Source organism: Neobacillus fumarioli NBRC 102428 (assembly GCF_001591485.1).
In the GTDB taxonomy this organism is placed as follows: domain Bacteria; phylum Bacillota; class Bacilli; order Bacillales; family Cytobacillaceae; genus Neobacillus; species Neobacillus fumarioli.
In genome coordinates, this window is sequence record NZ_BCUZ01000004.1 from 1 (window position 1) to 57,671 (window position 57,671).

The following is a 57,671-nucleotide window of genomic DNA, read 5'->3' on the forward strand; positions in this document are numbered from 1 at the left end:
ATCTTTAAATTTCTTCGCAATATTTATCAAATTCCTCCTGTAGTTTGGCTACAACCTCAGCAGGAGTGTGGCCTTCAATTTGATGTCTTTCGATCATCGTGCAAATTTTGCCACCTTTTAATAAAGCAAAGGATGGCGAGGACGGCGGATAATTCGTAAAATAGCTTCTGGCTTTTTCAGTCGCTTCCTTATCCTGCCCGGCGAAAACGGTCACTAAATGGTCCGGGCGTTTATCATAATGAATGGCATAAGCTGCAGCAGGACGGGCAACCCCGCCGGCACAGCCGCAAACCGAATTCACCATAACCAAGGTCGTTCCTTTTCTTCCTAATGCCTCTTCCACTTCTTCAGCTGTTTTCAGCTCTTGATACCCGGCCTGGGTGATTTCTTCCCGCGCCTGGCGGACGATATCATTCATAAATATATTAAAATCCATACTCATTTAACATCACTCCTTTCTTATATCATAACAGTTAAAATGTGATTATTTCAAATGGATTGAGTCAGATAAAAATGCCGCAAACAAAGACTCGACAGCTTTTGCGACCGTCATTTCCCCTGCTATCACGCCATTTTCAATCTTCGGTAGCAAGTTTCTGACTTCGGGATGGTGATAGAAATAATGATGGAGCTGATCAGTAATCATCGAATTCAGCCATTCTCTGGCCTGAAATTTCCGTCTTTCCTCCAATACTCCGGAATCTTTCCCGGTTTGTTTAAACGATTGGATCAAGCTCCAAATCTCACTGATTCCTTCTTTTGTGACAGACGAACACGTATAGGCTTTTGTGGTCCACCCTTTTGTGGCAGGCTGCAAGAAATGAAGAATCCTGTTAAACTCTCTTTTTGTCTGTTCTGCCGTTTGTTTATTAGGTCCATCCGCTTTGTGAACGATGATGGCATCTGCCAGTTCCATGATTCCTTTTTTCATTCCCTGCAGCTCATCACCTGCCCCTGTCAAAACTAGCAACATGAAAAAGTCTACCATATCCCTGATAATAACTTCGCTTTGGCCGACGCCGACGGTTTCGATTAAAATCACGTCAAAACCGGCTGCTTCACATAGGAGCATGGCTTCCCTAGTTTTTCGATGAACTCCACCAAGCTTTCCTGCTGTAGGTGATGGCCGGATGAATGCTCCAGGGTTTCTCGCTAACTGCTCCATCCTCGTTTTGTCACCAAGAATACTCCCTCCACTAAGCTTGGAGCTTGGATCAATGGCAAGAACGGCGACCCGATGTCCCAGGCTGCATAAATACGTACCAAATGCTTCAATAAATGTGCTTTTTCCTGCACCGGGCACCCCAGTGATACCGATACGGATCGATTTTCCGGAATGCGGAAGGAGTTTTTGCAGGAGAATTTGTGCTTTTTGAAAATGCTGTTCAGCGTTGCTTTCGACCAAAGTAATAGCTCTTGCCAGCAGGCTTCTATTGCCCTTTAACACGCCTTCATATAATTCCTCGACTGTCAGCTCCACGTTCTTGCGTTTTTGAAAGCGAATATTTCTTTGAATGGAAACCGGTTGACCTACCTGTTCTGCTCCTTTTCTGACACTGCTTGAGAAGAGTTCCAGCTGATTCGAAACGCTCCATTCCGGCCGTTGGTCCTCCGTCATGCATCTGCCACTTCCTCGTAGCCCAATTGTTTATAAATTTCCATGATCACTTTTTGTGCCGCAACAGGAATCACTGTGCCCGGACCGAAAATGGCGCAAGCACCATGATTATATAGAAATTGATAATCCTGGGCCGGAATCACACCGCCAACTACTACTAAAATATCTTCACGGCCTAATTTTTTTAATTCTGCAACAAGCTGTGGCAGCAGGGTTTTATGACCGGCAGCAAGCGAACTCATGCCAATTACATGGACATCGTTTTCAACGGCCTGCAGTGCTGTTTCTTCTGGTGTTTGGAACAGCGGGCCGATATCGACATCAAAGCCAAGGTCGGCAAATGCCGTTGCAATGACCTTTGCGCCGCGGTCATGGCCGTCCTGTCCCATTTTGGCAATTAAAATTCTTGGCCGTCTGCCTTCATTTTCAAGGAATTCATCGGTCATCCTTTGCACTTCGGCAATTTCTTCTTCGTTATTAAAAGCCGTACTGTAAACACCACTGATTGAGCGGATAACCGCCTTATGCCTACCTGCCGCCTTTTCAATCGCGGCAGAAATTTCTCCTAATGTTGCTCGTACACGGGCTGCCTTAACCGCAAGCTCTAATAAATTCTGTTCTCCCGTTATCGCGGCTTGTGTTAAAGCTGTTAATGTTTCTCGAACCTTTTGCTCATCACGGTTTGCCTTTAATGTTGTTAATTTTTCGATTTGCTTTAAACGAACTGCCGAGTTATCAATATCCAAAATATCGATCGGTTCTTCTTGTTCAAGACGGAAGCGATTAACGCCTATGATTGTTTCCTTTCCGGAATCAATCTGCGCCTGTCTCTTGGCAGCCGCCTCTTCAATTTTCATTTTCGGCAGACCGGTTTCGATGGCTTTTGCCATTCCGCCAAGGCTTTCAATCTCTTCAATATGCTTCCAAGCGCGGTTGATTAATTCATCGGTCAGTTTTTCTACATAATAAGAGCCTGCCCATGGATCAATGACTTTCGTGATCCCCGTTTCTTCTTGCAGGTACAGCTGGGTGTTCCGGGCAATCCTTGCCGAGAAGTCGGTAGGAAGAGCAATCGCCTCATCCAGGGCATTCGTATGCAAGGACTGGGTATGACCCATTGCGGCCGCATGAGCTTCTATCAATGTTCTGGTCACATTATTAAAAGGATCCTGTTCTGTCAGGCTCCAGCCCGAAGTTTGGCAGTGTGTCCGGAGCGCCATTGATTTTTCATTTTTCGGCTGGAAGGATTTCATCATTTTCGCCCAAATGAATCGTGCTGCCCGCATTTTTGCTACTTCCATGAAATAATTCATACCGATTGCCCAGAAAAACGACAATCTTGGGGCAAAGGAATCGATATCAATCCCGGCTTTTAGACCCGTTCTTACATATTCCAGGCCATCTGCCAGCGTGTAAGCCAATTCCAAATCTGCTGGTGCTCCGGCCTCCTGCATGTGATAACCGGAAATGCTGATACTGTTAAACTTCGGCATGTATTTAGAGGTATATTCAAAGATATCCGCAATGATTTTCATTGACATTTCCGGTGGATAAATATACGTATTACGGACCATGTATTCTTTTAAAATATCATTTTGAATCGTCCCCGATAGTTTTTCCTGGCTTACCCCTTGTTCTTCAGCAGTTACGATAAAGAAGGCCATAATCGGAAGCACGGCCCCGTTCATCGTCATGGATACGGACATTTGATCCAGCGGAATTCCGTCAAACAGCGTTTTCATATCCAAAATCGAATCAATCGCAACCCCGGCTTTTCCGACATCTCCGACTACTCTTGGGTGGTCGGAATCATAGCCCCTGTGTGTAGCCAAATCAAAGGCAACGGATAATCCTTTTTGACCCATTGCCAAGTTTCGGCGGTAAAACGCATTGCTTTCCTCCGCCGTTGAAAACCCAGCATATTGTCTAACCGTCCATGGGCGATTGACATACATAGTCGGATATGGCCCTCTTGTAAATGGCGGCAGTCCCGGGAAAGACTTAAGATGTTCTAAACCTTCGCGGTCTGCTTTCGTATAAAGCGGCTTTAGCATGATCTGTTCATTCGTTTCAAATAATAAATCATCAATTGATACCTTCAGTTCTTGAGCGCACTTTTTCTGCCATTCTTCCTTTGTGTTGAAAGGTTTTTGCTGGTCAAATAATGGGATGTTCTGAAAATCAGGCTTTTGGACTGGCACTTAACGTCCCCTCCATTTCTGTCAGGATGAAAGAAAGAGTTTTATAGCAATTACTTTTCATATGAATAAATTCTTTTATTCCTTCCGCCAGCCACTGGCTTTGTTTTTCTTTTTCAGGAAGTCCTGCCAAGAAAAAATGACGGTCGGGGAATTCTTGTTTTAACCTCTTTATTAAGGCATGCCCCCATTCTTCATATTGTTCATTTGTACCGCAAATGCTTATAAATGGGGTTTTTAATCCGGAAATAAACTCCACTGCATCCTCCACAGAGAAAATAGGGGGACTTTCTATGGCTTCTGCTCCGCCGGCGGCAACGAATCCCTTCATAAAATCGAGCCGAGCTTTATACTGTTTAAATTCTCCAAGACAAATCATCCCGACTGACGGGCCTGCCCCCGTTTTCTGTTTTATTTGCTCGGCCCGGAAACGCATCTCTTCAAATGGCTCTGCCAGGCGGTGCTGGACAATAGCGGTTATGTTGATGATAGAATCCCTTTTGCTAAAACCAAACTGTTTGCTTTTCTGCTTTATGGTCGGAACCGGTTCATCCAGTTTCGCATAAACATTTGTTCCAATTATACTTTGTTTTCTTGTTTGGACATCATGGATCCGCTGATCATATACAGCAGCGATTTCCTGCTGCAGCCAATTCGATTTTAATACTTCCAGTATTCCGCCATTAGCTTCAATCCGTTGAAAGAACGCCCAGGCTTTTTCGGCTAATTGATTGGTCAAATATTCGATATACCAAGAACCCCCTGCTGGATCAATCACCTTTTGTAAATGAGCTTCTTCTTTTAAAATCAACTGAATATTGCGGGCAATTCTTTCCGAAAAGACGTTTGAGCCGGTCAATTCATTAAAAGGTTCTACATGTAAATATTGAATTCCCCCTAAACACGCGGCAAATGCTTCACTTCCTGCCCGTAAAAGATTTACATGCGGATCAAAAACGGTTTTGGTAAAAGATGAAGTCACAGCAGAAATATGCATTCCTCTTGCGTGCTCTTTGGCACCATAAAGGCTTGTGATTCGGTCCCAAATGATGCGGGCAGCACGCAGCTTGGCCAGCTCCATAAAAAAATTACTGCCAATTGAAAATTTGAAGATCATCTTGGCTAAAATTGTAGGAAGCTCCATTCCATTTTCTAGCAGTCTTTCAAGGTAACCCACCCCTGTTGCCGCTGCAATTCCCAACTCTTGAACCGCATTTCCTCCACCGTTATGGTAAGTGGTTGTGTCGATGAGAATGGTTCTTAGGTTTGGAAATTGGTTTACAGAGAATGTTATTCCCTCCAGCCAATCTTGAAGGAACTGCTCCGAAATAAAACCACCCTCAGCGAACAAAGCAATTGGATCATTGGCAATATATCCTGTTAATGTTTTTCCTTCATAAAGATTTGCTAAATTTTCTAATAATTTTACTTGTAGCCATTCCGTATTAAGGGCAAAGGGGTAATGACTTGGCAAAGTTCCAGCTACTTCCGAAATGAGTTCGACAATTTCTTCCGTTATTTCAAAAGAAATGGCTGTCTGCCCTTTTCCAACAGCTTCGTGAAGTTTATTCTTCAGTTCTTTAGGCGAATGATAAAGAACTTTTTGGGCGACCCACCATTCATTTGTGATATAACCAAGTGGATCCTTGCCCCTTCTAAAATCCGAGCCTCCTGGATATTCCGAGACAGGATGCTCATCCCCTTCAAAATAAAGCGGTTTCAAAACAATGTTTTCATATGTAGAACTGTTTAACGATTCAACTTTTTTTCCCTTTAACGACTGCTCTGCTTTTTCCTTCCAATCATTAATTGATTGATTAGGAAAAACCTGACTACGTATATTCTCCAACCTCTTCGACTCCCTTCCCCGTAAAACAATTGAAATAATATTCAATTAATTCTATTTTAGAATAGATATATATTGGAAGCAATAGAAAACCGCTGCCATGTTAGACAGCGGTTTTCTATTAATAAATAGATGTATTCGATTTCGAGATATTTTCAATGATTTCTTTCACCCGAGCGAGGAAGCGGCCGCAGACTAGTCCGTCAAGAATGCGATGGTCAAGTGACATGCATAGATTAACCATATCACGGACCGCAATCATTCCGTTACTCATAACAACAGGGCGTTTCACGATGGACTCTACCTGCAGGATGGCTGCTTGCGGGTAATTGATAATTCCCATTGACTGAACAGAACCAAATGAACCGGTATTGTTTACTGTAAAGGTGCCGCCCTGCATATCTTCCGGACGCAATTTTCCAGCTCTTACCTTAACAGCCAGTTCAGAGATTTCACGGGCAATTCCTTTGATTGTTTTTTCGTCAGCATTCTTGATAACAGGGACAAACAAGGCGTCCTCTGTAGCTACGGCGATGGAAATATTGATTTCTTTCTTTTGGATAATCTTATCTCCAGCCCACATGGAATTAATTTGCGGGAATTCTTTCAAGGCCTGTGCTGCCGCTTTGACAAAGAAGGCAAAGAAGGTTAAATTAAAGCCTTCTTTTTTCTTGAACTCATCTTTAATGGAATTACGGTATTCCACAACATTTGTTGCATCCACTTCCACCATTGTCCAAGCGTGCGGTGCCTCATGCTTACTGCGCAACATATTGGCCGCAATCGCCTTACGGACGCCAGTAACCGGAATTTCAATATCACCAGGAACAACGGGAATATTGGCTGAAGGCTGCCCTTGTGCTGGTGCTGGTTCTGGACGAGCAGTAGATGCCGGCATTTCATCAGCCTTAGGAGCTGCTGAAGGTGCTGGTTCAACCTTTTGCCCCGCCTTTGGTATATTGCCGGACTCAATTAACTTTAACAAATCCTTCCTCGTAATCCGCCCCGCTGCACCGGTGCCTGACACCTGGGACAAATCAATCCCGTGCTCTTGCGAGAGCTTCAGCACAGCCGGAGAATAGCGGGCTTTTTGGCCCTGCTCTTTTTCGGAAACTGCCTTGCTTTGATCTTCGGTTGCTGGTGCAGCAGGCTTTTCCGTATTAGCTGGTGTTTCATCAGCAGTGCTGCCTTCTGTTTCGATTGTACAAATAAGTTCCCCGACTGCTAATGTATCTCCTTCTTGGGCGATCAGCTCTTTAATAATCCCTGTAAAAGAGGATGGAATTTCCGCATTCACTTTATCAGTCATAACCTCAGCAAGCGGATCGTATTTATTTACTTTATCTCCTGCTTTAACTAACCATTTACTAATTGTACCTTCTGTTACGCTTTCGCCCAGCTGCGGCATTTTAATTTGTTCTATTGCCAATGGTCCTACCTCCTAGACATTCACTCATTCGAACGATTAGAATTCAGCTAATTCCCTTATTGCTTTCTCCACTTTATCCGGATTGATCATAAAGAATTTTTCCATTGTCGGCGAGTATGGCATTGCCGGCACATCCGGACCAGCCAGACGTTTGATCGGGGCGTCCAGTTCAAATAAACAATGTTCTGCTATAATTGCAGAAACCTCGCTCATAATGCTGCCTTCCTTTGTATCTTCGGTGACAAGCAGCACTTTGCCGGTCTTGGATGCAGCTTCGATAATGGCTTCCTGATCAAGCGGGTAGACCGTCCGTAAATCGAGTATATGCACTGAAATTCCATCACCGGCTAATTTTTCTGCCGCCTGGAGCGCAAAATGGACACAAAGACCGTACGTAATGACCGTAACATCTTCTCCTTCACGCTTTACATCAGCTTTGCCGATTGGCAAGGTATAATCTTCTGTTGGAACTTCTCCTTTAATCAACCGGTAAGCCCGCTTATGTTCAAAGAAAAGGACTGGGTCAGGATCGCGGATCGCTGCTTTTAACAGCCCCTTAACGTCATATGGAGTCGACGGTATAACAATTTTCAGCCCCGGCTGGTTGGCAAAGACTGCTTCGACTGATTGCGAATGGTATAGTGCTCCGTGTACTCCGCCGCCATATGGTGCCCGGATCACAATTGGACAACTCCAGTCATTGTTGGAACGATAACGAATTTTAGCAGCTTCTGAAATAATTTGGTTCACAGCTGGCATGATAAAATCAGCAAATTGCATTTCAGCAATCGGCCGCATACCGTACATTGCTGCCCCAATACCGACTCCGGCAATGGCTGATTCGGCAAGCGGCGTATCAATGACCCGCTCTTCGCCAAATTGTTCATATAAACCTTGTGTTGCCTTAAACACTCCGCCTTTTTTACCGACATCTTCGCCTAAGACAAACACCTTCGGATCCCGTTCCATTTCCTCTCGAATGGCCATTGTGACCGCATCAATATAAGAAATTACCGCCATGTCTGTTCCCCCTTACCTTTGTGCGTAGACATATTTAAGCGCATCCTCCGGCGCTGAATATGGAGCGTTTTCTGCATAATCTGTCGCTTCATTCACTAATTTCATCACGCGGTCATTAATTTCTTTTTCCAATGCATCGTTCATTACACCGTTTTCTTTCAAATAAGCACCAAAAGTGATAATCGGATCTTGAGTTTTCGCTTCAGCCACTTCATCTGGCGCACGGTAGGACCGGTCATCGTCATCAGATGAGTGCGGAGTTAAACGGTAAGACACCGTTTCAATCAATGTCGGACCTTCACCGCGTCTTGCCCGGTCAGCCGCTTCTTTCACCACTTTGTAAACTTCTAATGGATCATTTCCATTTACAGTAAAACCAGGCATTCCGTAGCCAATTGCCCGGTCTGATACTTTTTCACAAGCTAACTGCTTTTCAACCGGTACCGAAATGGCATATTTATTATTTTCACACATAAAAATGACCGGAAGCTTGTGAACGCCGGCAAAATTAGCTCCTTCATGAAAATCTCCCTGATTGGAAGAACCTTCGCCAAACGATACATACGTAATAAAATCTTTCTTTTCCATTTTTCCTGCAAGGGCGATCCCTACCGCATGCGGAACTTGTGTTGTAACCGGTGATGACCCGGTGACGATTCGATTTTTCTTCTGGCCGAAGTGTCCGGGCATTTGCCGTCCGCCTGAGTTCGGATCTTCTGCCTTGGCAAATCCGGAAAGCATCAGTTCTTTAGGCGTCATTCCAAAAGCGAGCACCACGCCCATATCACGGTAATAAGGGCAGACATAGTCTTTTTCTCTGTCTAAGGCAAACGCAGCACCGACTTGAGCAGCTTCTTGCCCTTGACATGAAATAACAAATGGTATTTTGCCTGCACGGTTCAACAGCCACATCCGCTCATCAATGCGGCGGGCCAAAAGCATCGTTTCATACATTTCCAGAACTTTTTCATCACTTAAACCTAAAGCTTCATGACGCTTTTCTGTCATTCACTAAACCTCCCGATTGTTCGTAAAGTTATTCTCCTATTTTAAGCATGGATCGCTTTTCCGTCTACTGCCAGCGCTGCTTCGCCGATCGCTTCCGACAATGTTGGATGCGGATGAATCGTATGGCCGATTTCCCATGGTACAGCATCAAGAACCATTGCAAGTCCTGCTTCGGAAATCATATCCGTCACATGCGGACCGATCATATGTACCCCAAGAAGATCATCAGTTTCTGAATCGGCAATAATTTTTACAAAGCCGTCTGATTCACCAAACACAAGTGCTTTACCAATTGCCCGGAAGGAAAACTTCCCAACTTTCACTTTATGTCCTTTTTCTTTTGCCTGCTCCTCAGTGATACCGACACTCGCCGCTTCCGGGCTGCTGTAAATACATCTGGAAACAAGATGGTAATCAAGTGGCGCAGGATTTTTGCCGGCAATATGTTCGACGGCAATGATTCCTTCATGGGATGCAACATGTGCCAGCTGTAGGCCTCCGATACAATCCCCTATCGCATAAATATGAGATTCTTTTGTTTGGAAAAATTCATTTGTGACAATAACCCCATTTTCCACTTGAATCTCTGTATTTTCAAGTCCAATCCCCTCAACATTTGCCTGCCGCCCAACAGAAACGAGTATTTTCTCCGCCTTAAACTCTTGTACCGTTCCTTTGACTTCGGCAGAAATGGTGACACCATTATCTTTGACGATCGTGTCTGGCATAACCTTGGCGCTGGTGACAATAGTAATCCCTTTTTTCTTCATTAATCGCTGCATTTCTTTTGATATTTCTTGATCCTCTGTTGGTATAATACGGTCGGCGTATTCAATAACGGTCACGTCAACACCAAAATCAGACAGCATCGAAGCCCATTCAATTCCGATAACGCCGCCTCCAACAATAATAATCGATTTGGGAAGATTCTGTAACTGTAATGCCTCATCAGAGGTCATGACATATTCTCCGTCAATTTCAAGACCTGGGAGCGTTCTTGGTCTTGAGCCGGTTGCAATAACCACATTTTTCGGAATTAGCATTTCATTTTCTGTACCATCAGTCATTTCAACAGAAATCGTACCAGGCATCGGGGAAAAAATCGATGGGCCCAAGATGCGGCCAAAACCATGATAGACATCAATTTTCCCTTGCTTCATTAAATGTTGTACACCTTTATGAAGCGTTTCAATAATTTTGTTTTTTCGCTCCTGAACCTTTGCAAAATTAACAGCTACATCACCTGTAATGACACCGAACTCTTCGCTGCGCTTCGCATCCCTAAATACTTCGGCACTTCTTAAGAGTGCCTTGCTCGGGATACAGCCTTGGTGAAGACAGGTACCGCCGAGTTTTCCTTTTTCTACTATCGCCGTTTTTAGTCCGAGCTGTGAGGCGCGGATGGCTGCAACATAACCTCCTGTGCCGCCGCCAAGAATGACCAAATCATATTCATGTGCCACAAGTTGTTCCTCCTTCAACTAAATCGCTTTATCGTTTCAAAACTGCCTGGATATTCTTTCACCTGTTCTTCGCCCCGCAAGACACGAAGCGCCCCTTCGTTCAAGGCTTGCAGTTCATTTTCACCCGGATGAACGATCACATCGGCAATCCAATTAATCCGATCGGTGATAGATTGTACAAATTCTTTCCCGTACGCAAGACCGCCTGTCAAGATAATGGCATCCACTTTACCGGAAAGCACGGCACTTGCCGCACCAATTTCTTTTGCAATCTGATAGGCCATCGCTTCATAGATAAGCGTTGCATCACGATCGCCAGCAGCAATCATTTTTTCTACTTCAACTGCATTATTAGTGCCAAGATAACCGACAAGTCCCCCTTGTCCAACAAGCATTTTCATTATTTCTTCACGAAAATATTCGCCGGAAAAACAAAGAGCAACTAAATCTCCTGCCGGAACAGTACCGGCTCGCTCGGGACTAAACGGCCCTTCACCGTTAAGTCCGTTATTTACATCGATGACTTTGCCTTGCTTATGGACTCCGACGGTAATGCCTCCCCCCATATGGGTGACAATTAAATTTAATTCGTCATATCGTTTTCCCATTTCTTTAGCGATTCTTCTCGCAACAGCTTTTTGGTTTAACGCATGAAAGATACTCTTTCGTTCAATCAGCGGGAACCCGGAAATTCGAGCAATCGGCTCCATCTCATCTACGACAACAGGATCAACAATATATGCTGGAATGTTTAATCCTGCGGCAATTTCATAGGCGATAATGCCACCAAGATTGGACGCATGCTGTCCGGCGTATCCATTCCGCAAATCTTCCAGCATTAACTCATTTACTCTATATGTGCCTCCCTCAATCGGACGGAGCAGCCCCCCGCGGCCGCAAACAGCACTCAATTTCGAAATATTAATTCCCTCTTGATCCAATGTTTCCAAAATCGTACGCTTTCTAAATTCGTATTGATCAATAATATTTTCAAATGATTGGATGGCCTCCGACTCATGGCGGATTGTTTTTTCTAAAATCGAAACTTCATTATCGAATACTCCTATTTTGGTAGATGTCGAACCCGGGTTGATTACGAGAATTCGATACTCTTTATTTTGCAACGTATTGACCTCCAATAAGTTTCTATATGTATCATAAATCTAAATAACAAAAATCACCATATTCTCACATGAAAGGTAAAGACGCTGAAATGTATTCAGCGCTTCACCTAACTTTTTGTCTGTTATCGATTTAAGCGATGGCTTAAAATGTGATGACCGTTTCGTAAGAATTGGCTCCGGGAATTGCGAACCTTTTCAATCCGTTCTTCTGCCATTCTGTCAGCTGCTAAATAAGTAGGAATACCATCCCGTTTGGAAATTTCGATCACTTTCTCGATACTGTTATAAATCTGCTCAACCTTTTTCATGGCACGTTCATGATTATATCCGTATAATTCGTCAGCTACATTAATAACGCCACCCGCATTGATGACATAATCAGGTGCATAAACAATGCCTAGTTCATGGATCACATCACCATGTCGGGCATCCTTTAATTGATTATTCGCTGAACCGGCAATCACTTTTGCTTTTAATTGCGGAATCGTCTCGTCATTAATCGTTGCCCCAAGAGCACATGGTGCATAAATATCACATTCGACACCATAGATTTCGTCAGGATCTACGGCAAGAGCTCCAAATTCTTCAACAGCACGTTTCACTGCTTCCCGATTAATATCTGTCACGATTAACTGGGCTCCCTCTTCATGCAAGTAGCGGCAAAGCGTATATGCCACATTGCCGACACCCTGTACCGCAACGACTTTACCTTCTAATGAGTCAGTGCCAAAAGCCTCTTTTGCCGCTGCTTTCATGCCGCGGTATACACCATAGGCAGTAACTGGCGAAGGGTTGCCTGATGAACCGAAAGCAGGAGAAATCCCCGTTACAAAATCGGTCTCTTCGTGAATAATATCCATATCATCAACGGTTGTACCTACGTCCTCTGCTGTAATATATCTTCCGTTCAAGCCTTGAATATAGCGGCCAAATGCTCGGAATAACTCTTCGCTCTTATCCTTTCTTGGGTCACCGATAATGACAGTCTTTCCTCCCCCAAGGTTTAATCCTGCGGCTGCGTTTTTATACGTCATGCCTCTTGCCAGACGAAGCGCATCTTCAATAGCTGCCTCTTCCGAAGGATAGGTCCACATGCGGGTACCACCAAGAGCAGGCCCAAGGGTTGTGTCGTGAATAGCGATGATCGCTTTTAATCCGGATTGCTTATCTTGGCAGAATACTAATTGCTCATAATCATATTTTTCTAAGTATGTGAAAATTTCCATGTTGTTTCCTCCTCTTAATTAAAAAATGATGTTATTCATTCGTACAACTTAATGCAAGTGCCAGCGAATAGAGCTTGCTTTGTGCTTTATCCGCTCTTGAAGTTAAAACAATTGGGACCCTGGCTCCGGCAATGACAGCACCGACCTTTGCTTGAGCAAAATAAACTAAAGATTTATACAATACGTTTCCAACCTCAATGGCTGGGACTAATAAAATATCCGCATTTCCGGCTACTTCACTCTGGAGCCCTTTGTGTTCTGCTGCAAGCACTGAAACCGCATTATCCAGTGCCAGCGGCCCATCAATGATACACCCCGTTATTTGGCCGCGACTATTCATCATAGTTAATGCGGCCGCATCTACAGTTGCCTGCATAACCGGGTTCACCACTTCTACAGCCGCAAGCGGAGCAACTTTAGGGGTTTCAATCCCAAGTTTTTTTGCAATTGCAACGGCATTTTGGACGATTTGGGCCTTTTGTTGGAGATCAGGAGCAATATTCATTGCTGCATCTGTCACGAGAATCGGCCGGTTGAAGCCAGGAACTTCAAAAACAGCAACATGAGATAAAACATTGCCCGTCCGCAGGCCGTACTCTTTATTTAATACAGCTTTCAAAAAAATATTTGTTGGGATGTTCCCTTTCATTAATACATTAGCTTCTTTATTATAAATAGCTTTTACAGCAAATTCAGCCGCTTGAGCTTTGGAATCTGCATGTATTATTTTAATGTTTGGATTCCCATTCAAATGTTTTAATGCTACGATCGTTTCAATTTTCTTCTGGTCCCCGAAAAGAATGAAATTGCCGAGATTACGATTTAAAGCATCGGCTACAGCGTCGATCACTTCTTCATCTTCCGCTACAGCTACTGCAATAGTTTTCTTAGCTGTTTGGGCTACTTTGTCGATCAATGATTCCAGCAGCAGTTGTATCAACCCCTTTTATGATATCTGCAATTCCAATCTTTTAATATGCAAGAACTGTGCCAAAGATTTCATCCTTGAAAACGCTTTATTAGCAAGATTAGGGTGTGCAATATTTTTCATATCGTGAAATTTATTGCATGCTCCTTTTTTCAAGATTATATTTTTCCAGCTTGTAATATAAATTTCTGACAGACAGTCCTAACGTTTTGGCAGTTAATGTTTTATTTCCGTTTAATCGATTTAATGTTTGTAGTATAATCTTCGCTTCATATTCTTCTATCATTTTCGCCAAAGTAAGTTGGGAAGAAACAGGGGATTCCATTTTGCTGGCGGCTGTTTCATTAACAGAAATTCGATTCTTTAACTCCGGCAAATGGTGAACATCAATGTAAGTCTCATTATAATTCATAAAAATAATCGCTCTGCCTAAAATATTTTCCAATTCCCGAACATTTCCGGGCCAATCATATTCCATTAACTGCAACAGAGCCGCATTTGTTATTCCTTCAACGTTTCGCCCATAATCACGATTAATTTTTTGAATCAGCCGTTCAGATAGGAGAGGGATTTCTTCCTTTCTCTTTCTCAGCGGAGGTATATGGATCGGCATCCGATTCAATCGATAATATAAGTCTTCCCTAAAGGTACCTCCTGCAATCCCCTTTTCTAAGTTAACATTAGTGGCTGTAATGACTCTTACATTAATTGTAATTGGTTTTGTGCCGCCCACCCGAATAATTTCATTTTCCTGGAGGACTCTAAGTAGTTTTGCCTGCATGTTGGCAGATAACTCTCCAATTTCATCGAGAAAGATACTGCCATTATTCGCTTCTTCAAATAACCCTCGCTTCCCGCCTCTGATGGCACCGGAAAAAGCTCCCTCTTCGTAGCCGAAAAGTTCGCTTTCAAGCAAAGATTCTGATATGGCTGCACAATTAACACGGATGAATTTGTTATATTTGCGGTCGCTGGCATTATGAATGGCATGGGCAAACAGCTCTTTTCCTGTTCCGGACTCACCGCGAAGCAGAATGGTTGCCGGTGTTTTTGCCCCCAGCTTCGCCTGTTCAATCGCCAGCAGCATTTCTTCAGATTTCCCGATAATGTCCTCAAATGTATATTTCGCTTCTAGCTTGCGGATAATTTGCCTCGCCCTGCTTAATTCCCGGCTGAGCGATTTCATTTCGGACATATCATGGATGACACCAACACTCCCTTTCAATTTTCCATTGACAATAATTGGAGCAACATTGACGATGACCTCTTTTTCATTTGGACCAACCCGCATGGGTACTCCTCGGACAGCTCGCCTTGTCTGCAGGACTTTCATATGCATACTTTCGCCTTCAGAAATATCCGCAGTAGCCGGTTTGCCAATGACCTGTTCTTCTGTTAATCCTGTAATTCGGGTATAGGCCGGATTAATCATGATCCCCCGTCCATTTTCATCCACTACGGAAATGGCATCATCACTTGAATGAATAATTGCCTGCAGCATAGTTTGGATTTCCTTCAGGTCGGTAATTTCTTCCGCAAGCTTGACCACCTCAGTAATATCCTTAAAAACCGCAACAGCGCCAATTAATGACCCGTTCTCTTCAATAATCGGGATTCTTGTGGTGATAATTTTAAGTCCATTGCCCAAAACCATTTCCTGATTCGTTTCTATGCGTCTTGTTTTTAGAACGACAGGTAGACGACTTTCTGGAATAACCTCCCCTACAAACTTTCCAAGAGCCTGCTCTTTCTTAACTCCCATCATTTCTTCTGCTCTACGGTTAAATAAAATAATAAATCCTTGATTATTGATGACAACCATCCCATCACTTGTGGCATTAAAAATTAATTCCTGCAAATAGGATTCGTATTGATGCTTTTGTAATAGCTCTTCCTTTTCTTCCATTAGTTTCGAAAAAAGAAATGCAACGCTTCCAGGAATTAAGATGGTTTTCTTATTCTTTGTATTTCGGAGCGCTTGAAAAACACCTTCATCACCAGTTGCTTCAATAATAATATCAATATTATCCATCAAAAATGGATACCATTCTGTTCCTGTCTTAATTCCTTCCTTCTGTGCCAGGCGGATCCCGGGTGCATTCAAATTGCGGTCAATCACAACATATACCCGCAGCATTTCTGATTCTTTCAATATTTTTAAAATAGCCGTTCCACCTTTTCCAGCTCCGACAATCATTACGTTTTGCATGGTTATTGCTCCTTATGAAAGGATTTCGAAAAAATTTTCTTAGTAGAAAGAGAAAACTGTGCACTTTTTTTCATATTTTATTTTAAACTTCAACAGACATCTTGACAAATTTCATCTATAATCCATTCATTTTTTGGTATATAATGACTGTAAATATTTCATTTCAAAATGGAAGGATCAAATCATGACGCGGATTATTGCCCTTATTATTTTAGTGATTCCCGGTTTTTTGGCTGCTTTCGGAATTAAGTTGATGCGTGATATGACATTTGGCATTCTACAGGCACCGTTTCCGAATTTATGGTTGCAATTTTTGACGGGGTTTATTCTGTTTGTCGGTGGTCTTGGCTTTGTAGGCGGATTTATCTTCCATCGTGATCGGAAAAGAAATAACGTTCAAGCAAGATTCAAAAAGACGAAATAAGAGACCGTTCATGTTACGGTCTCTTTTCATATTCCTTTCTTATTCTTAATGCTTTCACGGGATCATCCGTAATAATCGCACTGCATTGAACATTGAACAACCTGCGCATATCCTGCCCGCGATTAACTGTATAAGGTCTTACCTCAATGCCATTTTCAATGGTCATTCTAATAATGTGATCGGAGACAGCGGAATGTTTTGGGTGAATTGCTTTTGCCCGGATGGATTGCGCATAAATCCATGGCATATAAATTCCCTCAATAAAAAGCGGCGCTGTTTCAATTTCCGGAGCTAACTGATAGTTATAAACAATACTGTAATGATTAAAAGAAGAAATAATAATTCGATCGGCCACATCATATTTGCGTACCAGCTCAACTACTTTTTCTTCCATGCCCTCATATGGGATAAGACCGTTTTTAAATTCAATATTACATATTAGTTTGTTTGTTTTAAGCCATTCCAATACTTCCTCCAACGATGGAATGGGCTCTTTTTTAATCCCTTTCTTATTGGCATTCAACTTTCTTATTTCTTTAAAAGAATAATCTTTCACAAAACCTGATCCAGTCGTAGTCCGGTCTACTTTTTCATCATGAATCACTACAACTACGCCGTCTTTTGTTAATTGCGTATCAAACTCAATCCCATCAGCTCCCGCCTTCTCAGCAGCCACAAAGGAACTCATTGTATTTTCTGCATAAGCTGCGGAATACCCACGGTGAGCAAAAATTTGTGTCATTTGTCTCACTTCCCATCATTCCATGTATTGACGGTCCAATAGAATCCAACATTAAAACACCCTAAAACAGCTTATGCAAATCATTTAGATATTTTCATTTTTAGACAAAAATAAAAACCCTAAGATGTTGACTTAGGGAATCATTTCAATCTTAAGATGCTTTATGTTCCAGACGAAGCTTGTCAGCAACCATAGCAATGAACTCCGAATTAGTCGGCTTAGCTTTGGACATACTGACAGTATATCCGAATAAGGAGGAGATGGAATCAATATTTCCTCGGCTCCAAGCAACTTCTATTGCATGCCGGATGGCTCTTTCTACCCTGCTTGCCGTTGTGTTATATTTTTTGGCAATGTCCGGATATAAAACTTTCGTAATAGAACCCAATAATTCAATATCATTATAAACCATGGCAATCGCTTCACGTAAATATAAATATCCTTTAATATGTGCGGGGACACCAATTTCATGGATAATACTCGTAATGCTTGCATCCAAATTTTTCGGCTTAGATTCAGTCTGTGAACGAAAACCTTGAGCCGATACTTTTCGGGCAGAAATCGAATGGCCGATACCGCTAACCTGCCGAATGTGATTACATAAATTCTCCATATCAAACGGCTTTAGAATGAAATAGGAGGCGCCAAGCTCTACCGCTTTCTTTGTCACATCTTCCTGTCCAAACGCTGTCAGCATGATCACATGAGGCAGAACTCCCTTTTTTAATTCACGCAGACGTTCCAACACCGCCAAACCATCTAAATGGGGCATAATAATATCTAGCACAAGAACGTCCGGATCTATTGTACGTAATAATTCCAGACACTCTTGGCCATTATGAGCGATTCCCGCTACTTCCATATCATCCTGGGACGAAATATAGTCCTCTAATAATCCAATAAGTTCCCGATTGTCGTCAACGACGCAAACTTTAATTTTCTTCAAAACCGCTTCCTCCTCAACTCGTAACTAAAACATCTAATATTTAAGAATAAATGTTGTCGTCTTTGGTTTCGCATATCTTTATTCTAAATTAGAAATTCGACAATGCAACAAAAATTCCTTTACTTTTTTTTATTTTTCTAAAAATAGTGAGAAAATCTTATCTTTTCTTCGTTTTTCTCTTTTTTTCGACTAAAATCGTATATTTGCCACATTGTTCCAAAATAATATTGGACAATTTTCACCAAAAAGAAAAGCAAAATAGGGGAATTTTTCCTATTTTGCTTCAAATTTAGCTTGCTTTATTTTTAGGCATATCGTATATGTTAATTCCCGCTTCATCCAGCATCCATTCGATGTGAACCCCGTAACCAGAAGTCGGATCATTCACAAACACATGGGTCACTGCACCGACAAGCTTACCATCTTGGATGATTGGACTGCCGCTCATCCCTTGAACAATTCCTCCTGTTTTTTCTAACAGTTTAAGATCGGTTACTTTGATGACCATTCCTTTTGTTGCCGGAAACTTTTGCGGGATCGTACTGACGATTTCAATGTTAAATTCTTCCACCTTATCATTATTTACCACTGTTAAAATTTTTGCCGGTCCTTCTTTTACTTGACTGGACAAGGCAATTGGCATAGGCTTATCCATTATTCCGTTTTTCAGTTGTTTGTTTAGCTCACCAAAAATTCCAAACGGGCTATTCTTTTGAATATTTCCAACAATTTCTCCATCTGATGAGAAGCGTGCAAGCTTTTCACCAGGGTCTCCACTGCTGCCTTTTTCAATAGAAGTAACGGTTGAGCGAACAATTTGTCCATCTTCAACGACAATAGGTTTTTTCGTATCCATATCTGAAATGACATGGCCAAGGGCACCATATTTTTTCGATTGGGGATGATAAAAAGTCATCGTTCCGATTCCTGCTGCTGAATCCCGAATATATAAACCAAGTTTATACGTATTTTCTGTTTTGTCTTTTAATGGGGTTAGTTTTGTTGTAAATGAACCATTTTCTCTGCTTATGACAAGATCGAGAGCTTTACCGCTTTGCCCTGCGGCTTGTACATACGGTGCTACATCCGTCATTTTTTCGATTTTATGGCCATTGATTTCGGTAATAATATCACCGACTTTAATGCCGGCAATTTCACCTGGAGATTTTTTCCCATTTTCAGTATTCACTAAGTGGTGGCCAACCACTAACACACCAACAGTATTTAACTTGACACCAATGGATTGACCGCCTGGAATCACCCGAAAATCCTTCAATACTCTTACATCAACTTTTTTAATGGGGATTCCGGCAAATTCCAACAGCATTTCATTTTTGCCGTTTTGAACTCCTTTAACTTTTACCGAATGTTGATCTTCCTCTAATTTAACATTAGAATTGTGAGAAACTAATGCGGCTGAAACCGGTGCAGCCTTGTTGAAGCTAAAATTTTGTCCCTCGAAAACCGTAATAGTTTTTGGGATTGTTAAAAATTGATCCATCGGCTGAAAAAAAATTAGGCTGGCTAATGAAACAAGGAGAATTCCACCAATAATTTTTCTAATGATCTCTAGTTTCACAATTTTCACTCTCCTCGCTTCTTTTACGCTAAGTTTAATGGCTACATCTATAATTTTGCCTCCTTGACAATCATTTATAACTTAGGTTTAGATAAAAAAAGCTACCCATAATGGATAGCTTTTCAAGCTTTTTTATTTTCTGCCGCTAATTGCAATAATTCTTCCGCATGCTGCTTTGTTAAATCGGTAATTTCTGCTCCGGAGATCATCCGGCCAATTTCTTTAATTTTCTCTTTATTATTTAGCGGTGTGACAGAAGTTGTCGTTCTGCCTCCTTTAATCGTTTTGGAAATAAATAAATGGGTATCAGCCATGGCCGCAACTTGAGGTAAATGAGAAATGCATAATACTTGGGAATTTCCCGCCACTTTATAAATTTTTTCGGCAATTGCCTGAGCAACCCGTCCACTTACACCGGTATCCACTTCATCAAATATAATGGAAGTAACACCCTGATGTTTCGAAAAAATACTCTTTAGTGCCAGCATAATTCGAGATAATTCGCCGCCGGAAGCTACTTTTGACAATGGCTTTAACGGTTCTCCCGGATTGGTGGAAATATAAAATTCCACCTGGTCGACACCTGTTTGTGTAAATACTTCCGAGTCCGTACAAATGCGAATTTCAAATACAGTTTTCTCCATATATAACTCTTTTAATTCTTTATGAATTAATTTTGTCAGTTTATCTGCCCATTTATGCCGAAGTTCCGTTAATTGTTTGGCTTCAAGGGTTAAATCTCGTTGAATGGAAGCCAATTCCTTTTCCAATTCACCGATATGGGTTTCTTTATTTTGTAATGTTTCAATTTCTTCCTCAATTTTGGCCGCATATTCCAATATTTCCTCAATCGTTTTACCATATTTCCGCTTCAATTGATTTATTTCATTTAAACGATCTTCCATTTCATTCAGCCGCTCGGGATCAAATTCCAGCATATCCAATTCATTTCTTAATAAACGCGAAGCATCTTCTAACTGATAGAAACAATTGGAAACTGTTTCATAAACATCTTTAAATGCCGGATCAATGGAAGCGGCATCTTCAAGATGGTCCATCACCATACTGATCCAGTCAAGTCCCTTCTGTTCACCGTTTAATGCTGTATAGCTTAATTGAACAGCTTCAAAAACCTTTTGGAAATTGGCGAGCCTCCGCTTTTCCTCATAAAGTTCCTCATCTTCGTGAAGCTTTAAATTTGCTTTTTGGATTTCATCCAATTGAAACAATATTAAATCGAGCCTATGAGCCATCTGCTGGTCATTTTCACTTAAGGCCTTTAACTTTTGTTTCGTTTGCTGATACCTTTTGAATACATCCTGATATTCTCCAAGTGATGCTGCTATTTCATCTGCCCCAAACTGATCAAGCAACGGCAAGTGCTTCGACTCATCCATTAATTCTTGATGTTCATGCTGGCCGTGAATATCTACAAGAGCTGCGCCAATTTCTCTTAGAATTGAAATGGTCACTAATTTGCCATTAATCCTGCAAACGCTTTTGCCTGTCCGAGAAATGTCACGGCGCAGGACCACCATCCCATCTTCTATCTCAATGCCAAATTCACTTGCTTTACTTAACACTGGATGATGATCTTCTTCAATTTGAAATAATCCTTCTATTTCCGCTTTTTCTTCTCCATGGCGGACGAATTCTGCAGAACCCCTCCCGCCAATCAGCAATTGAATGGCATCAATAATGATCGATTTTCCTGCTCCAGTTTCCCCTGTTAAAACCGTTAATCCTTTACGAAAAGAAATCGATAAGGATTCTATTATGGCAAAATTTTTAATTGAAAGTTCTGCTAACAAGAAATATTCCCCCAGAATTAAAGCATATCAAGGAACCTCTGTGTAATCGTCTTTGTATCTTCTTCTGTACGGCAAATTACTAACATCGTATCATCACCGCAGATCGTTCCCAAAATTTCATCCCAATCAAGGTGATCAATTAACGCCCCAATTGCCATGGCATTCCCGGGTAAGCATTTTAACACCAATAGATGCCCTGCAGAGTCAATGCTTACAAATGCATCCATCATGGCCCGTTTCAGCTTCTGCAGAGGATTAAATCTTTGATCTGCTGGCAGACTGTATTTATATCGCCCGTCACTTAACGGTACCTTCACAAGATGCAATTCTTTAATATCCCGGGACACGGTAGCTTGGGTTACATTATACCCTGCATTTCGAAGTTCATCTACAAGTTCATCTTGAGTTTCTATATCATTGCCGGCAATGATCTCCCTAATTTTAATATGACGCTGACCTTTATTCATGTTTTCACCCCGAAGTATTGAATGAAGTATATTTCTACCCTTATGTTAGCTGATTTGATTTACAATGTGCAATTGATATCTTATAAAAATACAATAAGATTAATAAAAGGATAAGCAGCTGCCTATCCTTTTACTTCGCTTTTTGTATGAAATTCCCTATGTGCTTCCTTAACCACTTCTTCAGGAGCAACAGGAAGTTGGTTTTCTCCGGCTGCCTGAGTCCCTTTCCATTTTAAATGCAGCAGAAATTCAATATTTCCATCACCGCCGGTTATTGGCGAATAGGATATATTCATGATCGTATAGCCTTGTTCCAATGAAAAATGAATAATTTTTTCGATTACTTGCAAATGAACGTTTGAATCACGGACAATCCCCTTTTTTCCCACTTGTTCCCTTCCTGCTTCAAACTGCGGTTTAATCAGCGCTACTATATCGCTGTCAGGAACAAGCAAGTTTTTTAACACCGGCAATATTAAGGTTAAGGAGATGAAGGAAACGTCAATCGTAGCAAAGTTTGGCATCTCCCCTGTTAAATCAGCAGGAGTTACATATCGGAAATTCGTCCTTTCCATGACAACAACACGCTCGTCTTGACGCAGCTTCCAGGCAAGTTGATTATAGCCGACATCAAGGGCATATGACATTTTCGCTCCATTTTGAAGGGCGCAGTCCGTAAATCCTCCTGTTGAAGCACCGACATCAAGCATAATCTTATCTTTCACATTTACATCAAAGACATGAAGGGCTTTTTCCAGCTTTAATCCGCCACGGCTGACGTAGGGGAGCACACTTCCTTTTACTGTCAATGGAATGTCAGCATCCACCTTCTCCCCCGGCTTTTCCAGCCGCTCTTCATTCGTATAGACTAAGCCGGCCATAATGGCTCTTTTGGCTTTCTCCCGGGTTTCAAATAAACCTCTTTCTACCAATAAAACATCTAGACGTTCTTTATTTTTCATTTGTTATGCCCTTTGCTGTTTTTTCCGCGCCAGTATGGAAATTCTCTTAACAACTTCATCTGTTGTCAGCCCAATTTCCTCAAGAAGTGAGCCGACATCTCCATGTTCGATGAAATGGTCCGGAATTCCCATCCTGTCAATTTCTGCATGATAATAGCCTTCGGTTTGCGCAAACTCGAGAATAGCGCTGCCAAACCCGCCCTGCAGAACCGCTTCTTCAATCGTGAGAATCGGAATAGATTCATCCAATAGTTCTGTTAACATTTTCCTGTCAAGCGGTTTTATAAACCGGGCATTTACCACTTTAACCGATACCCCGAGTTTTTCAAGTCTCATTGCTGCTTCCAAGGCCATTGGAATCGTTGTTCCAAAAGTTAAAATGGCAGCATCATGCCCCTGTTTTAAAATCTCCCATGATCCAATCCGTATGGTATGGAGTGTTTCATCCATCGGGACACCTACGCCATTTCCCCGGGGGAATCGCATGGCGATTGGGCCATCATCATATTTCAATGCCGTATACACCATATGCTGGCCTTCATTTTCATCTTTCGGCATCATTAACACGATATTGGGAATATGCCGTAAAAATGCAATATCAAATACTCCTTGATGGGTTTCGCCGTCCGCACCGACCAGACCCGCACGATCTATACCAATAAACACATTTAAGTTTTGCCGGCATATATCATGAACTACTTGATCATAAGCCCGTTGTAAAAAAGTAGAGTAAATCGCCAGAAAAGGCTTCATATTTTGAGTGGCTAACCCTGCAGCAACGGTTGCCGCATGTTGCTCAGCGATGCCGACATCATACATGCGGTCAGGAAATTCACTGGCAAAGCCTTCAAGTTTCGATCCGACAGGCATTGCCGGAGTAATGGCGACAATTCGCTCATCTTTTCGTGCTAGTTTTCTTACTGTTTCACTTACCAAACTGCTCCATGCTGGCGGCTGTTTTTTAGCCGGCTTGACGAATGTACCCGTATCTATTTTGTATGGACCTGTCCCGTGCCATGTCCCTGTTTTATCGGTCTCAGCCGGTTGAAAACCTTTCCCTTTTTTGGTAATAACATGAAGAAGAACTGGCCCCTCCGTCTTTTTCGCAAGCCTTAGATTTTCAAATAAGCTTTCAAAATTGTGACCGTCAATTGGTCCTAAATAAGTAAACCCAAGTTCTTCAAAGAACATGCCGGACACAAATAAATATTTAAGGCTGTCCTTCACTCTTTCAGCTGTAGCAGCAAGTTTTCCACCTACTGCAGGGACTTTTTTTAACAGCACTTCCAGTTCATCTTTCACCCACTGATATTTCCCAGCTGTCCGCAATTGACCGAGAATATTATGGAGCGCTCCTACGTTGGGAGCAATTGACATTTCGTTATCATTTAGAATAACGATCATATCTTTCTTCTCATGGCCGATATGATTCATTGCTTCAAGTGCCATACCGCCTGTTAAAGCACCATCCCCTATAACAGGAACTACATAGTAGTTTTGCTTTTTCAAATCGCGGGCAATGGCCATCCCCATTGCCGCAGAGAGGGAGGTTGAGCTGTGTCCTGTTTCCCATACATCATGTTCGCTTTCTGCTCTTTTTGGAAAACCACATAACCCCTTAAATTGCCGTAATGTGTCGAATTCACATGCTCTGCCTGTTAATATTTTATGAACATAAGATTGATGGCCCACATCCCAAATAATTTTATCCTTGGGACTGTCAAAGCATTTATGCAAAGCAATTGTCAGCTCCACGACACCAAGATTTGGCCCAATATGTCCCCCTGTTACTGACAGTTTCTCAATCAAAAATTTCCGGATTTCTTGACTCAAAGCCTCCAGCTCTTTGATTGACATGCCTTTTAGGAACGATGGGTCTTTAATTGATAACAGATCCATTGATGGATCACTCACTTTCATACTTTTTCTCTCTAATTCCTTTAAAAATAGCCGCTAACACAAGCGTGATAACGGCCTTGAAAACGAACTCTCTACAATGAAAACAATTATAACACACTTATGACATTGTCACAAATCCTCAAAGTTAATGGTCTCTTGCGGCTACAAGGTCCGTGATCTCTAACAATAATTTCGTATTGAGGTTAGTTTTTATAAGATTTTCCTTTGCAAGCTCTATTTGCTGCATTAATACGTCTTTTGCCCCTTCGAGAGTTAATAGAGCCGGATACGTATTTTTATGATTCGCTGTGTCACTGCCAACAGGCTTGCCGATTAGTTGCTGGTCGCCAATTAAATCAAGAATATCATCTTGAATTTGAAAAGCAAGGCCGAGATGGTAGGCAAAAGCAGATAAATCGTCCATTTCTTCTTGATTTGCATCTGCTAAAATGGCTCCTGCCAACACACTAAACCGCAACAGTCTGCCCGTTTTATGAATATGAACATATTCAAGTTCTTCTAGTGTTAATATTTTTCCTTCCGCTTCCATATCCGCAACCTGACCGCCAACCATCCCCTCGGTGCCGGCTGCTTTTGCCAGTTCTGCAACTAATCTCAATTTTGTTTCACTGGATGTGAATTGGTCTGGTATTTGGCACATCACTTCAAAACTGTACGTTAATAAAGCATCTCCTGCCAATGTAGCAACTGCTTCTCCAAAAACTTTATGATTCGTGGGTTTTCCCCTTCTAAGGTCATCATCATCCATACATGGCAAGTCATCATGGATTAAGGAATACGTGTGAATCATCTCAATCGCAGCAGCAGCTAAAAGTCCCTTTTCCGGATCTTGACCGAAGGCAGCAAGTGTGGCAAATAACAAAAGCGGCCGGATTCGTTTTCCACCTGCTTTAAGGGAATAGATCATTGATTCCTTCAGAATGGACGGAGCATCGAGTTTTTCAACCAGCTTGTACAGTTCATGATCCAAAAGGCTTTTATATCGATTTGTAAATGCCGCTAAATCCATTGTTTCCAAGAATTATTCCTCCTCATTAAGTACAAAGGTCTCGGTCCGTCCATCCTCCGTTATAATTTGTGTCAGTTGTGCCTCTACATGTTTCAATTTGTCATGACAAAGTTTCGACAATTCCATTCCTTCTTTATAATACTTAATTGCATCTTCTAAAGGGATATCGCCTTCTTCCAATTTTTCCACAATTTCCTCAAGCTTTGTCATGGCTTCTTCAAAGGATAATTTATTTTCATTCGTCACGATTTTCGCTCTCCTTTATCTTCTCTACCCTACAGTATAGGCTTCCGTCCGTTAATTGAATTAGAACTTGGTCTGTGACTTTGACCCCGGCAACACTTTTTAGTAAGCGATTGTTTTCCGAATAGGCTAAACTATAGCCCCTTTCCATAATGGAGAGCGGGCTGAGAGCCCGTAATGTTGACATCATCCGGTTGAAATCTGTTTGTTTTCTCCTAAGGATTTGAATTATGGCTTTATCCATGTCCTTTTGGGATCGTTCATACCGACTTTTCGCTTCTTTTAAGGCTTGTTTTGGATGGTTTCTGTGCAGTCGTTTTTCCAGCACCTCATGCTCGTTTTTTTTGATGGAAGTCAACCGCGCTGAACCGCGGATCAGCATTTCTGTTAATCTGTCAACCTGCTCGAGCTTTTGTTCATAAAGTCTGAATGGATACCGGAATGCATACGATTTTTGCACACGATTGAAACGTTCCTTTTGAAAGCGGAACTGCTCCTGCATCGTTCGGATCAACCGTGTTTGCCGCTGCAAAATACGATCCATTAATTCATCGATATGCGGGACCGCGAGTTCGGCAGCACCCGTCGGTGTGGGGGCTCTTAAATCAGCCACAAAGTCAGCAATGGTAAAATCGGTTTCATGCCCGACAGCTGAAATCACCGGGATCTGTGAAGCAAAAATAGCACGGGCCACAGTTTCTTCATTAAAAGCCCACAATTCCTCAATAGAGCCGCCTCCCCGTCCGACAATCAAAACATCAATATCTTTCATAGTATTCGCTTTTTCGATTGCCTTCACAATAGAAGGGGCCGCATAATCCCCTTGAACCAGAACAGGAAAGATTAAAATATTCACGATCGGATATCTTCGTTTAATCGTTGTAATGACATCTCGTATGGCTGCCCCGGTTGGAGAAGTAATAACCCCTACTGTTCTTGGAAATTGAGGGATCGCCTTTTTCATTTCCGGTGCAAACAAACCTTCCGCTTCCAGCCTTTGCTTTAACTGCTCATACGCTAAAAATAGTTCTCCAATCCCATCAGGCTGCATTTCTTTTATATAGATTTGATATTGACCGCTTGGTTCGTAGACGGTAATATCGCCTTTTACGATCACTTTCATTCCATTTTCCGGCAAAAATTTCATCGTACGCGAATAGCTTGAAAACATCACAGCCAAAATGCGGGCCTTTTCATCTTTTAATGTAAAATACATATGCCCGCTTGAATGCTGCTTAAAATTGGATATTTCACCTCTTACGTGAATGTCGCGCAAATGCGGGTCTGCATCAAATTTACGTTTTATGTATTTAGTTAAAGCATTCACAGTTAAAAATTTTTGTTCTTGCATAAATACTCCTCTTTCCTGAGGTACAAGCCTGAAAAAAATAGTCCCTATCTATTATATAGTAAGCCAGGCATTTTGTCCGCATAATCCGGAAGAATGGCTTAATCCATAAAAGATAAGGACTAGAAAAAGTTTATTCGATACTTTGTTTCGCTGATTGCACTGTATTATACATCAGCATCGTAATCGTCATTGGACCGACTCCCTTTGGAACAGGGGTAATGAATCCCGCTATTTCACTCACTTCATTAAATGCAACATCGCCGCAAAGCTTGCCTTCTTCATTACGGTTAATTCCGACGTCAATAACTACAGCTCCCTCTTTTACATGTTCGGCTGTAATAAAATTCGGAATTCCGACGGCAGCAATCAAAATATCCGCCTGCTTTGTGTGAAATGGCAGATCTTTCGTTTTGGAATGGCAGTACGTAACGGTAGCATTATGGTTTAACAATAATTGTCCAACTGGTTTCCCGACAATATTACTTCTTCCGACAACAACTGCATGTTTGCCTGAAAGAGATATTCCCGACTCTTCCAGCAAGACCATAATCCCATATGGTGTGCATGGCAGGAAAGCATTTTGCCCTGTCAACATTCTACCAATATTTATCGGATGAAAGCCATCTACATCCTTTTCAGGCGCAATCGCTTCAATTACTTTTTTCTCATCAATTTGTTTTGGAAGGGGAAGCTGAACTAAAATACCGTGGATTTTCGTATCCCCATTTAGTCCCTTTATTTTGGTCAGCAATTCTTCTTCTGTGGTCTCTTCAGGCATTTCAATTAAGATCGAATACATGCCGAGCTCTTCACATGTTTTTTGTTTATTGGTTACATAGGTGCGAGAGGCATGATTATTGCCAACCAGAATAACGGCTAAGCCCGGAGTGACCCCTTTTGCTTTCAATTGTTTCACTTCTTGAGCAATTTCAATTTTTTTCTTTGCAGCAATATCTTTTCCGTTAATGATTTTAGCAGTCATTTCTAACTCCCCTTAAGCGATCATTCAGATTTAAGTTTTTGCTTTACTTTTGAAAGGACGCCGTTTATAAATTTGCTGGATTGGTCGTCTCCGTATTTTTTCGCGATTTCGATTGCTTCATCAAACACAACATTTTCCGGTGTCTCCGGCAAAAATTTCAGTTCGAATACAGCTAATCTTAACAGGTTGCGGTCTACAATGGCTAATCGGTCCAGTGACCATTTCTCTAAATTTTCACTAATCAGCTTGTCTACTTCTTGCTCATGTTCGACCACACCAAATACGAGCGTGGACAGAAATTCGTCACCCGGCTTTCCTTCTAACACATGTTCAATTGCAGAAGATGGTTCACTTTGACTGACATCAATTTGAAAAAGCGCCTGTAATGCTTTTTCCCTCGCTGTTCTTCTTTTCATTACATCTTAGACTCCTTCAGGGAAATTAATAGATTCTTTGCCCTTTTAACTTACAAAGATGATAATAGCATAATTAATCAGGAATCGCACTTTGTGGTAGGAATTTTTTAATTTTTAAGCAGAATAGAACAACCAAAGGATCCTTCCTTTGGTTGTAAGCGCTACACTTCTGAATCGATTTCCGGTTCTATTTTCTGGGTTTCAAATTGTATTCCGACGACATGAATGTTCACTTCTTCGGCTTCTAACGCCGTCATATTAAGCAGTGCCTGACGAATATTATCCTGGATTTTTCCAGCAACAGCCGGAATGGATACCCCGAATTTCATTAGACAATAGACGTCTACTTTAATTCCTGTTTCGGTTAGTTCTACTTTTACCCCTTTACCATGGTTTTTCTTCCCAAGACGTTCCACGACACCGGCAGCAAAATTGCCGCGCATTCCAGCTACACCTTCTACTTCGGATGCAGCAATTCCGGCAATCACTTCAATGACCTCCGGTGCAATTTCGATCTTGCCCAGACCTTCGTGTTCTTGTTCCATTTCCAGGATATTAAACTCGCTCATCCAAACACCTCCAGTTTTTTACACCGACTTCATTACATCATGCAATTCTAGGAATTTCGTATTGAAATTGCCTTCTACAAATTTTTCATGCTCAAGGAGTTTCAAATGGAACGGGATCGTGGTATGAACACCTTCAACAACAAATTCGCTTAATGCCCGTTTCATTCTTTGAATCGCTTCTTCCCTTGTACTTCCATATGCGATGACTTTCGCAATCATGGAATCATAATAAGGGGGTATGGTGTATCCCGGGTATGCTGCTGAATCTATGCGAACCCCTAACCCCCCTGGTGGAAGGTACATTTTGATTTTTCCGGCTGACGGCATGAAATTCTTTTCTGGATTTTCAGCGTTGATCCGACACTCGATTGCCCAGCCAGTAAATGTAACATCCTTTTGTTTGAGCGTTAGTTTTTCGCCATTTGCTACACGAATCTGCTCTTTAATCAAATCAATTCCAGTGACCATTTCGGTAACAGGATGTTCAACCTGAATCCTTGTGTTCATTTCCATAAAATAGAATTTCCGATTGCGATAGTCATATATAAATTCTACCGTTCCTGCACCGGAATAATCAACTGCTTTTGCTGCTTTGACAGCTGCATTTCCCATTTCTTCACGAATTTCCCCATCGAGAGCAGGCGATGGTGTTTCTTCAAGAAGTTTTTGCAGTCTGCGCTGAATGGAACAGTCCCTCTCTCCCAGATGGATCGTATTGCCATAAGAATCAGCCAATACTTGGATCTCAACATGACGGAAATCCTCAATATATTTCTCAATATAGACCCCCGGATTGCCAAATGCAGTCATGGCTTCCTGCTGGGTAATATTAATACCTTTAATTAATTCCTGTTCATTTCTCGCTACGCGGATCCCTTTTCCTCCGCCGCCGGCCGTTGCTTTAATGATGACAGGATAGTCAATCTTTTTTACCAATTCAAGGGCCTCATCAATATCATGAATAATTCCGGTTGAGCCCGGCACAATCGGAACACCTGCTTTACGCATTGTTTCTCTGGCAATATCCTTCGTCCCCATTTTGGTGATTGCTTCAGGGCTTGGGCCGACAAACGTAATATTACATTCCCGGCAAAGCTCGGCAAAGTCAGCATTTTCCGCTAAAAAGCCGTATCCCGGATGAATGGCATCGCAGCCTGTCAGCTTTGCTGTACTTATGATATTTGTCACGTTTAAATAACTGTCTTTCGAGGAGGTAGGACCGATACAGTAGGATTCATCCGCAAGCTGGACATGCAAAGCCTCCCGGTCTGCTTCGGAATATACGGCAACAGTTTCAATCCCCATTTCCCGGCAGGCCCTGATAATCCTGACCGCAATCTCTCCCCTATTTGCTATTAACAGTTTTTTTATCATCCTGTTACCGCTCCTTATTCTGGCTTTACTAAAAATAATGGTTGTCCGTATTCTACTAATTGGCCATTTTTCACTAATACTTCAACAATTTCTCCGTTTACTTCGGCTTCAATCTCATTAAATAATTTCATTGCTTCAACGATACAAACAATCGAATCTTTTAATACCTTAGAACCTGGTTTTACATATGGATCGGCATCAGGACTCGGAGACGCATAAAACGTTCCAACCATTGGCGATGTAATCTTATGTAAATTTGCTGTATCAGCTTCGGCTGGTTCTTGAGTTTTAGGAGTCTCTTGTTTGGTTTCCTGTACTGCTGCTGGTGCAGGTGCAGCTGCTTGTACCGGAACATTTTGCACAATCGGCGCACTTTGAGCTGCTTGCACTACTGGCTGAACTGCTGCAACTGTTGCCCCATTATGTTTCTTCATTTTAATTTTTGAACCTTCGTTCTCGTATACGAATTCATCAATGGATGATTGGTCTACTAATTTAATTAGTTCCCGAATTTCTTGTACTTTTAACATTTATTACACCCCATGTTCCCAATATTTTAAGACTAGCTATTAATACTATACGATAATACCTTATGTAAGTTCAATAATCTAATGGCGTTTGTCACCCTCCATTCCATCATAATACTTTTTTCAATTGATGTGAATGTAATTAAAGATTTTTTAAAAATAACATTTTTGACTTCTATTCTCAAGCATAAAAAAAGGAAAGCACATGCTTTCCTTTTTTTATTTAGATGGTGTATATTCTACGGCAACGAAGTTGGTGTCGTTCATTTCTTTTTTCACTTTTTGAATGATATTATTGGCTTCAGATGCAGAAAGTTTTTTCTTAGATTTAACTGTCACTTTTACCTGTCCGCCATCTGCTCTGACAAGGGCATCGTCATACCCCATTGTTTTAATCAAGGTTTCGAGAACTTCTTCGTGCTGTGCTATTTCATTTAGTTTGTCCATTTGATCCTTTATTTTGCTCCGTTCGTCAGCCGGAAGGTTTGTGGCAGCAAGTTCATTTGTTAGCTCTTCCTGCTGTTTGCTGCGCTCATCTTGTAATTTCATCCGCAATGCTTCAAAGTCACTGTCACCAGCTGCCTGTGAAATGATCTGCCCGCTGTCTTTGGAATTTGTTTGCGTTTTCGTTTGTTGCTTCCCTTGGTTTTTTGCATTTTGCTCTACTACAGCAAGATCTTTGCTTTTTGGTTCTGGAGACGTAATGTAGTAAACGGATAACACAACCACTAAACTTAGCATCGTTAATAACCATACTGTTTGTTTCTTCAATAGCATTTCTTAATCCTCCTTATTTTTTTGGTTCTACTGCGACCCGGTAGCTTGGGACTCCTAATACTCTTGTCACAGCCTCTACAATCCATTTTTTTACTTCTATATTTTGAGCACCTTTGGCTACTACCAACACGCCGCGAATCGGCGGCTTTTTCGTCTGGACGACGATCGGCACTTCCTTATCACCGTTCTTGAGAATCACCAGTTGGGTATCTGTTGAGGAATCGGTCACTTTGCGCTGTCCACCATCATTCGCGGTTTCTTCTGTTGTTTGGGTCTTTGTCGTCGAATTTTTTTCAAAAATCTGTTTGTCGGTTGAATCAACGTTGATCACGACCGTGACATCCTTGACACCTAACATTTCCTGGAGTGCTTTTTTTAACTGGTCCTCATACTTTTCTTCATATTCGGCAATGGCTGATGTTCCCCCGCCTTTATTCTGGCCAAAGACCGGAACATCACTGGACTGAACTTTTTGATTGGCGGCAGCAGGTACTGCTGTGCTTGTACCATTCGGTTTAAACAAGACATTTCCAACCACCATAAAAGCGGCGCCAATACATAGAACAAGAAGCATATATTGATATTTTCCTAATTTGTTGCTTCCGTTTTTATCCACTTTCAGCCATTTACTCAGCCATGAAAGCGGTCCTTGTGGTTTATCCATTCTGGTCATCGATCCCCCCTTCAATCGAAACATTGACTAAGTTTTTTGTTACATTCCATTTTTGCGAGAGAAATGCGGCAATACGATCTGTTTGTTCTGTTTGGTCTGTTGATCTTTGAGAGGAAAGAGGTGTTTGGGTGTTAATGACAATCGGTTTAACCGCTTCGATTGTTTTCTCCGCTTCTTTTGGTTTTAAGAGAACCGTAATTTTCTGGAGATTGTCAGGGAATGCTTGGTCACTTTTATTGTTCGTTGAGATATTAATTTTTTCGATCTCTAAACCGTATTGTTTCATCAACTCCTCCTCAGCCCCTTTTTTCAGCTGGGCAGCTGTTTCTTCTAAAATATATGCATGTTGGGAAGCTTGTATTTCTTTTTTCTTTAAATCTATCGAATTTTTCAGATTGGTTGCTCCTGGTGCATGAAAGGAAGGAATAGATGCTAAAGATGTTTCAAAATCATTTGATATTAATTTATAAACTGGGGTCAGGATAATGGCGATTAACAATAGTCCCATGACCATCTTTGTATATTTCTGCATGCTCGAACTCGGCAGGAGCATATCGATAATCGTGGCTAACAAAATAAAAAGAATAATATTTGTTACCCACTCTTTTAAAAAGTCCAAAGAGCACACCTCCTATCGCATCATCATGGTCAAATTTCCGGCTGCCACGATAACGGTAATACTTAAAAAAAACATTAATGACACGATTCCTAGTGCGGCAAAAACATAAATGACACTTTTACTGATTATATCCAGGCATTTGATGATCGGGCCGCCTCCCAACGGCTGTAAGACGCTAGCGGCAAACTTGTAGATAAAAGAAATCATTAAGATCTTAACGGCTGGAAAGGCTGTAATAATCATCAGGATAGCAACCCCTGCTAAACCAACACTGTTTTTTAAAAGGACAGATGCACTGACCACCGTGTCTGTTGCATCGGTAAACATTCTGCCAATCACCGGGATAAAGTTTCCGGTAATGAATTTCGCCGTACGAATTGCGATCCCATCTGTCACAGCAGCCGAAGCTCCCTGGACAGAAATAACACCGAGAAATACTGTTAAAAACAGCCCCATCAATCCAATGCTCCAATTTCGAAGCAATGAAGCTAATTGGGTAACCTTATAATGATCTGACATGGTACTGACAATGCTTAGCAAAGCTGATAAAAAGAGAAGCGGTAGAATAATATACTGCATGAACATACCGCTCATATTCATTAGAAACAAAATGACTGGGTGAAAGAAAGAGGCTGAGATCACACCGCCTGATGCCGCCATTAATGCCAGCAAAAGCGGAATTAATGCTAGAACGAAGGAGATCATAGTTCCGATCGCTTCATTCGCATAACTGATCGCAATATGAAAACTATTAAGCGCCAAAATAACCAGCACCATGTATACAATTGCGTAGGCAATCTTGGAGACATTGCTTTGTTCAAACGCATTTTGCATGGACTGCAGGACCATGCTGAAAATCGCCAGCATAATGATCGAACCGAGCAATTTCCCATTGGCAACAAACTCTTGAAAAGCAAACTTCAAAAATCCTTTCCCCCATTCTTGAAGGGAAAATTTCTTATCGCCTTTTATAAAATCATAGAGGCTTCCTTTTTGACTTTCAGGAAGATACCCGCCATATTTCGTGGTGATATCCTCCCAAAATTTCTTTAGGTCCGTTAAATCTAACTTTTGGAGCTGGGAATCTACTAGCTGCTGTGGTGAAAATTGTGTAGTGGAATCTTCGGAAGCCTGAACATTTGGGATAAAAAAAAGAAAAAAGAAAAGAATCGTAATCGGAATAATCTGCAGCCATTGCTTCAATGTTTACACCTCGTTTTAAGGATTGGGATCAGCTCGGAATAAGTTTAATAATTGTTTCAATTAATACCGTTAGTATAGGTACTGCCATCGCAAGAATGATGACTTTTCCAGCTAATTCAATTTTCGAGGCGATGGAGCCTTGTCCCGCATCCTTCGTTATTTGCACGGCAAATTCAGCGATATAGGCAATGCCAATGATTTTCAAAATGGTTTCGACATAGACTAAATTTACTTTTGCATTTACGGCCAATCTTTCCACCATGTGAACAATCTCATAAATCTTATCAACCAAAAAAAGGAAAATTGAGCAACCAGTAAATACGATCAAAAGAAAAGCAAAATTAGGCTTTTGTTCTTTTACAATCAGGGCAAGAAAGGTGGCTACAAGAGAGATTCCGACGATTTTTACGATTTCAATAGCAAAGCCCCCCTTTCTATTGAAACAAAAAGACTGATTTTATTTTTTGAAACAAATCATCAACAATGGAAGCTACTTGAAAGAGGATATAGATAAATCCAAATAAAGTGACCCACTGGGCATATTCTTTCTTCCCGACTTGATCAAGCACAGTATGCAAAAATGCCACAACAATTCCTACGCCGGCAATCTTGAAAATAATATCCGCATCTAAATTCATCGCTTTTCCCCCTAAAATAATAAGATGATGAGTAATAGCCCTGCCAAGAAGCCAAGACTTTTTACCATTTTTTCGTATTTGGCCTGTGCTTGTACGGCATCTGCTTCTTCTCGTTCGAGGTGAGAAAGAGTAAGCATAATATGTTTTTGCTGGGAAAAGCGATCATGCCTGCCCAGAGTTTCACCAAATTGTTTCATGATTTCAAATTCTCCCTGCTTTAAGGCAGTGGATTTCCAAACCTCTTTCAAACTTTCTTCCCATGCGTCTTTCACCGTTGTTTCCGTATTGGTTAACTTCCCAGCAAACGATTCAAAAAATGAAGAAAAGGGGCGTGTCATTTGGGATGCTAACCGCCTTGCCGCTTCATGCAGCGGTGTATGTCCATACATAATCTCCGCATCCAGTGACTGCAGAGCAGATCTTAAAGCTCTAAGCTGGCGCGGCCGTTCGCTAAAATTTCGTGAAGCTTCAAACCCGATCACAGTCGTGGCTACAATAATGAAAATGGCACCAATCAATTTAACCATTTATGTCACTCTCACTTTTTGTTTCATTTCCTCCCCATTTTTATCTAAAATATGGGTAATAGTTCCGGGGCCGGCATTCCTGTTGAGAACAATAAACCGTTCAAAGATTTGTTGTTTGAGAATTTCCTGCAGTGAGGGCCTTTTCTTGATTTCTTCCAAACTACTTCCATGTGTTGTCATCAGCAATTTAATGCCAGCATGAACTGCCTCTTGAATAGCCTCCGCATCCTCCTTGCGACCAATTTCATCCACAATAAGAACATCCGGACTCATGGAACGGATCATCATCATCATTCCCTCTGCCTTTGGACAGGCGTCCAGAACGTCCAAACGGGGGCCAAAGGTTAATTGAGGAATGCCATTGACACAGCCGGCAATTTCACTTCGTTCATCCACAAGACCTACCTTGCTTGCCTGAATGCCTTGTGCTTTAATGCCTGTCGAAATGATTCTGGCGAAATCTCGCAGCAATGTCGTCTTCCCTGTTTGCGGGGGACCGATAACCATTGTATTCATCCAGCCCCCTTGAAAAATATAAGGTATCATCGGCTCGCCAGCTCCAATTTTTTCACGGGCAATTCGAATATTAAAAGAAGAAATATCCCGAATCGCCTTCACCTTTCCTCCCTCAAGGATGACCTTGCCAGCAAGTCCAATTCGATGTCCCCCGGCAATTGTGATATATCCCTGTTTCAATTCTTCTTCAAGTGTATAAATGGAGAAATGACTGATTTTATTCATTAGGTGAAAGGCATCATCAGCTGTGACAATGTAAGGCAAAAAACAAGGCGGACATCCGCTTACGGTAATTTCAATCGGCCGGTTAATTCGCACCCTGATTTCTTCTAGTTCATCTTTTTGATTAGGAGGGATCTGTCCGATATGGCTGGCAATACTTTTAGGTAAGAAATGAAAAATCGTTTCCACGTTGGCTCCTCCTCATTACTGCCTGTCTTACTAATTAAAATGTATGCCTGTCCAGCCGCAATATGACTTCCAAATCTGTTAATTCTTCTATCGATTTAATAGAACTTGTATCGAGATGAACAGTTTAAGGTTTCGAAATAAAAAAGCCCCAGGCCGCACTGTAGCGGCCTAAGGCTTCTTTATCTATTATGCTCTTGATACGTAAGTACCATCAGTCGTATTGATAATTAATTTATCCCCTTGGTTGACGAAGAATGGAACTTGAACGACAAGGCCGGTTTCAAGTGTAGCCGGTTTGGAACCGCCTGAAGCTGTGTCCCCCTTGATTCCTGGTTCGGTTTCAACCACTTCTAATTCCACTGTATTTGGCAATTCAACACCAAGTGTTTCGCCTTGGAACATGACAATGTATACTTCCATGTTTTCTTTTAAAAACTTTAATTCGTGTTCAATGCTTGATGCCGGCAGTTCAACCTGCTCATAGGATTCCATATCCATGAACACGTGCTGATCACCGCTTGCATACAAATACTGCATTTTGCGGTTATCAATTTGCGCTTTCTCTACTTTTTCACCAGCGCGGAATGTTTTTTCCTGAATGGCTCCGGTACGAAGATTGCGCAGCTTGGAACGGACAAAAGCAGCTCCCTTACCTGGCTTTACATGTTGGAAATCAATGACACGCCAAATGCTACCATCCACTTCAATCGTTAATCCTGTACGGAAATCGTTAACTGAAATCATCTCTAGTCCTCCTAAAATTGTTACAAAATGATAAGTTCTTTTGCAGAATGAGTGAGTGCTTCATTATGGCCTTTCGTGATCAGCACATCATCTTCGATCCGAACGCCTCCAAGACCCGGAATATAAATGCCAGGCTCACATGTTACGATCATACCTGGTTCTAAAACAAGCTCAGACTTCATGGAAAGAGAAGGGCCTTCATGAACTTCCAGACCGATTCCATGGCCGGTTGAATGCCCAAAATATTCGCCATATCCTTTTTCCGATATGTAATCTCTTGTTAAAGCATCCGCTTGCTTTCCGGTCATACCAGGCTTAATGCCTTCCATTCCGCGCAGCTGTGCTTCGAGAACAATTTCATATATCGCTTTCAGCTTGCTGTCAGGTTCTCCGACGGCAATTGTTCTTGTTATATCCGAAACATATCCTTTGTAATTGGCTCCATAATCGAGTGTAACCATATCACCTTTTTCAATAACCTTTTCGCTTGCAACACCGTGCGGCAGTGCGGAACGATAGCCTGAGGCAACAATGGTGTCAAACGATGAAGATACCGCTCCTGACTTTCGCATAAAGAATTCTAACTCATTCGCTACTTCTAATTCGGTTATGCCTGGACGGATAAAATCCAAAATATGTTTAAAGGCAGCATCCGCAATATCTGCTGCTTCCTTTATTATCTTAATCTCTGCATCCGTCTTAATCAAGCGTAACTTTTCAATTACTCCTGAAACCGGAACAAGTTCAGCTTCAATTTCTTTGTCATATACTTTATAAGAGGCGAAGCTTATATAGTCTTCTTCAAATCCGAGTTTTTGAATACCTAATTTCTTAACCTGTCTGGCGACTTCCTGAGGAATCGTATCAGAAAACTTAATAATCTCAAAGCCTTCACATTGTTTTGATGCTTGTTCAATATAGCGGAAATCTGTAATAAACTGTGCTTGATCACTGCTGATTAAGACAACCCCGGAAGTGCCGGTAAAATTTGATATGTAACGGCGATTAAAGGGTCTTGAAATTAATATTCCATCAATGCCATTCGCCTCGAAAGCAGCTCTTAATTTTTCCAATTTCCCCATATTCTCCACTCTCCTTATTCATCACATGATTCATTGTAACATAAGTCTATTCATTCAGACTATTACAGAGTCAACTGGACGCTTCTCTATTCTGTGTATTCTTGATTTGATATTCATAACTAATGGAATAACCGATAAAAATTCCATAAACGATATATAAGCAAATGGATGTGATAACTGTATCCTGCTTTAATTCAGTAAATGGTTTAATTCCGGTAAAAAGCGGATTTAAAATGAAAAATACAATGAAAAACAATACAATTCCATAGACTGCTCCCATCCACCAACCTTTAAACCTTTTAAGCAAGAAATAATAAATATAAGCAGCGACAACAGAAATAATCCCTAATAAAATAATGGATAGAACAGTCCCCTGCCACTTATATTTCCAATTTCCAAGCGTCCATGGTTCAACAATCACATTGGGGCGAATTTCGGTAAAATGAAAAAAGGCTGCCAGAAATCCAATTATTCCCCAAAAGACACCTCCAAATAATCCTGTCCAAAAAACCATAACTGGCAATGCCATGGGCTTCGGATAATTGGTCTTTTGTTTTTGTACCATAAAAAACAACCTCCAACCGCATCGATATAATAACCAATGTTAGTATGCCCTTTATTTGTCAATGTTTTTCATAAAAAATTTTTTTAATTTTAATTGGAAAGAATATGTAAGTCCTAGAGGTTTTTTGCTTTTTCTAGTAGAATAAATGTGAGTACATACTATACAACTTTTGTTAGATTGGTGTTGATGAGATGTCAGATTCTAAAAAGGCAGTTTATGGCGGTCAAGCAGTTGTTGAAGGAGTTATGTTTGGCGGGAAATATCATTATGTTACGGCTATTCGCAGGAAGGACCGGTCCATCGACTACTTCCATATGCCCCGAAAGGAAAATCCATCCTTGAAAAAAATTCCGTTTCTTCGCGGCATAATTGCCATCATTGAAGCAAGTGCAAACGGTGCAAAACATTTAAATTTCTCTACGGATCGTTATGATGTTGATCCGAAAGATGATGAAAAATTAAAGAATCAAGAAAGCTCCAAATTTGTCATGTACCTTGGTGTAGCGACAGTCGGTGTCATATCGTTTCTGTTTGGGAAATTTGCCCTCACGTTAATCCCCATTTTCCTGGCAGAGTTAACAAGGCCGATTTTTTCATCGGATATTGCCCAGGTGTTAATGGAAGGTTTTTTTAAGCTGATGCTTTTGCTTTGCTACATTTATTTTGTCTCCATGACGCCATTAATCAAAAGGGTGTTTCAATATCACGGTGCCGAGCATAAAGTAATAAATACCTTTGAATCTGGAACCGAATTAACCGTGGAAAATGTTCAGGCACATTCCAGGCTTCATTACCGCTGCGGAAGCAGTTTCATTCTATTTACGGTTATTGTCGGAGTTTTTGTCTATATGGCTGTTCCCACCTCACCGTTATGGTTAAGGATTTTAGACCGTCTTCTGTTAATTCCTGTTGTATTGGGAATTGCTTTTGAAGTATTGCAATTCACCAATAAATTAAGGAATATTCCAGTACTAAAATATCTTGGTTTTCCTGGTCTTTGGCTGCAGCTGTTGACCACCAAGGAACCAGACGATGACCAAGTTGAAGTAGCAATTTGTTCCTTTAAAGAATTACTGCGGAGGGAAAAAGAATCTGGTCTCAGTTTCGGGGAGGAAGAAATTGTCTAAATATTTAATGGATATGGTTTAAAAGAGGAAAAAAATGCTTATGATGCTCTTAGGGAGGTGCCTATCTTGAACAATCGGACATCTTTATTCGTAATTGGCGGATTGATCCTTCTTGCCATTATTGGCATTATTAGTTCATTCTCAACTAATCCGGCACGTTTTATTCAAGGAATAGCTGTTACCGTATTAGTTTGTTGTGTGATCTATTTTGTTGTTCGCAAGTTTTCAGTTTCAAGCCCTCAGAAAAAAGAGCAGCGGGCATTTCTTAGAGCAGCGAGGAAATCCAAAAAACGTTTGATGCAAAAAAGCGGTGAATCCAATACCAAAAACTCTGCTCTTGGCACATTATCACCTTTAAAGAGAGGCAACAAAATCAGAAGGAAGACTTCTGCTCATCTAACTGTTATTGAAGGAAAAAAGGGGAAAAATAAGAAAAATCGAGCGTCCTTTTAATGCTCGATTTTTCTTATGTTATTAATAGCTCCATTTATCTAGAAATATTTTTGCATGTTCTTTTCCCAGTGCAAATAATTCTTGCCTTTTTTCTTCTGCTAGATGGAAATCGACAGGAAGAATCCCTTCTGTCGGAATGAAAATGATATTTTTTACATGTTTTTTGGATATATATCTTGAATCATGAGCATCTTTCATAGTCTCGAATAACGCTGTAAATAATTGAATAGCATTTTTAATTTTATGTTTTTTATGTTCATATTCATTTGCACTTAAGGTAATCCCCAGTACAGGTCTTAATTTTTGAACATTCTCCTGATCAAACAGCCACATAGGAAAGTTACTTAAGACGCCTCCATCTACGATTACATTAATGCCATCTCTCGACCGTATTTTAACAGGTTCGAAAAAATAAGGAATACTGCTGCTCATCCTAATGGCTTTTGCAATAGGAAAGGAACCTGGAGAAATACCATATTTCTCTAAATCATCGGGTAAAACAATCATTTTTCCATTTGAAATGTCGGAAGCAACCAAACGAAGTGTTTTAGGGGGTAAATCCGAAAATGTCCTTAAGCCTTTTGCTGCGAGTATTTCTGTCATCCATTTTTCAAATTCAACCCCTTTATACAACCCCAGTTTCCAATAGACCGACAGCCATTTATAAAAGGCAAAAGGAATGATGGATTTACGGGCATCCAGCATTAATTCCATATTCACATCGCTTACTAGTTGGTATATTTCTTTGCTCGTATACCCAGCAGCAATTAACGCGGCTACAATCGATCCTGCACTCGTTCCTGCCAGCCTGACAAAACGCAAACCTCTTCTTTCTATTTCTTCATAAGCTCCTACTAACGCAAGCCCTTTAATACCTCCTCCGGAGAAAACACCGTCGATCTTCATGCCAGCCACTCCCCACGATGTACTCATTGTTACATCTTTAAGCGGGAAAATGGGAAAATAGTACAGTAGACAAGAAGAAAATTTATTGGGGAGTGGTGCTCATGTCTGAGCCTAACCCGACTTTGGTCAATGTCATCTAAAATAACTTAATTACTTTTGATAGGAAATTATCACTTTAAATTATGAAAGTTGTAAACAATTCACATAAAAATAGCCAGAACATATTTTTTATGCTCTGGCTATTTTTATGTGAATTACTTGATTGTTGTACCTGCCTTTATTTTCTTTTATATCCGTTTTGCTCCAATGTATCTTGGTTTCCAGTAGCTGTTGCTTGTATAGGTAATGATGACACCTTTGGAAGAGGAGGCCATAATCATCCTGCCAGCGCCGATGTACATGGCTACATGTGTTGGCCTGCTTGCCTTATTTGGGGCGAAGAACATTAAATCTCCAGGATGCAAGTACCTTACCCGATAGCCTTTTGTATAGAACATATCGGCTGCGGAATGTGGCAATGTTATTCCTGCTTTACCATAGGAGTATTTTATTAATCCAGAACAATCGAAGCCGCTTGGTGACATTCCGCCCCAGTGGTATGGAACACCAAGATTTGCCTTAGCAACTGAAATTGCTTTTGTATGATAATTATAAGAAGCCGCTTCCACTTGATTTCCTACCACAGTAAACAACGAAGCTAAGATGAGGACAACGGTTGCAAATGCTGTTATGTATTTCTTTAACATACTTTGGTCCCTCCTACTGCGTAATTTGTTATTTCTACTATACAAGGAGGGAGTAACAGACACGTCACAGCCATATTAAAGAATTATTACAAAATTCGACTTTATTTTAAAATACGTTTTTGAATCAGCATAAAAGGCGTGGATTTTTTCCACGCCTCAGAACAGACTTAAAGTCCGCATTTTAATTGAGCGCCGCAGTTTGTACATGTATTGCAGCCACCGATTTCTTTTACTTTTCCTTTACGGCAGACCGGACAAGTGTTTCCGACCTCTGAGCCGATCGTAACATCGGTGGAACGAAGGTCAGTGATCGTATCAACAAGAACAACATGCGGTTCCTCAGGAAAAATGGATAATTGTTCGTTCGTGTTTTCTTCTGCTTTAAGCGTTAGAACCTGCGAGTCACGAGATCCGTCAACATAGACGGTACCGCCTTTCGCACCGCCGCGGTACAATCGCTCATATACTTTTTCCACCTGCTCTACGCTATAGCCTTTTGGTGCATTAACTGTCTTACTGATGGAGCTGTCAATCCAGCGCTGGATGACACATTGGACATCCGCATGAGCTTCCGGTGACAAATCCATGGCGGTGACAAACCATTTAGGCAAATGATTTTTATCGGCTTCCGGATGTTGTTCAAGATATTCTTGAACAATATCCGCATTCACTTCGATAAATTTGCCTAAGCGCCCGCTCCGGAAGTAGGAGAAGGAGAAATAAGGTTCTAGTCCGGTTGCAACACCAACCATGGTCCCTGTGGATCCGGTTGGTGCCACGGTTAATAGATGAGAATTTCTTATTCCATGTTCCAAAATTCCCCTACGAATCTCTTCAGGCATTTTCTTCATATAACCCGTGTTAATAAAAGCCTCTCTTAGACGATTTGTTTCCTCTGGTGTTTGTCCTGTTAAGAAAGGAAAGCTGCCCTTCTCCTTCGCTAATTCGATTGACGCTTTATAAGCTGTAGTAGCAATCGTTTCAAACACTTGATCAATTAGTTCATTGCCTTCTTTTGAACCATATTCTGTTTCACAATAAATAAGGAGGTCATGCAGTCCCATTACACCCAGTCCAACGCGGCGCTCACCGAGAGCTTGCTTTTTATTTTCTTCCAGGAAGTACGGAGTAGCATTTATGACATTATCCTGCATGCGGACTCCGACTGCTACCGTACGCTTTAATTTTTCAAAATCAACAGTTTTCTTTTCCTTATCCGCCATTTCCGCCAGGTTAACAGCAGCAAGATTGCAGACGGAATATGGGGCAAGTGGTTGCTCCAATTTTGTTATCCTAAAGGCTTTTTATCCTTTAGTTCTAACAGTTGAATTCCCGTTAGTTCAGCATATCTTTTCATTACACACTCTTTTCATAAACCATTATGGGTTGTATGTTGTAATGTTGCGGCCTCGTGGATGGATTATATTCTGCAGTACAGTTTCACCATCTATGCGTTGCCCCTGGCTAAACTATTACATTCAGCCTTCGGTTCGGATTCCCATCTCAGGGTCCCCGCTTAATTCCGCAATTTTTAACGTGAGGCAAACTAAGCTATTTTACCACACGGATTTGTTGCTACAACTTGTTGACCATATGCTTTCGCATTTGTCATGTCATTGGCATTGTCGATAAAGAAGATCCCCGGTTCTGCTGAGTAAGTCGCACAAATGTTAATGAGATTCCAAAGTTCTTTCGCCTTAATTTTCTTATAAACACGAATTTCATGGCCCATCTTTTCCCATTCGCGGACATCGCCGACTTTATGCCATTCTTCGTTGTAAATTCTCATTTCTTCCTGATCGTAATGTTCTACATAGGGGAAACGAAGTTCATACTCAGCGTCATTTTCGACGGCTTCCATAAATTCTTTCGTAAGACAAACGGAAATGTTTGCACCAGTTAAGAAATCCGGATTATGAACAGCATAAATTCCGCCATCTCTCAGTTTTTCTTCAGCCTCTTCGATGATTTCCTCATTAAACCCGCCGAATCCAGGGAAGTCCTTATAACGTACGATTCCTTCGTACATTGCTCTTTCCCTCTCGGTCAGCGGAGTAAATTTCAACTTATCTTTTGCCAGCTTCTTGATCGTTTCATCATTGGTGTTTTCAATCAAGAAACGTAAAATTCTTGGATTTTGCATTTTGGAAATAATGAATTCAATGATATCTGGATGCCAGTCTGCCAGCATGATCATTTGGGCTCCACGCTTTATTGTTACACTCAAATGAGCGGCCAGGTCATTTCTGCCTGGCTCTCACACTTTCATGTGAGTTCAGACTATCTCATCAAAGAAGAAAAATTTATAAATTTTCGATTTAATTTTATATCTCCATATTTATAGAGTTCAATTCCAAGTAGAGAAAGCTCTTTTATGCTACTTAAATATAAATCCGAACAACCTTGTTTAGATGTTATTGCATTGACATTTTTGGCAAAACCCTTTGATTTTAAAAATGTCAATATACCTTTTAGCATATCAGGATTACCAGTGAACCCCATTCTAGCCTTTAGGTAGCCATTTCTTTTATATACCCTTATATGACCATCCGCATCAAAAAACCCTCTTAAAAAGGCCCACTGGAGTTCATCTTTATTAAAATCAATCCATTTTTCAAAACCAGTTTTTCTTGGACCGATACCTAAAGTAATTAAATCATTACACATTTTTGTTGAATTAATAACTAAAGTGTATTTATTTTGTTCATTGGGAGCATTTTTCTTTCAAAACTTAATAGTTCCTTCCATTTGTAATTCTCCCCCAATGTCAAATAACAGTTGTTTATCTTCTTTCGCTACTGTTAGAACCAATCTTTTTGATTTTATACGATCCAAGATAGTACCGTCACCCGTTATATAACCTAATATATAAGCTTGATTAGGCGTCTGGATTTTCTCAAAGTAATTTTCATCATATTGATAAATTTTATTTTTGAGTTTTCCAGCCTCTCCTGGTTTTCTTGGTTCAAAAAAATTTAGGTCATCGTTCCAGCGTTTTATGGTTCCTCGATTTATATTTAGTTTTTTTGCAATATCTACTTGGCTAAACCCCTCATTATGAAGCGTTATGATCGATTTTATAAGTTCTTCTTTGTCTCGTGCCTGATAGCGACGTTTCCGTTTACTATCATTTACTTTTTCCTTTGCTCCCACTTCAATACCCACCTTGCTTAATGTAACATTATTTTAATGGAAGCTTTAGGAAATTTCAATAGTCGTTGAACGTTCATCTCCGTTTCCAGAGACGCTTCGCTGCTGATTGCCCAATCCTTATCATTTTCAAACCTTCACGCTCACCGTTGCCAGTCACGTTGTGGTTGATAAGGCTCTAAGGGTGTTCCAGCAATTCACGAGATTTTAATCCCGCCGTTTCGGAGCTATTAACGGGATCCACCTTGCTCAACCAAATGCGTCAATTTCGCAATATCATCCAGCCAAGAAACCGACCCTGATGATTTGCCGTTTACACCTCTTGCCAGGGTGTTCCGTGGCCGTAATGTAGAGCCATTAGTTCCGACACCACCGCCGCGACTCATGATTTCCATAACCTGTTTCCGATGGTCGGAGATGCCTTCGCGGGAATCGGCAACAAATGGCATAACGTAACAGTTGAAATACGTTACCTCTGTCTCTGCTCCGGCACCGTATAACACCCTCCCCGCAGGAATAAAGTTCAAACTCACCAGTTCTTGATAAAACTTTTCGGTCCATTCAATCCGCTTTTCTTCTGTTTCTTCTACAGCTGCAAGACCAGTGGCAACCCGCTTGGCGATCTGCTCATAAAAAACCTCAAGCGGCTTTTCAATGATATCAAGGGAACGCCAAATCATTCCTGTACTGGCTTCTTCGGGATCATCCAGTACCCCTCTAAATTCCTCTTCCACCTGCACTTTCGCTTTTTTATTCTCCCAGTCAATCTCCAAAATATTTCCTAAGCCTCGCGCCGGAAATTTTGGGTCTTCTTTAATGGTAAGTACAACAAAATCTCCATTTGACAGGGTAATTTTTTCAGTGTCTTTAAAGGTGTAACGATCCAGCATGACCAATCTTGATACACCCTTGTGAGTAATTTTCATATCTGGGGTAACCGGGTGAACTTGGGGAAATAAGCGAATATCCTCATTCAACCTTTCAAAATCTACATTCATTTTTGACCTAAAAACTACAGACAAAATAGAACAGCTCCTTTAACTTAAAAATTGTCTAGCTTTCGAAAACTCTAGCAGACAATTGCAAAATCTAGTTGTCTAATATCCATAAGGTTATCACATCGAAAATAACAAAATCAATATATAGTACCAAAAATATTTTTAGCAATACTACATATTGTGTAAAAGGCATATAAAGATGATTTTGTCAAACACAAAAAAAACTAGTTTATGAAGAAAACCAAAGCTTTAAGCAGATTTTCGCCAAAAAACAAGAAATTTTAACAAATTTCATAGCTTGCACTTCTCAAATGGAAAAAGCGGCTTTCCTGCCGCTTTTTCATTTAGCGTTTGAAATTCCATTCATCGCTTTCATAACGTTCTTTGGCTAATTTTTCTACATAAGAAAGTTCTTCCGCCGATAATTCATAAGGTTCCAACTCGACAAGTAATCCTTCCGCAAACCCTTTATAAAATGCTTCTTTTGCTTCTTCCAGCGTAATCCTTCTAGAGCTAATGCTGTTGATCGCAACCGCTTTATCCTTAAAAGCCTTCTTCATCCGTTCCTTGACTCGTTCATTCGGATACTTAAATAAACTAAACAATTTCTCTTCATCTAAATCTAACAAAATCGAACCGTGCTGGAGAATGACCCCTTTCTGCCGTGTCTGGGCACTGCCAGCTACTTTTCTGCCCTCTACCACAAGCTCATACCAGCTTGGGGCGTCAAAACATACGGAGGAACGAGGGTTTTTCAAGGCATCACGCTCAGCTGCCGTTTTCGGCACGGCAAAATACGCTTCAAGACCTAGATTTTGAAATCCTTTCAGCAGCCCTTCAGAAATCACCCGATAAGCCTCAGTCACACTTTGAGGCATATCTGGATGTTCTTCCGAAACGATCACACTATAGGTAAGCTCATGTTCGTGCAGTACCCCGCGGCCTCCAGTCGGCCTCCTGACAAACCCTAAGCTGTGGGCTTTCACTGCTTCAAAGTCAATCTCCTTTTCTGCCTTTTGAAAATAACCGATTGATAATGTAGGAGGGTTCCAGCCATAAAAGCGAACGACCGGGGGAATTTTTCCTGAGCTGTGCCAGTCTAGTAATGCTTCATCCAGTGCCATATTAAAAGATGGTGAACAGTTGCCGGAATCAATAAAGCGCCAAACTTCCTTTTTCATCGTATAACCTTCTTTTCAAAAATTCATTCGTTGTTTAGTCTATCAAAAATTAAACTAAATTCAAAATCAAATGTTTTTGGTATAATGAATGGGGCAGAATGGAAAGAATTTTTTTGTTTTATCTTTACTCACCAAAGGATTGGCTTATATAATAAATATTAGTGTAGGAAAGCTTGAAAGGGGCAAACAGAAGTTGAATACATTTTTTGCACTGATTATCATCATCGCCGTTGTCGGCATCTATATGATTATCACTTATTTTTATCAAAAGCGAATTGTGAAGACGCTGACGGAAGAAGAATTCCGGGCGGGATATAGAAAGGCCCAGCTGATCGATGTCCGTGAACCGAACGAATTTGATTCAGGCCATATTTTAGGAGCCCGCAATATTCCGATGTCACAGATCAGAATGCGGTTGAAGGAAATTCGTCCGGACAAGCCGGTTTATCTATATTGTCAAAGCGGAATACGCAGTGCTCGTGCTGCACAATTCCTATATCGCAAAGGCTATAAAGATCTATCCCAGCTCCAAGGCGGATTCAAAAAATGGACTGGTAAAGTAAAGGCGAAGAAATAAAAGGTTTCGGAGGTTCCGAAGCCTTTTTCACATTTATAGAAAAATAGGGGATGCAGCGCGCATCCCCTATTTTTCATGAATCCTTTTGATATTTTAAAATTGGTTTCCGGGCAGCTGTTGTTTCGTCTAAGCGACCGACAACGGTTGTATGCGGTGCTTCCTGGACAATTTCCGGATTTTCCTCTGCCTCTTTGGCAATTTGGATCATCGTCTCGATGAAGGAATCGAGCGTTTCTTTTGATTCTGTTTCCGTCGGCTCAATCATGATACATTCTTCTACGTTCAGCGGGAAGTAAATGGTTGGCGGATGGAAACCGAAATCAAGAAGTCTCTTGGCAATATCAAGAGTCCGTACACCCAATTTCTTCTGACGTCTGCCGCTTAAGACGAATTCATGCTTGCAATGCTGGTCAAACGGCAGATCGTAATATTCTGCCAGTCTTCTCATCATATAGTTGGCGTTTAACACGGCATTTTCCGTTACGGCTTTTAGTCCATCTGGTCCCATTGAACGAATATACGTATAGGCACGAACATTAATGCCAAAGTTGCCGTAGAACGGCTTCACGCGGCCGATCGATTGCGGGCGGTCATAATCAAGGACAAACTCTTCCCCGCGTTTAACAAGAACCGGTTTTGGCAGGAATGGGATCAGATCACTCTTCACCCCGACAGGGCCTGAGCCCGGGCCGCCGCCGCCGTGCGGACCTGTAAAGGTTTTATGAAGATTTAAGTGAACAACATCAAAGCCCATGTCGCCAGGTCTTGCTTTTGATAAGACAGCATTCAAGTTTGCCCCATCATAATACACTTTTCCTCCTGCTTCATGAATAATGTCGGCAATTTCCAAGATATGTTCTTCAAATAAGCCAAGTGTATTCGGGTTTGTCAGCATTAATGCCGCTGTATCTTCACCCACAACTCTCCTTAAATCTTCAAGGTCGACTAAACCTTTTTCATTTGATTTAACAGTGATGGTCTCAAAACCGGCAACGGTTGCGGATGCCGGATTTGTGCCGTGTGCAGAGTCAGGAACAATCACCTTCGTACGCTTTGTATCGCCGTTTGCCTCATGATAAGCACGAATCAGCATCAATCCCGTCCATTCTCCATGGGCACCTGCTGCCGGTTGTAGAGTTACTTCATCCATGCCAGTAATTTCTTTTAAGTGCTGCTGCAAGTCATACATAAGCTCCAGTGCTCCTTGAACCGAGCTTTCATCTTGCAGCGGATGGATATGGGCAAATCCATTATAGCGGGCTACATTTTCATTGATTTTCGGATTATATTTCATCGTACATGAACCAAGAGGGTAAAAACCTGAGTCAAGCCCGTGGTTTCTTTTGGAAAGAGCCGTATAATGCCGCATGATATCAAGCTCAGAAACCTCAGGAAGACCGGGCTCTTCTTCACGCAAATATCCTTCTGGCAGAAGTCCATTCAGGTCTAATGCTGGCACATCCATTTCTGGAAGACTGTATCCGATCCGTCCGGGTGTACTACATTCAAAAATGAGCTTTTGATCTTGATTATGCATGCAAATCCCCCAATTCTCTCACTAACATATCGATTTCTTCCTTCGTCCTTTGTTCAGTCACCGCGATCAGCATATGGTTCGCTAGTTCCGGATAATCTCGGCCCAAATCGTAGCCGCCAATAATTCCTTTTTCCAGCAGCTTTTGATTCAATTCTTTTACTGGTTTATTGCATTTCACAACAAATTCATTAAAGGAATGGCCGTCGTAAACTACGGTAAAGCCGGCTTCTTTAAAAGCCTTTTTGGCATAATGTGCTTTTTGTATATTGGCAGCAGCCATTTCACGGACACCCTTTTTCCCAAGAGCGGTCATCGCAACAGAGGCAGCCAGTGCATTTAAGGCTTGGTTTGAACAGATGTTGGATGTTGCTTTATCACGGCGGATATGCTGTTCACGAGCCTGGAGCGTTAAGACAAATCCTCTGCGCCCTTGATCATCTGTTGTTTGGCCGACAAGACGTCCAGGAACTTTACGCATTAATTTGCTGGTTACAGCAAAATAGCCGCAGTGTGGTCCTCCAAAACCTGATGGGATTCCGAATGGTTGTGCATCGCCAACGACAATATCTGCACCAAATTTCCCTGGTGGTGTTAATACGCCGAGTGATAATGGATTACTGGAAACAACAAACATCGCTTTATGGTCATGGATTACTTCCTCAAGTTCTTTTAATGGTTCAATGCGGCCAAAGAAGTTTGGATATTGTACAATTACTGCCGCAGTGTCTTCACCAGTCAACTCTTTCAGTTGGGCAAGATCGGTTATTCCATCATTCAATGGAACTTCAATCACATTCAAATTCTGGCCTTTTGCATATGTTTTCAAGACATCACGGTATTCAGGATGTACAGCACTTGAAACAATAATGTTTTTTCGTTTTGTGTGACCGCAAGCGAGCATTGCTGCTTCTGCAAGAGCGGTGCCGCCATCATACATTGACGAGTTGGCAACATCCATTCCGGTTAATTCACAAATCATCGTTTGAAATTCAAAAATTGCCTGTAACTCCCCTTGAGAAATTTCCGGCTGATATGGAGTATAGGCTGTATAAAACTCTGATCTCGAAATAACATGATCTACAATCACCGGGGTATAGTGGTCATAAACGCCGGCTCCAAGGAAGGAGATATTTTCTTTCAAATCGGCATTTCGCTTTGAAAGCTTATATAATTCCTTCATCAAAGATGATTCCGACTTAGCTGGTTTAATGTTTAATTCCCCTTTAAACCGGACTTGTTCCGGAATATCGCCAAAAAGCTCATCCACACTTGAAATGCCAATCGCTTCAAGCATGGCCTTCTGATCTTGTTCTGTCATAGGTAAATAGCGGTGTTTCATACTCTCGTCCCTCCGTGATTACTTTGCTCTTTTATAAAAAGGTGTTGGAACAACTTTCGCTTTTAAACGTTTCCCGCGAATTTCTACTTCGACTTCTGTATCCAACGCGGTAAATTCGGATGCAAGTAAGGCAAGGCCGACATTTTTCTTTAATGTTGGCGATTGTGTGCCTGTGGTTACCTCGCCGATTAGCTTCTCGCCTTTATAAACTGGATAGCCGTGGCGCGGGATGCCTCGATCAATCATTTCAATCCCGGCAATTTTTCTAGACAGGCCAGTTTCTTTTTGATGTAATAATGCTGCTTTACCGAGAAAATCTGCTTCTTTATTCAACTTTACGGCAAAGCCGATTCCTGCTTCTAATGGGGAAATTTCCGGTGATAATTCCTGACCGTAAAGAGCTAAATTCGCTTCAAAGCGTAAGGTATCTCGGGCACCCAATCCGCACGGGATCACCCCTTCTTCTTCCCCGGCAGCTAAAATCTCTTTCCAAAGCTTTGTTGCATCTTGGGAATCACAATAAATTTCAAATCCATCTTCCCCTGTATAACCAGTTCTTGAAACAAGTGCTTTCTTGCCATTTATGCTGACTTCCTGCTGGAATTTGAAAAAGCCAATCTTGCTTAAATCTGTACTTGTAAGTTTTTGCAACACTTTTTCAGCAAGCGGACCTTGGAGTGCAAGTTGGGCAGTTTGCTCTGATAAGTTGACTAAGCTAACATCACCATCTAAGTGAGTTTCAAGCCAAGCGTAGTCTTTTTCGATATTAGAAGCATTGACCACAAGAAGATAATGATCGTCTGCGATTTTGTATACGAGAAGATCATCGACGGTTCCGCCGTTTTCATAACACATCGCAGTATACTGGGCGCCTCCGTCTTTTATTTTGGCTATGTCGTTGGTTAGCATTTTTTGTAAATACTTCAAACTGTCAACGCCTTTTACCTCGATCTCTCCCATATGGGAAACGTCGAACAAACCAGCTCTATTACGGACAGCTTCATGCTCTTCCTTAATGCTAGTGAATTGAACCGGTAGCTCCCATCCGCCGAAATCGATTGTTTTTCCCCCATATTCCTTGTAAACATCAAACAGTGGTGTACGCTTTAAATTTGTCATCGCTAATCTCCTTTCCAGTACATTTCCTTGTAAAAAGCTATCTTGCAGAAATAATTTCAAAGTTAAATTAGCAGCTTATCTTTTTTCAATAAATCGTTTTGTACAGAAAAAAGGACAGAAACCTCCCTTGAAATAAGGAAGGTCCCTGTCCTTTCACCTGAAAGTTTAACCGAAAAAACGGCTTTCCCCTTGGGTGGCTGCATGAAAACAGCACTCTCCAGAGCTGCGTCTAACAAGAGTTCTTTTGCCTGAGAGATTCACGTCATGTTTGCTCCTTCGGCGCTACAAAGTAGTCTCTCCCCTTGTTTTCATCCGCATCTATAATATTTTTCAATTTGGTGATACTAATTATACCTATAAAATAAATTAGCATATTGAAATATTTTAAACTTTCAAAGCTATTATCATCCTACCATTAAGAGCATACATTGGGCAATCATTTTTTTGAAAAGATAAACAGTTAAAATCTGTATGAAAAGGAGATGATCCTCATGACAGTTGAAATCGAATTCGATTCTTCGTGGCAAGATGAGTTTTTGCAGAGAATCGATCAAGATGGGCCATGGGGAAACTGGGAGCTCGTTAGACTTGCCATTGAAGTTGAAAAGCATCTAGTTATTCCCGAATTTGAGGGCTTGCAAGCGCCGAAGCATCTGCCGAATTTAACCCCTCTCCCACACCAGCTGGAAACGGCCAAACAAGTCATTGAAAATATGAATGGAAAAGCGATTCTTGCCGATGAAGTCGGGCTTGGGAAAACGATTGAAGCTGGATTAATTCTCAAAGAATACATGATTCGCGGCTTGGTGAAAAAAGTGCTGATTCTAGTGCCCGCCTCCTTGGTAACCCAATGGTCTATGGAGTTAAACAGCAAATTTTACATACCTGCAGTAAGCCAAAAGAAAAGCTACGTATGGGAGCAGTGTGATGTCGTTGTATCTTCCATTGACACAGCAAAGCGAAACCCGCATCGGGATATTATTTTCCGGCAAAATTATGACCTAATTATTATTGATGAAGCCCATAAACTTAAAAACAATAAAACAAAAAACTACGAATTTGTTCAGAATTTAAAAAAGAAATTTTGTTTATTGTTAACGGCGACACCGATCCAAAACCGAATTGAAGAAATTTTCAACCTCGTCTCCCTGCTGAAGCCGGGACACTTGGGCAGTCAAACGGCCTTTTACGAAAAATATAAAAAGGATTCCCGCTCCTTAAACGATAACGAACACTTAAAAGAACTTGTTAATAAAGTCATGGTCCGAAATCGCCGCGCCGATACAGGGATTGAATGGACAAAACGCCATGTTGAAACGATTCCAATCGATTTCTCAGATACAGAAAGAGAGCTATATGAGACCATTTATAATTTAAAAAATGAAAGCGATTGGATTCAAGGCTCCAGTTTTTCCGTTATGACATTGCAACGGGAAGCCTGCAGCAGCAGAGAAGCCGTTTATTATACCTTACGAAATATGCTGCAGAAAAAAGAAAATCCAACGCAAGCTTTCAAGGATCAAATCGAATCTCTCATGAAAAAGGTGGAAGCAGTTCAAACCAATTCAAAAGCGAAAAAAGCACTGGAATTAATTCAGCAAATTAATGATAAAGTGATTATTTTCACCGAGTATCGAGCAACCCAATTGTTCTTGCAATGGTTTTTAAAACAGCATGGGATTACATCCGTACCGTTTCGCGGCGGTTTTAAACGCGGAAAAAAAGATTGGATGCGCGAATTGTTTCAAAAACGCGCTCAGGTGTTAATTGCAACCGAAGCGGGCGGAGAAGGAATTAACCTGCAATTTTGCCACCATATCATCAACTTTGACCTTCCATGGAACCCAATGAGACTTGAGCAGCGCATCGGACGGGTTCATCGGCTTGGACAGGAGCAGGATGTTAAGATCTATAATTTTGCGATAAAAAATACGGTGGAAGAACATATTTTAAAACTGTTATACGAGAAAATTGATTTATTTGAAAAGGTCATTGGAGAACTCGATGATATTTTAACGAAACTGGAATTTGGCAATATGGAAGATCATTTAATTGACATTTTCGGTGCATCCTCCTCCGAGGGGGAAATGAGGATTAAAATGGAAAATTTATCATCCATGATTGAATTTGCACAGAGCATGAAGAAAGGAGAAACACATGCAGCAGCAGGAAATTCATAACTTTCTTTTAAAATACTTTCAAGCCAACGACTGTCCAATTCTTGAAAATCACAGTGGTTATATGACCGTGCAATTAACAATTGAAATGGATAAAGAACTGATGAACCGTCCCTTTTACTGGCATTATTTAGAGAAAACCGGCGGCATCCCGAATCCGGCGAAGTTAACACTCATTACGGATCCAAATTCTGTCCCTGAAGACATAAAAGGGGAAATCATTCATTTTGGTTCGCCGCGTCTGCATCAAATCTTTGCCTCAACCAAAAATTTAGCCAGATACATCCGGCTGTACGAAAATCATGAAAATGGGAGCAGGAAAACTCCTTTGCTTCCCTGGCTTTGTCTAAACGTAAAAATATCTTATCAGTGCGACCGCAAACGGGATGTTTTTAAATCCATCGGCCTGCAGCTGATCAATGGACAGATGGTCGAGAACTTTCATGAACGGTTGCTGAACATATCGCTGACACCGAAAATTCCGGATTATTCGTTTACCTTATCACCATTAGTAAAACCAAAAAGCGGGATCTTGCGGATTGAAAACTATTTAAAATCAGCCATTTATCAAGATGACCATTCATGGGCAGAAGAAGCGAGAAAACGCTGGGAAAAGGATTTACGCTTGTTGGAACACTTCTATGAAGACATTGAAGAAGGAAATGAAGCTTATGAAACGGAGAAAAAAGCGCTCCAGGAACAATATGAACCGAAAATTAAAATCTCCTTCATAAATGGAGGGCTATTTTACTTAACCGAAAAGGCGATCGTATAAGCATAAAAATCCCCCAAGTCACATTCACTTGGGGGAAGAAGTTACTTCCAAAAGCCGAATTTTAAAGACCGTTTCCTTTCCGTTTTCCGTCTTTTTTGAACCTCAATATAAAGAATGTACGGCAAGATTCCGAACAAGCGATACCACAAGGATGCTTTGTTCTCTTTTTTCTCAAGACGTAGCCGTTTTCGTTCCTCTTTTGGCTGATCAGCGTATTTCACAATGGTTTGTGTCATGTATTTTACATAATCATTTGTTTTCATCGGATACACCTGCCTAATTTTTACGTTACCAGTATGTCCATTTTGAGCTTTTTTCAAACCACTGTTAATCCACCCATTTTATTAATTTTTTTTGCTTAGTATCAAAGAAACCTTTGCCAATGATCATCTCTCCTGAATTTAGACGAAGAGTAAATTGGATCTTTTGAATATCGCCGGTAAGAGCATCAGCCAGAAAATCTACTCTTCCATTTTGAAAATGGAAAGTTCCTTTTGCAGGAGCTTTCCCGTCAGACTGAAAACTTTTTTCAACTTTCTTCACCGATGAAAGGAAATAAAGTTCCTCCTGCATCATGATCAATGTTTCATGCGCCTGTTTTCTTTGCGCTAACATAAGCTCTACATTCATGGAGAAAAAGGCAAGAAAAACAATGAGCAGACAGAGGACAAGCGGATAGGTAAACCCTTTCTCATTCCCTTTCATGGTGCTGCATTCCAATCTACATAGGAATAGGCAATAATAGAATATTCTTTCCCGGAAAAATCTTGTACGGTCACTTTTACAGCGTTCGGAAGGACCGAAAAAGAATACTGGGAAACATTTTGCAGGACAATCTCATGTCCTAAAGAATTCACTTGTCTGCGCAGATTTGTCCCGTATTTCTCATATTGAACCGTCTCGCTTTCCTTTGTTAATAACAGCCTGCCTGATTGAACCTCTGCTTTTATTGATTGATGTATTTCTTTCTTAAATTGACTGGCAAAATCAGCCCATTCCATCTTCTGTAATGCTGCTTGCGAAGGCCTATTGTTAAGCATTATTTGGAAAATAGGGGCCATAAAGAAAATAATTAAGGAAAAAATCGATAAAGCAAACAATGCCTCAATCAATGTAAAAGCTTTTTCATTCAAGTTTGCCGCAAATTTCTGTCTTTGACAGCAAGGCATTTTGCTTAACACTTATACATGCCTCCTTTTGACCGCGTGCACCAGAATCCCGCCAAGTGATGTCGTATTTCACTCCATTTTCCTGAAGGGAATAGTTCGTAAATGTTTGTGCCCCTCGCAATTTCCCCTGCAATTCTTCATACAAGATCTGTTGGGCTTTATTCTCGATCTCCAATTTCTTTGATTGTTGATTCATATCGATTATGAGCGGGATCAAGAATAAACCAATCATGAACATTGCGGATAGTGACAAAAGCAATTCAAGCAAGAAAAATCCGTTATTGTTCCTTAACATAAAACCTTCCCTTTCCAATCAAAAAGGTCAGCAAGTATTTTTTCTTTTCGCTTTGAATAATGATAGAGCCAAATTTGCTAATATTTCCGTCGGGCATGAATCTAAAGGTGAGAGGCAGGGAACCTTCTGTTATATAAAAATTTGCTGAATAGGTTCTTTCCACAATTGGCGGGGAAGAGGTGTTGACATACATATAATATTTATATTCACTTGGCATAATCGTCACAGAAACTTCATGCTGGTGGGAAATGGCATAGGTTTGGGCATAATACAAATCTGCTTTAAGCTGGGTAAAAAACGCTGCCTCTTCCAATACCGAACGCTGCGGCTTTAAGGAGAAAACGGTAATCGAGGTAAGAATCATAAAAATGGAAAGAACAATAAGTGACTCTGTTAAAGTAAAACCTCTTTGATTGTTCATTATTCTTTAGCTACGGCCGTAACGGTCCCGTCAGGAGCAATTTCAACAGATCCGCCATTTCCACAGCCTTTTGTATCTTTTAAATACCCTCCTGTTTTTAGTTCATCAAGGGTAGGAATTCTATTGTTATCCATTTGATAAGCTTGTACCTGCGCCTGAACCATCTTTACATATGCTTCGCACCCCTTTGTGTTAATATTTTTATTATGTTTCGTAACATTTGGGATCGTAATGATCAAGATGACCGAGATAATAAGCATAACGATCATCATCTCAATCAGGGTAAATCCTTTTTCATTATTTCGTTTTTTCAATTTCATAATTTCAACCTCCAAATTTTAAATCGCGTCTAACAAGTGGAACATTGGCAAAAGAATCGCTAAATACATTGACACAACTATAAATCCGATAAAGAGATAAAGGATCGGCTGAAGCAATTTAAAGCTTTTTTCAATTAAAGTTTCCATTTTCGTTAAACATCTCCTGCTGAAAAACAGCAACTCTTGTTCAAGCCTTCCATTATCCTGCCCGTGCTTGATTACCATTGGAAATTCT

Annotated in this window: 59 protein-coding genes, 3 pseudogenes and 1 riboswitch (1 of these 63 running past the window's edge); of the genes and pseudogenes, 6 read left to right on the forward strand and 56 right to left on the reverse strand. The window is 41.1% G+C overall.

Annotated features, from left to right (window positions below; all coding sequences use genetic code 11):
- Nucleotides 1–4: 4 nt before the first annotated feature.
- The 12 genes from BFU02S_RS01480 to BFU02S_RS01535 form a co-directional block, all read right to left on the reverse strand.
- Nucleotides 5–442 (reverse strand): BrxA/BrxB family bacilliredoxin, encoded by a 438-nt coding sequence (locus BFU02S_RS01480; RefSeq protein ID WP_066365631.1) that lies wholly within the window; start codon nt 440–442, stop codon nt 5–7.
- Nucleotides 443–484: 42 nt separating this feature from the next.
- Nucleotides 485–1,618, reverse strand: coding sequence for a methylmalonyl Co-A mutase-associated GTPase MeaB (gene meaB / locus BFU02S_RS01485; RefSeq protein ID WP_066365633.1), 1,134 nt, complete (start codon nt 1,616–1,618; stop codon nt 485–487).
- Entirely contained in the window at nt 1,615–3,819 is a 2,205-nt protein-coding gene (scpA, locus tag BFU02S_RS01490) for a methylmalonyl-CoA mutase (protein WP_066365636.1), read from the reverse strand. The genes meaB and scpA overlap by 4 nt, the downstream gene beginning before the upstream one ends.
- A complete protein-coding gene (locus tag BFU02S_RS01495; protein WP_066365638.1) occupies nt 3,800–5,665 on the reverse strand; it encodes a methylmalonyl-CoA mutase subunit beta in 1,866 nt (621 codons plus the stop codon). Before BFU02S_RS01495 ends, scpA begins: the two co-directional genes overlap by 20 nt.
- Nucleotides 5,666–5,783: 118 nt before the next feature.
- Nucleotides 5,784–7,091: a dihydrolipoamide acetyltransferase family protein gene (locus tag BFU02S_RS01500; protein WP_066365640.1), complete on the reverse strand. Its 1,308-nt coding sequence runs from the start codon at nt 7,089–7,091 to the stop codon at nt 5,784–5,786.
- 36 nt (nt 7,092–7,127) lie between these two features.
- Nucleotides 7,128–8,111 (reverse strand): alpha-ketoacid dehydrogenase subunit beta, encoded by a 984-nt coding sequence (locus tag BFU02S_RS01505; protein WP_066365641.1) that lies wholly within the window; start codon nt 8,109–8,111, stop codon nt 7,128–7,130.
- A gap of 12 nt (nt 8,112–8,123) precedes the next feature.
- Nucleotides 8,124–9,119, reverse strand: a complete 996-nt coding sequence (locus BFU02S_RS01510; protein ID WP_066365642.1) for a thiamine pyrophosphate-dependent dehydrogenase E1 component subunit alpha — start codon at nt 9,117–9,119, stop codon at nt 8,124–8,126.
- Between the two features lie 41 nt (nt 9,120–9,160).
- Nucleotides 9,161–10,582 carry a dihydrolipoyl dehydrogenase gene (lpdA, locus tag BFU02S_RS01515; protein ID WP_066365644.1) on the reverse strand — a complete coding sequence of 474 codons (1,422 nt, stop codon included), beginning with the start codon at nt 10,580–10,582 and terminating at the stop codon, nt 9,161–9,163.
- A gap of 14 nt (nt 10,583–10,596) precedes the next feature.
- A complete protein-coding gene (gene buk, locus BFU02S_RS01520) occupies nt 10,597–11,706 on the reverse strand; it encodes a butyrate kinase (RefSeq protein ID WP_066365646.1) in 1,110 nt (369 codons plus the stop codon).
- A gap of 122 nt (nt 11,707–11,828) precedes the next feature.
- On the reverse strand, nt 11,829–12,932 hold the full coding sequence (gene bcd, locus BFU02S_RS01525; RefSeq protein ID WP_066365652.1) for a branched-chain amino acid dehydrogenase: 1,104 nt from the start codon (nt 12,930–12,932) through the stop codon (nt 11,829–11,831).
- 31 nt (nt 12,933–12,963) lie between these two features.
- A complete protein-coding gene (yqiS, locus tag BFU02S_RS01530; RefSeq protein WP_066365812.1) occupies nt 12,964–13,863 on the reverse strand; it encodes a phosphate butyryltransferase in 900 nt (299 codons plus the stop codon).
- 130 nt (nt 13,864–13,993) lie between these two features.
- Nucleotides 13,994–16,069, reverse strand: a complete 2,076-nt coding sequence (locus BFU02S_RS01535; RefSeq protein WP_066365654.1) for a sigma-54 interaction domain-containing protein — start codon at nt 16,067–16,069, stop codon at nt 13,994–13,996.
- Between the two features lie 184 nt (nt 16,070–16,253).
- Between BFU02S_RS01535 and BFU02S_RS01540 the strand changes: the two genes are divergently transcribed.
- Nucleotides 16,254–16,493: a DUF2627 domain-containing protein gene (locus BFU02S_RS01540; RefSeq protein WP_066365656.1), complete on the forward strand. Its 240-nt coding sequence runs from the start codon at nt 16,254–16,256 to the stop codon at nt 16,491–16,493.
- A gap of 13 nt (nt 16,494–16,506) precedes the next feature.
- Here the strand turns inward: BFU02S_RS01540 and BFU02S_RS01545 are convergent, their stop codons facing one another.
- From BFU02S_RS01545 to BFU02S_RS01670, 26 genes are all read right to left on the reverse strand, one after another.
- Nucleotides 16,507–17,235: a glycerophosphodiester phosphodiesterase gene (locus BFU02S_RS01545; protein ID WP_066365660.1), complete on the reverse strand. Its 729-nt coding sequence runs from the start codon at nt 17,233–17,235 to the stop codon at nt 16,507–16,509.
- A gap of 151 nt (nt 17,236–17,386) precedes the next feature.
- Complete coding sequence (gene spo0A, locus BFU02S_RS01550) at nt 17,387–18,181, reverse strand: sporulation transcription factor Spo0A (RefSeq protein ID WP_066365662.1); 795 nt, start codon at nt 18,179–18,181, stop codon at nt 17,387–17,389.
- A 289-nt stretch (nt 18,182–18,470) separates the two neighbouring features.
- Nucleotides 18,471–19,760, reverse strand: a complete 1,290-nt coding sequence (gene spoIVB, locus BFU02S_RS01555) for a SpoIVB peptidase (protein ID WP_066365665.1) — start codon at nt 19,758–19,760, stop codon at nt 18,471–18,473.
- Between the two features lie 122 nt (nt 19,761–19,882).
- Nucleotides 19,883–21,571 (reverse strand): DNA repair protein RecN, encoded by a 1,689-nt coding sequence (recN, locus tag BFU02S_RS01560; protein ID WP_066365668.1) that lies wholly within the window; start codon nt 21,569–21,571, stop codon nt 19,883–19,885.
- A gap of 17 nt (nt 21,572–21,588) precedes the next feature.
- Nucleotides 21,589–22,038, reverse strand: a complete 450-nt coding sequence (gene ahrC, locus BFU02S_RS01565; protein WP_066365670.1) for a transcriptional regulator AhrC/ArgR — start codon at nt 22,036–22,038, stop codon at nt 21,589–21,591.
- Between the two features lie 122 nt (nt 22,039–22,160).
- Nucleotides 22,161–23,000 (reverse strand): TlyA family RNA methyltransferase, encoded by an 840-nt coding sequence (locus BFU02S_RS01570; protein ID WP_066365673.1) that lies wholly within the window; start codon nt 22,998–23,000, stop codon nt 22,161–22,163.
- A gap of 3 nt (nt 23,001–23,003) precedes the next feature.
- Complete coding sequence (dxs, locus tag BFU02S_RS01575; RefSeq protein ID WP_066365814.1) at nt 23,004–24,899, reverse strand: 1-deoxy-D-xylulose-5-phosphate synthase; 1,896 nt, start codon at nt 24,897–24,899, stop codon at nt 23,004–23,006.
- 145 nt (nt 24,900–25,044) lie between these two features.
- The gene (locus BFU02S_RS01580) at nt 25,045–25,929 is read right to left on the reverse strand and encodes a polyprenyl synthetase family protein (protein ID WP_066365818.1); all 885 of its coding nucleotides are present in this window, start codon (nt 25,927–25,929) and stop codon (nt 25,045–25,047) included.
- 12 nt (nt 25,930–25,941) lie between these two features.
- A complete protein-coding gene (locus BFU02S_RS01585; RefSeq protein ID WP_066365676.1) occupies nt 25,942–26,175 on the reverse strand; it encodes an exodeoxyribonuclease VII small subunit in 234 nt (77 codons plus the stop codon).
- A complete protein-coding gene (xseA, locus tag BFU02S_RS01590) occupies nt 26,165–27,523 on the reverse strand; it encodes an exodeoxyribonuclease VII large subunit (RefSeq protein WP_066365677.1) in 1,359 nt (452 codons plus the stop codon). The genes BFU02S_RS01585 and xseA overlap by 11 nt, the downstream gene beginning before the upstream one ends.
- A gap of 130 nt (nt 27,524–27,653) precedes the next feature.
- The gene (gene folD, locus BFU02S_RS01595; RefSeq protein ID WP_066365678.1) at nt 27,654–28,505 is read right to left on the reverse strand and encodes a bifunctional methylenetetrahydrofolate dehydrogenase/methenyltetrahydrofolate cyclohydrolase FolD; all 852 of its coding nucleotides are present in this window, start codon (nt 28,503–28,505) and stop codon (nt 27,654–27,656) included.
- Between the two features lie 20 nt (nt 28,506–28,525).
- Nucleotides 28,526–28,921, reverse strand: coding sequence for a transcription antitermination factor NusB (gene nusB, locus BFU02S_RS01600; protein ID WP_066365680.1), 396 nt, complete (start codon nt 28,919–28,921; stop codon nt 28,526–28,528).
- Between the two features lie 161 nt (nt 28,922–29,082).
- Nucleotides 29,083–29,490 (reverse strand): Asp23/Gls24 family envelope stress response protein, encoded by a 408-nt coding sequence (locus BFU02S_RS01605; protein WP_066365682.1) that lies wholly within the window; start codon nt 29,488–29,490, stop codon nt 29,083–29,085.
- Nucleotides 29,491–29,508: 18 nt separating this feature from the next.
- Entirely contained in the window at nt 29,509–30,864 is a 1,356-nt protein-coding gene (gene accC, locus BFU02S_RS01610; protein WP_066365689.1) for an acetyl-CoA carboxylase biotin carboxylase subunit, read from the reverse strand.
- Between the two features lie 14 nt (nt 30,865–30,878).
- Nucleotides 30,879–31,394: an acetyl-CoA carboxylase biotin carboxyl carrier protein gene (accB, locus tag BFU02S_RS01615; RefSeq protein ID WP_066365692.1), complete on the reverse strand. Its 516-nt coding sequence runs from the start codon at nt 31,392–31,394 to the stop codon at nt 30,879–30,881.
- Nucleotides 31,395–31,610: 216 nt separating this feature from the next.
- Nucleotides 31,611–32,168, reverse strand: coding sequence for a SpoIIIAH-like family protein (locus BFU02S_RS01620; RefSeq protein WP_066365699.1), 558 nt, complete (start codon nt 32,166–32,168; stop codon nt 31,611–31,613).
- A gap of 13 nt (nt 32,169–32,181) precedes the next feature.
- A complete protein-coding gene (gene spoIIIAG / locus BFU02S_RS01625; protein ID WP_369690638.1) occupies nt 32,182–32,841 on the reverse strand; it encodes a stage III sporulation protein AG in 660 nt (219 codons plus the stop codon).
- Nucleotides 32,825–33,460: a stage III sporulation protein AF gene (gene spoIIIAF, locus BFU02S_RS01630; RefSeq protein ID WP_066365705.1), complete on the reverse strand. Its 636-nt coding sequence runs from the start codon at nt 33,458–33,460 to the stop codon at nt 32,825–32,827. Before spoIIIAF ends, spoIIIAG begins: the two co-directional genes overlap by 17 nt.
- A gap of 12 nt (nt 33,461–33,472) precedes the next feature.
- Nucleotides 33,473–34,663 carry a stage III sporulation protein AE gene (gene spoIIIAE / locus BFU02S_RS01635; protein WP_066365709.1) on the reverse strand — a complete coding sequence of 397 codons (1,191 nt, stop codon included), beginning with the start codon at nt 34,661–34,663 and terminating at the stop codon, nt 33,473–33,475.
- A gap of 28 nt (nt 34,664–34,691) precedes the next feature.
- Nucleotides 34,692–35,081, reverse strand: coding sequence for a stage III sporulation protein AD (gene spoIIIAD, locus BFU02S_RS01640; protein ID WP_235841965.1), 390 nt, complete (start codon nt 35,079–35,081; stop codon nt 34,692–34,694).
- A gap of 16 nt (nt 35,082–35,097) precedes the next feature.
- Nucleotides 35,098–35,301, reverse strand: coding sequence for a stage III sporulation protein AC (gene spoIIIAC / locus BFU02S_RS01645; protein ID WP_066365714.1), 204 nt, complete (start codon nt 35,299–35,301; stop codon nt 35,098–35,100).
- Between the two features lie 11 nt (nt 35,302–35,312).
- On the reverse strand, nt 35,313–35,828 hold the full coding sequence (gene spoIIIAB / locus BFU02S_RS01650) for a stage III sporulation protein SpoIIIAB (RefSeq protein WP_066365716.1): 516 nt from the start codon (nt 35,826–35,828) through the stop codon (nt 35,313–35,315).
- A complete protein-coding gene (gene spoIIIAA / locus BFU02S_RS01655) occupies nt 35,829–36,755 on the reverse strand; it encodes a stage III sporulation protein AA (protein WP_066365718.1) in 927 nt (308 codons plus the stop codon).
- Between the two features lie 186 nt (nt 36,756–36,941).
- The gene (gene efp, locus BFU02S_RS01660; protein WP_066365720.1) at nt 36,942–37,499 is read right to left on the reverse strand and encodes an elongation factor P; all 558 of its coding nucleotides are present in this window, start codon (nt 37,497–37,499) and stop codon (nt 36,942–36,944) included.
- Between the two features lie 20 nt (nt 37,500–37,519).
- Nucleotides 37,520–38,581 carry a M24 family metallopeptidase gene (locus BFU02S_RS01665; RefSeq protein ID WP_066365722.1) on the reverse strand — a complete coding sequence of 354 codons (1,062 nt, stop codon included), beginning with the start codon at nt 38,579–38,581 and terminating at the stop codon, nt 37,520–37,522.
- A gap of 70 nt (nt 38,582–38,651) precedes the next feature.
- Entirely contained in the window at nt 38,652–39,146 is a 495-nt protein-coding gene (locus BFU02S_RS01670; protein ID WP_066365723.1) for a YqhR family membrane protein, read from the reverse strand.
- 191 nt (nt 39,147–39,337) lie between these two features.
- Here BFU02S_RS01670 and BFU02S_RS01675 point away from each other — a divergent pair, with 191 nt between their 5' ends.
- Nucleotides 39,338–40,273 (forward strand): DUF1385 domain-containing protein, encoded by a 936-nt coding sequence (locus BFU02S_RS01675; RefSeq protein WP_066365724.1) that lies wholly within the window; start codon nt 39,338–39,340, stop codon nt 40,271–40,273.
- A gap of 57 nt (nt 40,274–40,330) precedes the next feature.
- Nucleotides 40,331–40,726, forward strand: a complete 396-nt coding sequence (locus tag BFU02S_RS01680; RefSeq protein WP_305801404.1) for an SA1362 family protein — start codon at nt 40,331–40,333, stop codon at nt 40,724–40,726.
- 21 nt (nt 40,727–40,747) lie between these two features.
- Here BFU02S_RS01680 and BFU02S_RS01685 read toward each other — a convergent pair whose 3' ends face one another.
- The 8 genes and pseudogenes from BFU02S_RS01685 to lipM form a co-directional block, all read right to left on the reverse strand.
- Nucleotides 40,748–41,632: a patatin-like phospholipase family protein gene (locus BFU02S_RS01685; protein ID WP_066365727.1), complete on the reverse strand. Its 885-nt coding sequence runs from the start codon at nt 41,630–41,632 to the stop codon at nt 40,748–40,750.
- A 287-nt stretch (nt 41,633–41,919) separates the two neighbouring features.
- Nucleotides 41,920–42,378: a C40 family peptidase gene (locus BFU02S_RS01690; protein ID WP_066365728.1), complete on the reverse strand. Its 459-nt coding sequence runs from the start codon at nt 42,376–42,378 to the stop codon at nt 41,920–41,922.
- A gap of 167 nt (nt 42,379–42,545) precedes the next feature.
- Nucleotides 42,546–43,658 (reverse strand): annotated as a pseudogene (locus tag BFU02S_RS01695) (ribonucleotide reductase barrel domain-containing protein); the annotation flags it as partial.
- A 278-nt stretch (nt 43,659–43,936) separates the two neighbouring features.
- A pseudogene (locus tag BFU02S_RS01700) lies at nt 43,937–44,590 on the reverse strand (ribonucleotide reductase barrel domain-containing protein); the annotation flags it as partial.
- A 68-nt stretch (nt 44,591–44,658) separates the two neighbouring features.
- Nucleotides 44,659–45,045 (reverse strand): LAGLIDADG family homing endonuclease, encoded by a 387-nt coding sequence (locus tag BFU02S_RS01705; protein ID WP_066365736.1) that lies wholly within the window; start codon nt 45,043–45,045, stop codon nt 44,659–44,661.
- A 57-nt stretch (nt 45,046–45,102) separates the two neighbouring features.
- Nucleotides 45,103–45,531, reverse strand: coding sequence for a helix-turn-helix domain-containing protein (locus tag BFU02S_RS01710; RefSeq protein WP_066365740.1), 429 nt, complete (start codon nt 45,529–45,531; stop codon nt 45,103–45,105).
- Nucleotides 45,532–45,761: 230 nt separating this feature from the next.
- Nucleotides 45,762–46,526: pseudogene (locus BFU02S_RS01715) on the reverse strand (ribonucleotide reductase N-terminal alpha domain-containing protein); the annotation flags it as partial.
- A gap of 344 nt (nt 46,527–46,870) precedes the next feature.
- Nucleotides 46,871–47,707 (reverse strand): lipoate--protein ligase family protein, encoded by an 837-nt coding sequence (gene lipM / locus BFU02S_RS01720; protein ID WP_066365742.1) that lies wholly within the window; start codon nt 47,705–47,707, stop codon nt 46,871–46,873.
- A 244-nt stretch (nt 47,708–47,951) separates the two neighbouring features.
- On the opposite strand from lipM, the gene BFU02S_RS01725 reads away from it, so the two are divergent.
- Nucleotides 47,952–48,284 (forward strand): rhodanese-like domain-containing protein, encoded by a 333-nt coding sequence (locus BFU02S_RS01725; protein ID WP_235841966.1) that lies wholly within the window; start codon nt 47,952–47,954, stop codon nt 48,282–48,284.
- A 73-nt stretch (nt 48,285–48,357) separates the two neighbouring features.
- On the opposite strand, the gene gcvPB is transcribed toward BFU02S_RS01725, so the two are convergent.
- From gcvPB to gcvT, 3 genes are read right to left on the reverse strand one after another with little or no spacing between them, the layout of a single operon-like run.
- A complete protein-coding gene (gene gcvPB / locus BFU02S_RS01730) occupies nt 48,358–49,821 on the reverse strand; it encodes an aminomethyl-transferring glycine dehydrogenase subunit GcvPB (RefSeq protein WP_066365744.1) in 1,464 nt (487 codons plus the stop codon).
- On the reverse strand, nt 49,814–51,160 hold the full coding sequence (gcvPA, locus tag BFU02S_RS01735) for an aminomethyl-transferring glycine dehydrogenase subunit GcvPA (RefSeq protein ID WP_066365746.1): 1,347 nt from the start codon (nt 51,158–51,160) through the stop codon (nt 49,814–49,816). Before gcvPA ends, gcvPB begins: the two co-directional genes overlap by 8 nt.
- Nucleotides 51,161–51,178: 18 nt before the next feature.
- A complete protein-coding gene (gcvT, locus tag BFU02S_RS01740; protein WP_066365747.1) occupies nt 51,179–52,279 on the reverse strand; it encodes a glycine cleavage system aminomethyltransferase GcvT in 1,101 nt (366 codons plus the stop codon).
- 226 nt (nt 52,280–52,505) lie between these two features.
- A riboswitch (glycine riboswitch) is annotated at nt 52,506–52,591 on the reverse strand.
- A 179-nt stretch (nt 52,592–52,770) separates the two neighbouring features.
- Between gcvT and BFU02S_RS01745 the strand changes: the two genes are divergently transcribed.
- Together BFU02S_RS01745 and BFU02S_RS01750 are read left to right on the forward strand one after the other, a co-directional pair.
- Nucleotides 52,771–54,459 carry a DEAD/DEAH box helicase gene (locus BFU02S_RS01745; RefSeq protein ID WP_066365748.1) on the forward strand — a complete coding sequence of 563 codons (1,689 nt, stop codon included), beginning with the start codon at nt 52,771–52,773 and terminating at the stop codon, nt 54,457–54,459.
- Nucleotides 54,437–55,231 (forward strand): YqhG family protein, encoded by a 795-nt coding sequence (locus tag BFU02S_RS01750; protein WP_066365750.1) that lies wholly within the window; start codon nt 54,437–54,439, stop codon nt 55,229–55,231. Before BFU02S_RS01745 ends, BFU02S_RS01750 begins: the two co-directional genes overlap by 23 nt.
- Before the next feature lie 41 nt (nt 55,232–55,272).
- Here the strand turns inward: BFU02S_RS01750 and BFU02S_RS01755 are convergent, their stop codons facing one another.
- The 7 genes from BFU02S_RS01755 to comGB all read right to left on the reverse strand — a co-directional run.
- Nucleotides 55,273–55,494, reverse strand: a complete 222-nt coding sequence (locus BFU02S_RS01755; RefSeq protein ID WP_066365825.1) for a YqzE family protein — start codon at nt 55,492–55,494, stop codon at nt 55,273–55,275.
- Nucleotides 55,495–55,558: 64 nt separating this feature from the next.
- Nucleotides 55,559–55,936, reverse strand: coding sequence for a competence type IV pilus minor pilin ComGG (gene comGG, locus BFU02S_RS01760; protein WP_066365752.1), 378 nt, complete (start codon nt 55,934–55,936; stop codon nt 55,559–55,561).
- Nucleotides 55,933–56,412 (reverse strand): competence type IV pilus minor pilin ComGF, encoded by a 480-nt coding sequence (comGF, locus tag BFU02S_RS01765; RefSeq protein ID WP_235841963.1) that lies wholly within the window; start codon nt 56,410–56,412, stop codon nt 55,933–55,935. Before comGF ends, comGG begins: the two co-directional genes overlap by 4 nt.
- A complete protein-coding gene (comGE, locus tag BFU02S_RS01770) occupies nt 56,357–56,695 on the reverse strand; it encodes a competence type IV pilus minor pilin ComGE (RefSeq protein WP_066365754.1) in 339 nt (112 codons plus the stop codon). Before comGE ends, comGF begins: the two co-directional genes overlap by 56 nt.
- Nucleotides 56,679–57,116 (reverse strand): competence type IV pilus minor pilin ComGD, encoded by a 438-nt coding sequence (gene comGD / locus BFU02S_RS01775; RefSeq protein ID WP_066365756.1) that lies wholly within the window; start codon nt 57,114–57,116, stop codon nt 56,679–56,681. The genes comGE and comGD overlap by 17 nt, the downstream gene beginning before the upstream one ends.
- Nucleotides 57,116–57,436, reverse strand: a complete 321-nt coding sequence (gene comGC / locus BFU02S_RS01780) for a competence type IV pilus major pilin ComGC (protein WP_066365759.1) — start codon at nt 57,434–57,436, stop codon at nt 57,116–57,118. Before comGC ends, comGD begins: the two co-directional genes overlap by 1 nt.
- An 18-nt stretch (nt 57,437–57,454) precedes the next feature.
- Nucleotides 57,455–57,671, reverse strand: the end of a protein-coding gene (gene comGB, locus BFU02S_RS01785) for a competence type IV pilus assembly protein ComGB (protein WP_066365761.1). 815 nt of this gene lie beyond the right edge of the window; 217 of the gene's 1,032 nt are visible here — the last part of the coding sequence; its start codon lies beyond the right edge, outside the window; its stop codon occupies nt 57,455–57,457.

Coding starts and splice junctions, on each gene's coding strand:
- BFU02S_RS01505 (WP_066365641.1), bottom strand. CDS start 8,111: ATGGCGGTAATTTCTTATATTGATGCGGTCACAATGGCCATTCGAGAG.
- BFU02S_RS01620 (WP_066365699.1), bottom strand. CDS start 32,168: ATGCTATTGAAGAAACAAACAGTATGGTTATTAACGATGCTAAGTTTA.
- accC (WP_066365689.1), bottom strand. CDS start 30,864: ATGATAAAAAAACTGTTAATAGCAAATAGGGGAGAGATTGCGGTCAGG.
- BFU02S_RS01725 (WP_235841966.1), top strand. CDS start 47,952: ATGATTATCACTTATTTTTATCAAAAGCGAATTGTGAAGACGCTGACG.
- BFU02S_RS01750 (WP_066365750.1), top strand. CDS start 54,437: ATGCAGCAGCAGGAAATTCATAACTTTCTTTTAAAATACTTTCAAGCC.
- xseA (WP_066365677.1), bottom strand. CDS start 27,523: ATGCAAGAACAAAAATTTTTAACTGTGAATGCTTTAACTAAATACATA.
- BFU02S_RS01685 (WP_066365727.1), bottom strand. CDS start 41,632: ATGAAGATCGACGGTGTTTTCTCCGGAGGAGGTATTAAAGGGCTTGCG.
- efp (WP_066365720.1), bottom strand. CDS start 37,499: ATGATTTCAGTTAACGATTTCCGTACAGGATTAACGATTGAAGTGGAT.
- comGG (WP_066365752.1), bottom strand. CDS start 55,936: ATGAAAGGGAATGAGAAAGGGTTTACCTATCCGCTTGTCCTCTGTCTG.
- BFU02S_RS01605 (WP_066365682.1), bottom strand. CDS start 29,490: ATGAGCGAGTTTAATATCCTGGAAATGGAACAAGAACACGAAGGTCTG.
- BFU02S_RS01535 (WP_066365654.1), bottom strand. CDS start 16,069: ATGCAAAACGTAATGATTGTCGGAGCTGGAAAAGGTGGAACGGCTATT.
- spoIIIAG (WP_369690638.1), bottom strand. CDS start 32,841: ATGACCAGAATGGATAAACCACAAGGACCGCTTTCATGGCTGAGTAAA.
- BFU02S_RS01675 (WP_066365724.1), top strand. CDS start 39,338: ATGTCAGATTCTAAAAAGGCAGTTTATGGCGGTCAAGCAGTTGTTGAA.
- lipM (WP_066365742.1), bottom strand. CDS start 47,707: ATGAAAAAGGAAGTTTGGCGCTTTATTGATTCCGGCAACTGTTCACCA.
- spoIIIAC (WP_066365714.1), bottom strand. CDS start 35,301: ATGAATTTAGATGCGGATATTATTTTCAAGATTGCCGGCGTAGGAATT.
- BFU02S_RS01755 (WP_066365825.1), bottom strand. CDS start 55,494: ATGAAAACAAATGATTATGTAAAATACATGACACAAACCATTGTGAAA.
- BFU02S_RS01745 (WP_066365748.1), top strand. CDS start 52,771: ATGACAGTTGAAATCGAATTCGATTCTTCGTGGCAAGATGAGTTTTTG.
- gcvPA (WP_066365746.1), bottom strand. CDS start 51,160: ATGAAACACCGCTATTTACCTATGACAGAACAAGATCAGAAGGCCATG.
- comGD (WP_066365756.1), bottom strand. CDS start 57,116: ATGAACAATCAAAGAGGTTTTACTTTAACAGAGTCACTTATTGTTCTT.
- BFU02S_RS01665 (WP_066365722.1), bottom strand. CDS start 38,581: ATGGGGAAATTGGAAAAATTAAGAGCTGCTTTCGAGGCGAATGGCATT.
- folD (WP_066365678.1), bottom strand. CDS start 28,505: ATGACTGCTAAAATCATTAACGGAAAAGATATTGCTGCAAAGAAAAAA.
- comGC (WP_066365759.1), bottom strand. CDS start 57,436: ATGAAATTGAAAAAACGAAATAATGAAAAAGGATTTACCCTGATTGAG.
- BFU02S_RS01580 (WP_066365818.1), bottom strand. CDS start 25,929: ATGGATTTAGCGGCATTTACAAATCGATATAAAAGCCTTTTGGATCAT.
- bcd (WP_066365652.1), bottom strand. CDS start 12,932: ATGGAAATTTTCACATACTTAGAAAAATATGATTATGAGCAATTAGTA.
- BFU02S_RS01570 (WP_066365673.1), bottom strand. CDS start 23,000: ATGAAAAATAAAGAACGTCTAGATGTTTTATTGGTAGAAAGAGGTTTA.
- meaB (WP_066365633.1), bottom strand. CDS start 1,618: ATGACGGAGGACCAACGGCCGGAATGGAGCGTTTCGAATCAGCTGGAA.
- BFU02S_RS01480 (WP_066365631.1), bottom strand. CDS start 442: ATGAGTATGGATTTTAATATATTTATGAATGATATCGTCCGCCAGGCG.
- nusB (WP_066365680.1), bottom strand. CDS start 28,921: ATGAAAAGAAGAACAGCGAGGGAAAAAGCATTACAGGCGCTTTTTCAA.
- BFU02S_RS01705 (WP_066365736.1), bottom strand. CDS start 45,045: ATGTGTAATGATTTAATTACTTTAGGTATCGGTCCAAGAAAAACTGGT.
- ahrC (WP_066365670.1), bottom strand. CDS start 22,038: ATGAATAAAGGTCAGCGTCATATTAAAATTAGGGAGATCATTGCCGGC.
- BFU02S_RS01670 (WP_066365723.1), bottom strand. CDS start 39,146: ATGGTACAAAAACAAAAGACCAATTATCCGAAGCCCATGGCATTGCCA.
- BFU02S_RS01510 (WP_066365642.1), bottom strand. CDS start 9,119: ATGACAGAAAAGCGTCATGAAGCTTTAGGTTTAAGTGATGAAAAAGTT.
- gcvPB (WP_066365744.1), bottom strand. CDS start 49,821: ATGCATAATCAAGATCAAAAGCTCATTTTTGAATGTAGTACACCCGGA.
- BFU02S_RS01545 (WP_066365660.1), bottom strand. CDS start 17,235: ATGACACAAATTTTTGCTCACCGTGGGTATTCCGCAGCTTATGCAGAA.
- BFU02S_RS01540 (WP_066365656.1), top strand. CDS start 16,254: ATGACGCGGATTATTGCCCTTATTATTTTAGTGATTCCCGGTTTTTTG.
- gcvT (WP_066365747.1), bottom strand. CDS start 52,279: ATGACAAATTTAAAGCGTACACCACTGTTTGATGTTTACAAGGAATAT.
- BFU02S_RS01690 (WP_066365728.1), bottom strand. CDS start 42,378: ATGTTAAAGAAATACATAACAGCATTTGCAACCGTTGTCCTCATCTTA.
- accB (WP_066365692.1), bottom strand. CDS start 31,394: ATGTTAAAAGTACAAGAAATTCGGGAACTAATTAAATTAGTAGACCAA.
- dxs (WP_066365814.1), bottom strand. CDS start 24,899: ATGGATCTGTTATCAATTAAAGACCCATCGTTCCTAAAAGGCATGTCA.
- comGE (WP_066365754.1), bottom strand. CDS start 56,695: ATGTTAAGGAACAATAACGGATTTTTCTTGCTTGAATTGCTTTTGTCA.
- spoIIIAB (WP_066365716.1), bottom strand. CDS start 35,828: ATGGTTAAATTGATTGGTGCCATTTTCATTATTGTAGCCACGACTGTG.